The sequence below is a fragment of the Burkholderia sp. LFS061 genome, assembly GCF_047978125.1.
Lineage (GTDB): Bacteria > Pseudomonadota > Gammaproteobacteria > Burkholderiales > Burkholderiaceae > Burkholderia > Burkholderia pyrrocinia_C.
The window spans coordinates 1-42,908 of the sequence record NZ_JBFPFS010000051.1 but is presented as its reverse complement, the minus strand read 5'-3'; the positions used below and the strand labels follow the sequence as shown (position 1 = coordinate 42,908).

At 66.6% G+C, this 42,908-nt stretch carries 23 protein-coding genes and 1 pseudogene; 15 read left to right on the top strand and 9 right to left on the bottom strand.

Annotation, left to right across the window (positions count from 1 at the left end; genetic code table 11):
• Together ACNQQL_RS30790 and ACNQQL_RS30785 are read left to right on the top strand one after the other, a co-directional pair.
• A pseudogene (locus ACNQQL_RS30790) lies at positions 1 to 169 on the top strand (IS256 family transposase); the annotation flags it as partial.
• Between the two features lie 105 nt (positions 170 to 274).
• Entirely contained in the window at positions 275 to 418 is a 144-nt protein-coding gene (locus ACNQQL_RS30785) for a hypothetical protein (RefSeq protein WP_347067957.1), read from the top strand.
• A gap of 59 nt (positions 419 to 477) precedes the next feature.
• On the opposite strand, the gene ACNQQL_RS30780 is transcribed toward ACNQQL_RS30785, so the two are convergent.
• Together ACNQQL_RS30780 and ACNQQL_RS30775 are read right to left on the bottom strand one after the other, a co-directional pair.
• Positions 478 to 906, bottom strand: coding sequence for a hypothetical protein (locus tag ACNQQL_RS30780; RefSeq protein WP_347067955.1), 429 nt, complete (start codon positions 904 to 906; stop codon positions 478 to 480).
• Positions 896 to 15,169, bottom strand: coding sequence for a LysM peptidoglycan-binding domain-containing protein (locus ACNQQL_RS30775; protein WP_347067953.1), 14,274 nt, complete (start codon positions 15,167 to 15,169; stop codon positions 896 to 898). The genes ACNQQL_RS30780 and ACNQQL_RS30775 overlap by 11 nt, the downstream gene beginning before the upstream one ends.
• A gap of 293 nt (positions 15,170 to 15,462) precedes the next feature.
• On the opposite strand from ACNQQL_RS30775, the gene ACNQQL_RS30770 reads away from it, so the two are divergent.
• Together ACNQQL_RS30770 and ACNQQL_RS30765 are read left to right on the top strand one after the other, a co-directional pair.
• Positions 15,463 to 16,773 (top strand): tetratricopeptide repeat protein, encoded by a 1,311-nt coding sequence (locus ACNQQL_RS30770; protein WP_347067951.1) that lies wholly within the window; start codon positions 15,463 to 15,465, stop codon positions 16,771 to 16,773.
• A gap of 206 nt (positions 16,774 to 16,979) precedes the next feature.
• Positions 16,980 to 18,632: an ABC-F family ATP-binding cassette domain-containing protein gene (locus tag ACNQQL_RS30765; protein WP_347067949.1), complete on the top strand. Its 1,653-nt coding sequence runs from the start codon at positions 16,980 to 16,982 to the stop codon at positions 18,630 to 18,632.
• A gap of 12 nt (positions 18,633 to 18,644) precedes the next feature.
• Here the strand turns inward: ACNQQL_RS30765 and ACNQQL_RS30760 are convergent, their stop codons facing one another.
• From ACNQQL_RS30760 to ACNQQL_RS30750, 3 genes are all read right to left on the bottom strand, one after another.
• Positions 18,645 to 18,890, bottom strand: a complete 246-nt coding sequence (locus ACNQQL_RS30760) for a DUF6429 family protein (RefSeq protein WP_347067947.1) — start codon at positions 18,888 to 18,890, stop codon at positions 18,645 to 18,647.
• Between the two features lie 32 nt (positions 18,891 to 18,922).
• Positions 18,923 to 20,728 (bottom strand): SWIM zinc finger family protein, encoded by a 1,806-nt coding sequence (locus tag ACNQQL_RS30755; protein WP_416392786.1) that lies wholly within the window; start codon positions 20,726 to 20,728, stop codon positions 18,923 to 18,925.
• 63 nt (positions 20,729 to 20,791) lie between these two features.
• Entirely contained in the window at positions 20,792 to 21,868 is a 1,077-nt protein-coding gene (locus ACNQQL_RS30750; RefSeq protein ID WP_347067945.1) for an MBL fold metallo-hydrolase, read from the bottom strand.
• 303 nt (positions 21,869 to 22,171) lie between these two features.
• Between ACNQQL_RS30750 and aceK the strand changes: the two genes are divergently transcribed.
• From aceK to bioB, 9 genes are all read left to right on the top strand, one after another.
• Positions 22,172 to 23,989 carry a bifunctional isocitrate dehydrogenase kinase/phosphatase gene (gene aceK / locus ACNQQL_RS30745; protein WP_347067943.1) on the top strand — a complete coding sequence of 606 codons (1,818 nt, stop codon included), beginning with the start codon at positions 22,172 to 22,174 and terminating at the stop codon, positions 23,987 to 23,989.
• Between the two features lie 56 nt (positions 23,990 to 24,045).
• Complete coding sequence (gene can / locus ACNQQL_RS30740) at positions 24,046 to 24,813, top strand: carbonate dehydratase (protein ID WP_034179177.1); 768 nt, start codon at positions 24,046 to 24,048, stop codon at positions 24,811 to 24,813.
• A 90-nt stretch (positions 24,814 to 24,903) separates the two neighbouring features.
• On the top strand, positions 24,904 to 25,581 hold the full coding sequence (locus tag ACNQQL_RS30735) for an SDR family oxidoreductase (protein WP_072437405.1): 678 nt from the start codon (positions 24,904 to 24,906) through the stop codon (positions 25,579 to 25,581).
• Positions 25,582 to 25,620: 39 nt separating this feature from the next.
• Positions 25,621 to 26,058 carry a YchJ family protein gene (locus tag ACNQQL_RS30730; protein WP_347067940.1) on the top strand — a complete coding sequence of 146 codons (438 nt, stop codon included), beginning with the start codon at positions 25,621 to 25,623 and terminating at the stop codon, positions 26,056 to 26,058.
• Between the two features lie 107 nt (positions 26,059 to 26,165).
• Positions 26,166 to 27,440: a dienelactone hydrolase family protein gene (locus ACNQQL_RS30725; RefSeq protein ID WP_347067938.1), complete on the top strand. Its 1,275-nt coding sequence runs from the start codon at positions 26,166 to 26,168 to the stop codon at positions 27,438 to 27,440.
• 490 nt (positions 27,441 to 27,930) lie between these two features.
• The gene (gene bioA, locus ACNQQL_RS30720; protein WP_347067936.1) at positions 27,931 to 29,274 is read left to right on the top strand and encodes an adenosylmethionine--8-amino-7-oxononanoate transaminase; all 1,344 of its coding nucleotides are present in this window, start codon (positions 27,931 to 27,933) and stop codon (positions 29,272 to 29,274) included.
• On the top strand, positions 29,274 to 30,464 hold the full coding sequence (bioF, locus tag ACNQQL_RS30715) for an 8-amino-7-oxononanoate synthase (RefSeq protein WP_347067934.1): 1,191 nt from the start codon (positions 29,274 to 29,276) through the stop codon (positions 30,462 to 30,464). Before bioA ends, bioF begins: the two co-directional genes overlap by 1 nt.
• Positions 30,461 to 31,180: a dethiobiotin synthase gene (gene bioD, locus ACNQQL_RS30710; RefSeq protein WP_347067932.1), complete on the top strand. Its 720-nt coding sequence runs from the start codon at positions 30,461 to 30,463 to the stop codon at positions 31,178 to 31,180. Before bioF ends, bioD begins: the two co-directional genes overlap by 4 nt.
• 41 nt (positions 31,181 to 31,221) lie before the next feature.
• Positions 31,222 to 32,241: a biotin synthase BioB gene (bioB, locus tag ACNQQL_RS30705; RefSeq protein ID WP_347067930.1), complete on the top strand. Its 1,020-nt coding sequence runs from the start codon at positions 31,222 to 31,224 to the stop codon at positions 32,239 to 32,241.
• A 140-nt stretch (positions 32,242 to 32,381) separates the two neighbouring features.
• Here the strand turns inward: bioB and ACNQQL_RS30700 are convergent, their stop codons facing one another.
• The 3 genes from ACNQQL_RS30700 to ACNQQL_RS30690 all read right to left on the bottom strand — a co-directional run bounded on the left by ACNQQL_RS30700 (position 32,382) and on the right by ACNQQL_RS30690 (position 34,676).
• Positions 32,382 to 33,107, bottom strand: coding sequence for a copper homeostasis protein CutC (locus tag ACNQQL_RS30700; RefSeq protein ID WP_347067928.1), 726 nt, complete (start codon positions 33,105 to 33,107; stop codon positions 32,382 to 32,384).
• Positions 33,108 to 33,190: 83 nt separating this feature from the next.
• A complete protein-coding gene (locus ACNQQL_RS30695) occupies positions 33,191 to 33,349 on the bottom strand; it encodes a hypothetical protein (RefSeq protein ID WP_347067926.1) in 159 nt (52 codons plus the stop codon).
• A gap of 40 nt (positions 33,350 to 33,389) precedes the next feature.
• The gene (locus ACNQQL_RS30690; RefSeq protein WP_072437423.1) at positions 33,390 to 34,676 is read right to left on the bottom strand and encodes an EAL domain-containing protein; all 1,287 of its coding nucleotides are present in this window, start codon (positions 34,674 to 34,676) and stop codon (positions 33,390 to 33,392) included.
• A 296-nt stretch (positions 34,677 to 34,972) separates the two neighbouring features.
• Here ACNQQL_RS30690 and ACNQQL_RS30685 point away from each other — a divergent pair, with 296 nt between their 5' ends.
• Both ACNQQL_RS30685 and ACNQQL_RS30680 read left to right on the top strand, forming a co-directional pair.
• Positions 34,973 to 36,640, top strand: a complete 1,668-nt coding sequence (locus tag ACNQQL_RS30685; RefSeq protein ID WP_347067924.1) for a Na+/H+ antiporter — start codon at positions 34,973 to 34,975, stop codon at positions 36,638 to 36,640.
• A gap of 191 nt (positions 36,641 to 36,831) precedes the next feature.
• Entirely contained in the window at positions 36,832 to 38,526 is a 1,695-nt protein-coding gene (locus ACNQQL_RS30680; RefSeq protein WP_347067922.1) for a glycoside hydrolase family 1 protein, read from the top strand.
• A gap of 138 nt (positions 38,527 to 38,664) precedes the next feature.
• Here the strand turns inward: ACNQQL_RS30680 and ACNQQL_RS30675 are convergent, their stop codons facing one another.
• Entirely contained in the window at positions 38,665 to 42,237 is a 3,573-nt protein-coding gene (locus ACNQQL_RS30675; RefSeq protein ID WP_347067920.1) for an indolepyruvate ferredoxin oxidoreductase family protein, read from the bottom strand.
• Between the last annotated feature and the right edge of the window lie 671 nt (positions 42,238 to 42,908).

Below are 42,908 nucleotides of genomic sequence, written 5' to 3'. Positions count from 1 at the left end.
CATCAAGACGCGCGGCCACTTCCCGAATGACGAGGCGGCGATCAAGCTGCTCTGGCTGGCGCTGCGCAATGTGCTGGCCAAGACCGTGCGGTCCGCCTTCGACTGGAAATCAGCGATGAACCAGTTTGCTATCCTGTTCGGAGACCGATTTATGCAGGCGCGCGGATAACGTGCTGTTCAACCGCCTCGCCCACAAAAATGCGGACAGGTTCTTCATAACCTTCGAGTCGGACAAATCCACGTTTCCCCTGCTGGGTCTCATTTGAAGTTTGCAATGCCGAGGCATGATCCGCCGCGACATTGCGCCCTGATTCTGGAATTCCGCCAACCTGACTGGCTGCGCCTCGCGATCGGCGGAATCCGCGTCATGCACTTCGACGACGATGAGCGCCGGCGCGTCGCCAAACAGCTCTTCTGACGCATCAAACGCACAAACAACGACGCCCGCTTAAGCGGGCGTTTGTGCTACGAACTCGTCTAATGTTTCGCCGTTGGAAGACCGTCAAACTGACCGCTGAAGTCCACGAACGGCTGTTCGTTGATCGAAGAAATGTACGTCAATGGGAACAGTGATTCGAATGTCTGGCCAGACTCACTCGACTGCACCTGGAGGAACGCATTCAGTTGCTTAGCCGAGAGATCAGGTAGATTCATGTTGACATGAAATACACGGTCTCCGCCAAACAAACCGAAGGAGAAGACCCGCTCAATACCCACAACATAGCCAGCGAACAATCGGCCGTCTGGCGTTCTGAAGTTCGCACGAATAGACAACGCTCGCTCCGATTCAGGAAGTTGGTCAGCGCTCGTTACCGGATGATAGAGATCATCTTCATCGTCGTAACGCCAAATCGGCCAAGCCGCGAAGTCTTGCGGAGCAAGAACCTCTTTTGCATCAGTACCCAAGCTGAACCCCCTTAATCAATCCCGAATCCCTAAGCAGCAGTTGAGCCGGTGTTCGCGCAGAACTCGGAGCAATAACGATATTCTTCCCGACTCCTCCAATCGGATCAAATCGATCGAAGAAACGTGCAGCCACGGCCGGGTTATCTAAAGTCACAATCTGGATCGGAACGCCCCTCACCCCTGCTAAGTTGAACGCAACAAGACGACGATTGTCGATTGAGAATGGAAGGCCCTCGTGCATCACAACCTGAAGCGGATTGCCGACTTGGTCTGCGGTAACCTTACCGGACCGAAGGTCTGAAACTAGGCTGTCAATAGTACCGCCCTTCGAGAAGAATGGACTGGCGTCCGACTGCGTAAACCGAATCTTCGCCGGATCTGCACGATAGAAACCGGGAGTAACATCGCCAGATGACAGATCAACCAAGCCAGCTCTGCCTGTCCCGGATGACCCTGTTTCTACGACATTCAGCTGCATGCCGCTACGCGTCATGTAGCGGCTCATCGCGCGGTTAATCGTCGGCCCGAAGGTCTCAACTGCCGCAGGCGCGGCCAAGCCGATCCCTCTCAGCGCTGCTCCGGCCATCGGTGCCGCTCCGGCCGCCATGCCCAACTCAGTCAGTGCGGCTCCACCGTAGCTACCATCCGACACCTGCTGCGCAAAGGCACTGCGCCAACCGCCCGTCGCCCCGCTCGCTGCGGAGTACACGTCTCGATATTGATTGCCAAGTTCGATCAGCGGATCGGCGATGAACTCGCCCACCGCCCGTACGCCCGCTCCAATCTTTTCCGACAACGGAGCAGGCGTCTCGAACAGGTTGCGCGTCTCACCCGCAAGTCCACGCCAGAAGCCACCGTCAGTTTGCGCGAGCCTGATGCCAGCACCCGTTTCGCTCATCGCCGACCGAAACGCCGCATCGTTCAGATTCAACCGGGTATCGTCCGACCAAGCCGCAAACGCACCGTCGTAACCCGTTCCGTACAGTGCGCCGAGACCGCTTGTCGAACCCGATGCCGTCACATTTATTGCATCAAGTGGCAGTGCACCGGGCCCAGCAAACTGAGCCCCTGTATACGGATTCGGCGTATTGCTGTACGCCTCAATTGCACCGGTCAGCGCACCCAGGAATCGAGCGTCATCGGGGTGCATCGGCGTCGCGTTGCTTTTTCCAACCGATGCACCTTGGATCTGGTCCACCACCATATTGCCAATAGTAGACGCGATCGCATCCATCGTGATCGCCCCAACATTTTGCCCCAAGCTTCCACCACGCACCACCGTACTCGCCGCCCCGGCCGCCATCCCGGTGCCCACTCCACGCACCGCCATGTTGAACTTGTCCGCCCGCAGCGCCGACGGCGCCATCCCTTCCCACGTATCTCCGTATTGCAGTTGACCAATCGCCTGATTCGCCGCGTACCCCACTCCCGACGCAATCGCGCTCGCCGCCACGCCCTTCCAGTCGAAACGATCCTGCAACCCGGTCGCCAGACCAATGCCCTGCGTCGCCACCGAGCGCGCGGCACCCTGTGCTGCGGCCGTGCCGAACGACCCGGCCGGCATCGCGCTCGTCACCCCTCCGGCAATCGCCCCACCCATCGCCCCCAGCGCCACGCCCTTCCAGTCCAACCCCTGCTGGGCCCCACCCGCGATCATCACGCCCTGGCTCGCCATCGAACCCGCCGTACCTGCCACCGCCCCCGCGCCGACCGCCGCAGCCGTCGACGCAGCACCCCCGGTCAATCCCGCCGAGCCCGCCAGCGAAGCCATATATGGCGATGTCGTTCCATACGTCACCACCGATACGACCACCGCCACCACGATCGCGATCACCGGCAGGAACCCGCCGCATCCACCTCCCCGACTCGGCGGCGGCGGCGGGTCCGGCAGCGTCGGCTGCGTATCCCCGATCGCCTGGCCCGGGTCGTACGGCTTGAACGTGCTCGCCGTGTTGTGCACGTTCGTCACCTTGTTCGGCACCGTCAGCGCCTGCCCTGCCTTCAGCTCGTCCGTGCTCTTCAACCCGTTCGCGTCCGCCAGCACGTACCACAGCGTCTCGCCCCCCCACAGCGCCGACGCGATCGACTTCAGCGTCTCCCCTTCGCGCACCGTCCACGTCCCGGGGCTCGCCCCCGGATACGTTCCGTCGATGCGCATGTAGTTCTCGTCGAAGTCCGCCACGCTCACCGGCGTCGTCACCCGGTACTGGCTCTCCTTGCCCTTGCCCAGCTTCCCCGCCAGTTCCTGCACGTAGTCGACCTTCTCGACTCCGTCATTGCCGACGTTCCCCACCCGGTGGCCATTCAGGTAGTAGTAGTTGTGCTTGCGGTCCCCTTGCGCACCCGTGATCGCCCCGTGCGGGGCAATCGACACCCCCACCAGTTCGTCACGCCGCTGCACCTGCCCGCGCAGATCCGTCCAGTAGCTGAACGCGCGCGCCTTGCCCCGTTGGCCGCCCCCGTCGTCGTACACCGACTTCAGGTTCCCGTTCACGTCGTAGTTGTAGTAGCTCGATGCCGGCTTCCACCCCGGCGCATTCGGGTTCGAGCCTTGCGACACCGCCGTCTTCTGCTTCGCCCCGTCCCACCACTCGTAGCTGTACGCCGTCGTCACGGTCGTGCCGTCGCCCTTGTCCGGACGCCGCTCCGTGCGCTCCAGCGTGCCGTCCGACATCCGCATATAGCGTGTCGTCGCCCCTTCCAGCACGTCCCGTTCGCTCGTCTGCAGCCCGTCCGCGTCATACTGCCGCGTGACCTGCTCCGTCCGCTTCGAGCGGTCCGCCGTGTATGCCGTGTAGCCCGTCACCCGGCCCAGCAGGTCGTTCTCCCGCTCGCGCACCACCACACCGTTGACCGACTGGTTCGTCAGGTACCCGTTCGCGTCGTACTCGTAGCGCTCAGTTCGGCCATCCGACGCGTACACCGCCAGCACACGCTCGCCCGCCGCGTTGTAGCCAAGTTGCACGCCGTCCCCGCCCTTCGCGCCCGCGACGATCCGACCGTCCGACAGCACGCCCATCGTCACCGTGAAGCGGTTCAATGCGTCGTATTCGTACCAGTAGTCCTGTGTCTTCTTGTGGTAGCCGACGAGGTCCGTGTAATCCGCCGTCATCCGCCGGCGGTTGCCCACCGCGTCGTATTCGTAGCGCACCTGGTACGCGTTGTCCCGAATCGCCGTGACTCGGTTCGCCGCGTCGTATTCGACGTACGATTGCGCAAACACGTACGCGCCGGAGATCGAGCGGAAGAATTCCGCCGTCCGGTTGCCGTCGCCGTCGTATTCGTACAGCGACTCGGTCTGCGTGCCCCGGTCACGGATCGCTCGCACCAGTCCGTGCGAGTAATACTCGTAGCTCACGTCCTGCCCGCTCGTGCCACGTTGGCGCGTCAGCAGCCCCGCCAGGTTGTACGTGTAGTCGAATACCCGTCCGCCGAGATCCGTGTGCTTCATCAGCCGACCGAACAGATCCGTCTCGTCGATCATCGTCCGGCCGTTCGCGTCGGTCGTCGTCTTCATCCAGCCGCCGCTCGTGCCGCCGCCCGCCGTGCCGATCGCCGACGCCCAGCGATAGTCGTACTGCATCGATCGGCCTGCAGCGCTTACCGTCCGGATGACCCTGCCTTCAGTGTCATAGTAGGTTCGCTCACGCCCGCTCAGTGCATCGATGTGCGCGATCCGATTGCCGGCTGCATCGTATTCGTAGCGATCGACACTGCGCCGCCCCGCGTTCGCACCGTTCGCCAGTACCGGGCGATCGATCCGGATCAGACGATCGCCCGCATCGTAGGTGAAATCTGTGCGGCGGTTCAGCTCGTCGTACTGGACGCGCAGGTTGCCCTGCGCGTCGTACGCAAAGCGCTTGTCGTGGCCAAGCACATCCCACGACCGCGCGACCGCCGGCTGCGCCAATCCGTAATTCCATTGGTGCGTCGACAGATTGCCGTTCGCGTCCTTGATGCCGACGAGGTTGCCTGTCAGGTCATAATGGAACCGCGTTTCCGGCGCGACGCGGACCTTCGAGCCGTCCGCAAGCGTGACACCGATCTCCGGTTCACGCTTCAGCGTCAGCCGACCCATCGTGTTGTAGGACGAATAGGTCCAGTTGCCGCGCCCGTCGCGCTCCGCCGACACGTCGCGGAACGCGTTGTGCGACTGCATCCGGTCGATCGTCATGTCCTTCGCGGTTTCGTCGATCACGCCGACGATATCGACGTTGGTAATCGGGTTGTTGCGCGTACCGGTCAAAAAGTAGCTCTGTCGCTCGGTCAGAACATCACCGCTGGCGTCCTTCGCCAGGTAGCGATACTCGAATTCCGTACGCGTAGGCAGTGCCGACGCATCGAACAAGAAGCGCCCCCGTGAATCGCGCGTGATCGTCAATTCAGTAAACGGACGATCGTATGCTTGGTCCTTCTCCGTGGATTGACGGTAGTACAGCGTAATCGTGTTGGCGTTTGTCAATGGTTTGCCGTCCGTACCGACCGGCGTGAACTCGAAAATGGTCGGGCGCGCGCTGCCCGTCAACGTGACCTGTGAATTGCCCAACGTTCCAACGGTGATGTCGCCGGCCCCCATCGCCAGTGGCACGCCAGCCGCATCGTAGGCGGTGTATTTGATCGCGTAACCGTACGACTGGCCCGGCTGCGGCATCAAGCCGCCCTCCAGAACGTCCCAAGTGAACTCTCCGTTGCCCAATCGGGTGACGTGCGAATAGTGCGTCGCACCGTCCTGCACCCATGACACCACGATGTAGTCGGTGTCGGCAGGCTGCGCATGGAACACTACCGTCGATTTCAGATCGGCGGCGTAGTTAGTGGAGAGCGACGGTGAGCCGTTACCGCCCTGCAAACCTATCGAACACAGCACTGCATCGAGTTTCTGGCCTGCTGCGTTGTACAGATCGAATACCACATCCCAGTTTCCTGGTGCGTATCTCGACAGATCGATCGCGAATGCGCCGGTAGCCAGATCGCGCAAGATCGTCCGCTCCTCGTTCCACGTCACGGCATCTTGCGGGCGCACTTTCACGACGACATGATCGGCCAGATGCAGCGCGGAATCGCGCGCCGAATACAGACTTAGGGTATGTGGCGAAGTCCAGATATAGCTTCCTGACGCATCCGCCAGGAAGCCCGCTCGGCTGCTTTCTCGATCGCCAGGGATCGGCATAGAAGCAACCGTGGAATTTCCGCCACGAGCGATGTGTGCGCTAAAACCGTCACGGCGCAGCAGCGTGTTTGGCTCACGTCCGTCGCTGCCGTCCGACACAGCCATAAAGATCATCTCGTAGTCGCCATCGGGCAAACCGCCGACGTCGATCGTATACGACCCGGGTTCGCTGTTGGAATCCTTGCCCAACATCCGAAACGCGTCGCTCGCCCCTGCAGGGCGGTAGTACAGCATGGCTCGGGCACCCAGCGGCAGACTGTGATTGGCCAGCGTCAACCGGTTAGATACCGATTGCAGTTCCAGCGAAGAGTCGAGAGCATCCTGTTTAGCCAATTTGGTATGGACGTTGCCATTGACAGTCCACGCCTCGAATAAAACTGCGCTCTTCTCCACTGTCCCGATCAGGCGACGCTCGGCAGCACCGCTTTGCGGCTTGACGTAGATCTCGATCGAGTAATCGAATTGCAATGGCTTCGCTGCAAAGTCACCGCTCGCGTTGGCGACCGCAGGGTAACTCTTGATCGGAATAGAGATACTGCCGGATTGGTTGACTTCCGTGTAAATCGTTTGAGTCTTCTGGACGTTATAAGGAAGGTGCTCCGTTCCCCATGTGTGGTGCGTTCCTAACTGCTCGCCTTGTCCGTGATAGCTCGCAACTATCTCGTATTGATACGCGCCGTACACCCCCTTCAGATCCGGAAGATCGATGTTGAGGCTATGTATCTGGACATAGACCGACGCGGTATCCCAAGTCACGCCGGCCTTGACCGTTGCACTGCCGGACGTAGTCAAGCTCAATTCGGCCGGTTCTGTATAGACTGGGCCAGGCACGGGCCGATTCTGCTTCTCGATCCATCCCCCAAGACTCAACTGCGTATTCGCAAACACCCCCCCATCGATCGGAATATCCACCGGACTGAAACTCACCCTTGGCGCCCCGCCCGACGTCTTCGGCTGCCGCACCTGGATCACCTGATTGCGCGCGTCATACCGCGTATATGTCTGCATCATGTCCGCGCGCTTGAGCAACCCGACGAGATCGTCGCCGGTCTCGATCGCATGGCGGCGCAAATCGGTCTCCATCGATTCGACCTTCAGGGTCGCGTTGCCGTTACGGTCGTGCAGGAACAGCCGCGACACGCCGTCGCCGAAGTTCGTGCGCACGACCCATCCGGCATTGTTGTAGTCCGCGTACTCCTGCCACTCGCCTTTCGGCCCGCCGCCGCCCGTGCGGCGCCCGACGACTTCGCCGAACGCGTTGTAGCACTGTTCCCTCAGCACGCCGCTCGCCAACACGGTGCCACCGCCCGGATCGCGCGAACGCGTGATTCGTGATATCTCGCGATGCGCGGCGTCGTAGCCGATTGCAGTCTCATCCAGTTGCTTTCGCCCGTCCGCATCCGCACGTAGAAAGCTGACCAGCACCGTATTGCCGGCCGCGTCGTAGCCGAATTGCGTTACTACCCCGAGTGCGTTGGTCTTCGACGCAAGCCGCCCGCCTGCGCCGTACGCGTAGGTCGTCACCTGATCCGCGTCGCCGTGCTTCGTCTCCTTGACGACCTGGTTCAGACCGTCGTATTCGAACGAAATGCGGGAACGCACCTGACGGTTCAGATGATCGACGAACTGCGGCAGCAGCTGACCGGTCTGCCGGCCCAGCGCGTCGTAGGTGAAATCGAACTGGCTCCCGTTCGCGTCAGTCTTGCGCAGCAGGTGCCCTTCGGCGTCGTAGACGTAGCGCGTCGTCGCATCGGCATTCCGTTCCTCGAGCCGCCCGTTCGCGTCGACGGTCGCATGCTGAACACCCTGCCGCGTTTCGCTGACAAGCCGTCCGTTGCCGTCCCACACGTAGTGCGTGATCCGGTCGTCGGCGCTCGTCGGCCAATTCGCCGCAAGCGTGTCGGCCAGCGCCGGATTTGGCGCGATCGGATCGGGATAGCGCGCGGCAAAGCGAGTTTCCGTCAGCACGCGCCCCTCTGCGTCGCGCTCCCAGCGAGTCCCGTAGCCGGCGCCGTCGACCTCGAGCATCTTGTTGCCCATGCGGTCATAGAAGCTGAGCGTACGGTTGCCGGCCGGATCGGTCTGCTCGATCAGCCGGCCAGCACCGTCATGGCGATACCGCGTAACGAGCTCGCTGCCCGTCGTGATGAAGTATTCGCCACGCTGCGTTTCGCCCGCCGACGGATCGAAATACCCGGTGGCCACGTTGAGCACGCGCGATTCGATCAATCGGTTGTTCTCGTCGTAGCGGTAACGGGTCTCGCGAACGCGGTCCGCATGGATCGGGGCGGGCGGCTTGGCGCCGGCCGTCGGCACGACCGCATCGGCAAATACGCGCGACACGATCCGGTTGCCCGCCGCGTCATAGGTCCATTGCGTCAGCGTGCCTGTCGCGCTCACTTCGGCGGTCTGGCGATTCGCGGCATCGTAATACCAGGTGATCGTGTTGCCGTTCGCGTCGGTTTGCCGGATCAGGTTGCCGCGCGCATCGTATGCGCGGGTTTCGACCGGCTCGATCGTGCGCGTGTCGCCCAACGCCCCGCGCGCGGCCACCGCATCCCCAGTCTGGCGGATCAGACGGCCGAGTGCGTCGTATTCGAAACGCATGGTGCGCTGCTCGGGCAATTCCGCTGCCTCGATAGTCACTGTGCGGCGGCCGCCTGCATCGTACAGATGGAAATTCTGCACGATGCGGCCGTTCGACGTGACCGGCAACGTCTCAGAGATCAGCAGGCCGCGGTTGTCATAACCGTACTGGAACACCGCGCCGACCTTGTTCTGATAGACGATGCGCTCGCCAAACCCGTTGTACCCGAAAACCTCGACCCCGCCTTCGGCGTCGGTCGCTTTCACCAGCCTGTCGAGCTTGTCGTATTCGAGGTGCGTCACGGCCTCGGGCCGGCCTTGTAGCCGGGACAGCGCCGCCGACGCATCGCCGCTCTCCGCAATCGCCGTCCAGTCGAGCGCGCCTTTCGCAAAACGCGCCACGCGAACCGGCTGCCCTGACGCGCTGTATTCGGTCTGAATGACCGCCCCGTCCGGATTCACCTGCGCGACGACGCGTCCACGCCCGTCGTAGAACAGCTTCGCGGCCACGCCTTTCGTCACGCGCTCGACCGCATCGCCAAATGCGTCGTACGTGGTTCGGTCCGCATGACCGAGCGGATCGGTTTCCTCCGTCAATCTGCCGGCTGCGTCGTAGCGGTAACGGGTCGCATACCGGCCGGCCAGTTCCTCTCGCTGCGCGGCCGTCAGTGCGGCGGCCGTCAGCGCGCGACCCTGCGCATCGACGTAGCCGAGCGCCTTGCGCTGCGCCAGCGCCCAGTCGCTGTCGGTTTCCGCCAGCTCGACGCCGCGCGGATCGACGCGTACGGTCAGATTGCCGAGCGCGTCATACCGATAGTCGACGGCCCCGGCGGCCGACGTGCCGGATGCCCGGACTTCCCGGATCATGCGCCCTGCCGCATCGAAGGTCGTATGCGTCGACGTCTGCCGATCGGTGCCGTTTGCACGAATCGTTTCCACGGCGCGGCCCAGTGCATCCAGTACGTAATGTGTCGCGACGCCTGCCGCGTCGATCACGTCGGTCACCCGCCCGGCCCCGTCGTAGCGATACTCCGTGACTGCCGTCGCGGCAACCGCAGGCTTCGCGGGCAACAGCCTCTCGATCACGCCGACCGGCATGCCGCGCTTCCGATCGACTACCTCGCCGTCGCGAATCGTTCTCCGCAGCAGCGCGCCGTCGTATTCGTGGCGCGTCCGGTAACCTTCCGCGTCGATGCTCTCCGTCACCCGGACGGCGTTATCGTAACGCCAGTTCGTCGTGCGCGTGCTCACGCCCCCCAACTCGGCTTGCGCCCAGTCGAGCATGTTCTTTTCGCTTGGTTCGGTAAAGCCGGCCATCACTATCCAGCCGCTACGCCAGAAACTAATGCGCTCGACCAGATTGCCGTTGGCGTCGAAACGATTCTGCGTGACGTAACCCAGCGGATCGATGACGAAGACGGCCCGGTTGGCCGCGTCGTAGACGGTGCGCGTCACACGACTCGTGTCACGGGCACGGTCGAAGCCGAGACGACGCAACTGAGCGGTGATCGATGCTTCAGTCAGCGGCTGTGTTGCGTCGAGGACCCTGCCGTGCTGCGCGGTGAACACAGCGTTGCCGTTCTCGTCGTAGCGGAATTCGGTCAACGCGCCGAGTGCGTCGAGCGTGTAACGCACCCGCCCGTTGACGTCGTAGACGTGACGAACTGTCCGGTCGCGCCCAGGCGACGCCGCGACGCGCGCCTCCAGGTCGGCGGGCGACAGCGTACCGCCCACGGCATCGAGCAAGCCGGCGTTCGGAATCCCATACGCGGTGCGCGCGACCACGCGCCCTTCCGCGTCGAGGCGGCTCAGCACGATCGCCCCCGTCGGGCCGACCTCGCAGATCCGTCGGTTTTCCGCGTCGTAACCGTAGCGCGTCACGCCGCCCGCAGCATCGACCACCCGCCTCACGTTGCCGTTACCGTCGTAGTCATAGCAAGTCGAGAGCGCGAGGCCGTCCGGATCGACGACCGTGCGGACGAGGCGGCTCGCTGCGTCGTACTCGTGGCGCGTCGTGCGCGCACCCTGCGTGCCCGCGCCGTCCGTCGTCGTCAATACCTTGCCGGCCCCGTCGTATTCGAACGTGGTGCGCAGGTTGAGCCGCCCGTCGCCGGCATCCGTCACGACGGCGACCTTGCGGCCGTTCAGATCGTATTCGGTTACGACGACCGTTCCCGACGGTTCCGTGGTTCGAACCAATTGCCCCTTGGCGTCGTATTCGTAGCGCGTCGTCAGGTTCAGCCCGCCCGGATCGAGCGTGCGCATCAACACGCGCCCGGCGGCATCGTATGCGTAGGCAATACGCACGCCGCGGCCGTCCACGGTCTCGATCAACTGACCGGCACGATCGTGGCGCTGCCGGGTGACGCCCGTCGGCGTCGTCGTGTCGATCAGGCGACCGTCCGCGTCGTATGCATAGCGCGTCGTCTGCCCCCGCCCGTCGGTCAGCGCGATGGTCTGGCCGAATTCGTCATAGGTCGTCGTGGTCTCGATGCCGTCGGGCATCGAAACCGTCAGTTGGCGCTTTTCCGGCACATAGGCGTAGCGCGTCGTCGCGCCGGTACGGTCGGTATGCGTCAGCACGTTGCCGAACGCATCATAAGTCATCCGGCTCTGCCGACCGAGGCCATCGGTCAGGATGACCGTATTGCCGTTGCGGTCATACTCACGGCGCCGCACGATGCCGTTTGCGTCGGTCGATTCGATCTCGCGGCCGAACGCGTCGTAGACCGCGCGCGCGACGAGATTCAGACCGCCCGGATCGACAGTCGTCCGTACCGCGCGACCGAGCCGGTCATAGTCGGTCGTGCGGGTCGAGCGCACGCCGGAGGACAGGTCCTGGCACGTGGCGATCTCGTTCCCGAAGACGTCGTACGTTCGCCACGTGGCGAACGCCTGCGCGTCGACGCTTCGCACGACGCGGCCTGCCCGGTCGTAGCCGAACGTCGCTCGCGACACCCGCTCGTCGCTGAGCGCCGCGACCGCCCGTCGCACGGCGTCGGTCATGACGCCACCGGACAGCTCACCGATCGCGTCGCGTCCCATGCGCTTCGCATAGGCAAGGGTCTGCGTCAGATTGCCGAGCGCATCGTAGCGCTGCTCGGCAACCTCGCCGAGCGCATTGACCCGATGCGTGACGCGTCCGGCCGCATCGTAGTAGTAGGTCGTGCGACTACCGTTCGCATCCGTCGACGATGTTTGCCGCCCCACCGCATCGTGCGTGTAGTGCTCGCCCCAATTTCGCCAGACCGCGTCGACCTGCGCGGCAGTCGGCTTGCCGCCGAGCGCGGCCAGCGCCTCGCTGCCTTCTCCCGACAGCCGCGCGATCAGCCGGCCCTGAACGTCGTATCGGTAGCGCAACGTGCGGCCGCCGGTCGTTTCGCTCGTCAGGCGTCCTTCGCTGTCGTACGTATAGCGAGTCGCGGATTCGCCGCGCATCGCACTCGTCGTCCGTTCGAGCAGACGCCCCATCGCATCGTACCGGTACGTGGTCCGCTCCTGTTTCGTCGACGCGGCGAGCCAGGCTTTCTCCGTCCCGGCACCGTCAAGCACGTAGTTGTGGCTCTTCTCGAGCATGCCCGACGGCCGACCGTTCGGCCGCGATCCGGGCTGCGCGAACTGTCGCTCGCCGAACATCGCGTTCTGAACCGTCGCCTCATCCATGAACGAACCGAAAATAAACTCGACGCTATGATCGCTCGCAGGTACGAGATTCGCGATATCGATCGCGTAGCGCCGAGCGGTCGTCGACGTCACTTCCACCTTGCCAACTTCCCTGCCGTCGACCCGAACCGTGAGCACCGCGCCGGTCAGCTTCGGCCTGTCCAGCTTTGCCTCGAACGTAAGACGCATGGTCTGCTGCGCACGAGCGGCGTTCGGGTCCGCCCGCTCGGTACGAACGCGCTGCGCGACGTTGCCGAACTCGTCGTACTCGTAGACGGTCGCGTGCCCCTCGCCGTCGATTTCCGTGCGCAGCAGACCACGCGCGTCGTAGCTCGCCTGCTCGCGGATGTCGTTACCGTTCTCCGCGGGACGGAAATCGACGACCGATGTCGCCGCGCGGCTGACATCGGTCACCGCAGTCGCATAGCGAATCGTCGTGACGCGCCGGCCCGCCATGTCGTACCGGTATTCGGTCAGATGGCCTTCCGCGTCGAGTTGCCCACGCAACAGGCCGGTGCTGTCGTAGAAATAGCGCGTGCAGCGGTCGGCCACCGAAGCGGACGGCAGTGGTTCCGTCAACGGGTCGTTGCCGCTCACGCCGATGCGCTTCGCATACTGGACGGTCTGCAGCAGCCGACCAGCATCGTCGTACCGGTACACGGTCAGCGCCCCGTCTCCGGTCACGCTGCGTGCAAGCCGGCCCACGCCGTCGTAGATGCGCCATTCACTCTGGTCGGCCGCCTGGGCGGCCGGGCGCACGCGCTCGAGTGCGGCCGTGCCGTCGAGTCCACCGATATCCGAAAGGCTCGCCAGTTGCCCGGCCGCAAGCGGCGTCGCATGCCGAATCGTGCGCGCAACCTGTCCCGCGGGGGTGTATACGTATTCGGTCAGCCCGCCCGCGGCGTCGACCTGCGCGATCTTGCGGCCGGCCGGATCGTACAGATAATGCGTGCGGTGTCCGACGGCATCGGTTTCCGCGCGCAGCCGGCCGGCGGCGTCGTAGGTATAACCGACCTGCGACAGCAGCACGTCCGCTGCCGACTCGGCGATCGCCACCAATTCTCCGGCGCCGTTGAAGGTCGACGTACGAGTGAGCCCGTTACCGAACGTGACGATGGTCTGATGGTTAGCGTCGTCGTAGCGATAGAACGTCGTCGTCCCGTCGAAGCGGCGCGCCGACAGCATCCGTCCCAGCCCGTCGTACGCAAACTGCTCGACCTGCTGCTTGCCCGGCGCGCCGACGAAGCGCTGCAGCAGGCGGCCGGACGGATCGTAGACGTAGCGCGTCTGCGTCACCTCTCCCGCCCCCGCGCGAGCATCGCCCGTGCCGTCCTTCAGCAACCGGCCGTAACGCGTGACGCTCGCGACGTTGCCGCGAAAGTCGTATGCGGTGTCGGTGCGGGTGCCGTTGCTCTTGTCGGCCAGGCCCGCGACCCAGCGAGCCAGGTCGGCTTCGCCCAAGCCCGCCCCAACGTAGCCGGCATCGGCATACGTCAGCACCGAAACCTGCTGACCGAACCCGTTGTACCGGTATTCGGTCACCCGCCGCTCCGCATCGACAACGAAACGGAGATGGCGTCGCGCATCGTAAACATAAGTCGTAGTAGCCGCTTCGCCGCCGAGGCGGTTGACCTGCTCGAGCAGTTCGTCGTTTTCGCCGTAGCGCCACTCGACCACGCCCCCGGCAGCGTCACGCTGCCAGATCCGGTTGCCGCGCACGTCGTAGCGATATTCGACGCCGCCGCCCGCCTCCTCCACTTTCACGACGTTGCCGGCCGCATCGTAATGAAACCGCTGCGTGCCGCCCGCGGGCGGCACGATCTCGACGAGTCGGCCTGCGTCGTCGTACGCGAGCACGGTGGCTGCGCCGAGCGGATCGGTGATCGTCGTCCGGCGCGCGTCGAGATCGTAGGCAAGGCGCGTGACGCGCGCGACACCGCCGTCGGCTCGCTGTGCGATGCTCGTCACGCGGTATTCGCTCCCCAGCATTGCATAGGTGAATCCGACCTCGGCACCGTCCGATTGCATGATCGACGCCACCCGCTCGCTATCGCCGTCGTAACGATAGGTGGTCGTGAACACCTTGCCGTCCGCGATGCTGTTGTCGTCCGGCGTCAGATCGACCGTCACCGTGCTGAGGCGGCCGGCTGCATCGTAGCCGTAGCGCACCGCAGTCGACGTGCGCTGCGCGCCGTTCGCGTCGATCCAGACCGTGCGCAATCGCGCAAGCCGCCCGGCCGTGTAGTCGAGATACGTCGATTCGCCGCTGGCCGTCGTCACGCGACTCAGCAGGCCCGCGCCGTCGTATGCATAGTCGACCTTGTTGCCGTCGCGGTCCGTCGCCGAGACCAGGCGACCGCCACGCGTCGCGTCATAAATTTCGGACAGTTGCCTACCGCCGTCCCACCAGGCCCATTGCCGCGTTCCTGCATCGTAGGCGAGCGTCGCCCGCGCACCGGCGCCGCTCGTCGCGACATAGAGCCGCCGCTGAGCGTCATAACCGTAGACGACCGTCGAGCCGTCCCAGTCGGTGCGCGTGACCGTGCTGCCCGCCTCGTTCGGCTTGCCGGACAGCGCGCCAACCGTGCGCGCGCCGCCCGGGCGCCAGCCGTCGGCCGCGAACTTTCCCTGGCTGTTGTAGGCACGATGGATCGCGCTGCCGGCACCGCGCCCGATCAGCATCAGGTCGCGATCCTGGACGATCAGGTTGCCGTTCGCCGCATTGACGTAGATCCGCTCGCCCGCCTGACCAGCCGACGCTTCGCCGAGCTGGCCGCGCGCGCCGAGACCCAACGCAGACGACGACTGCAAACCCAACCCGTTACCCGTGACGATCGCTACCATGTGCCCCTCGATTCCGTTCGTGATTTGAATGTCGCGCTGCCGGAAAACAGGCGCGCCGTGAACAGGTTGTCCGGGCAATTCGATAGTTGTTTAATGATTTTCGCGTCCGCGTGATTCCATCGGCGGCTTTATCGACTTCGCTTTCTTTATCACAAAAATAGGATGTTTAACTAAATTTGATTCTGCATTCAACGTCGTCTTTTTTCTTTCCGTGCAATGACGAGCGGCCCGCCTCAGAGGCACGATTCGTCACCCGTTCGTATGAATCCGAACCGATCTGAAAAGTACGATTCATGGATTATTCGCTTGATTTCGAGACAGGAACGGCGCGTCTACGCGACTTGGTCAATTCGTCGGCGCGCTGTTATGCTGAAGACGTCATCCGCTGCGCGTGCCGATCGCCATACCCAGCGGCCGCCCTCATTCAATACACCGTTCGATCAGGAATCTTGACGATGCCGACCCGACCGCCGACCTCGGCCGTTCCTCCCGCACCGGACGCACGCCGCGTCGAACGCTTGCTTTCGTTCCTCGAAACGGACCCTGACAATCTCAACCTGCTCGCCGATGCGGCCACAGCTGCATTCGACGCGCACCGCTTCACACTGTGCGACGAACTGCTCGATCGACATGCCGCCCGTGCGCCGCTGCCCGCTGCGCTTGCGAACCTGCGAGGCCTTGTGGCGCTGTCGCAGCATCGGTTCGACGCCGCTCTGCACGCACTCGAACCGCTCCTCGCGACACACGACGATGCGTCTATCCGTTACAACGCGGCCTACGCGAATGCGATGCTCGGCCGCTTCGGCAAGGCTGTCGAACTGCTCGACGACGCGACGCTAAGCGGCGAGTCTCGCGCCATTCCGCTGAAGCTGCGCGTGCTGCATCATCTCGGGCAACTTGACGACGCAATTGCGCTCGGTCGGCGTCATGCCGACAGTCACACCGCGAGCCCGGAACTGTACGGCGCACTCGCCACCGCGCTCTTCGACACGGCGGATCTCGACGGCGCGCGTCGCTACGCCGAACAGTCGATCGATACGGTCGACGGCCTGACCGTTCGCGGTTTGCTCGCGCTCGATGCCGGCTCGATCGACAATGCGCGCACCCTGTTCCGGCGTGCGCGCGCCATCAATCCGGATGGCGCACGCGCCACGCTCGGCATCGGCCTCGTCGATCTCGCGGAGCAACGCTTCACGGACGCCACCGGTACACTCGACCGTGCGGCGAATCTACTGAAAATCCATGCCGGCGCATGGGCCGCCGCCGCGTGGGCTTATCTGTTCGATGGTAATCCGGACGCCGCGCGCATCCGCTTCGAACGTGCGGCGGAACTGGATCGCGGCTTCGCCGACGCGCATGGCGGCCTGGCGGTGCTTTGCGTACACGAGGGCCGCTTCGACGAAGCGCGGCGAAAAATGGCCATTGCGCGACGGCTCGACGCTTCCTGTCTGTCTGCCGCGCTAACGGAGAGCCTGCTCGCGACACATGCCGGCGACACGCGGACGGCCGACGAGATCCGGTGCGCAGCGCTCGACCGGCCGCTCGGCCCGGATGGACGAACACTCGCCCAGGCGCTGGCAAGGTACAGCGTGCGCGACAAGTGACGTGCGCTAACGATCCATCGCGCGTGGCGCGCAAGCGACGGCGTTCGCGCCGCTCGCTTGCGGCCCGCGCACCCCGCTTGCTACACTCCGCTCCTATTCCTCATACCGGACGCCAGCCAAAGTGAACAACTAAGCCTTCCCAAAATGTTTTCGCCGCCGTGCCCCGCACGCCGCGCGAAGGTCTTCACGCATTTTCGGAGGTGCTTATGGCTGCAGCCACGCCCACCGGCGCGCTCGTCGCGCTTCATCACGTTTCCTTCCGCTTCGACGACGGCTTCACGCTGTTCGATTCGCTCGACCTTTCCATCGATCGCACGCCGACGGGCATCGTCGGCCGCAACGGCATCGGCAAGAGTCAACTCGCGCAGCTGATCGCGGGCCGCTGTGCGCCGAGTTCGGGGACGATCGACCGGCATGCGCCGGTTGTCTACGTCGCGCAACGGCACGACGACGACGCAGCGGCCGGCCCGCGGACCGTCGCGCAGATCGCCGCGCTCGATGCGCCGCTCGGCGCGCTTGCGCGTCTCGCGAACGGCCGCGCGGAGCCGCACGACTTCGACCTGATCGGCGATCGCTGGGATCTCGCCGAGCGGCTGCGTACGGCACTCGACACGGCCGGCCTGCACGACGTGCGACCCGACACGCCCGCGCACGCGCTGAGCGGCGGCCAGCTCGCGCGCGTCGCGCTGATCGGCGCATTGCTGTCCGGCGCCGGCCTGCTGGTGCTCGACGAACCGACCAATCATCTCGACGCGCCGGGCCGTGCGTGGCTGCGCGCGGCGCTCGACGGCTGGCGCGGCGGGCTCGTGATCGTGAGCCACGACCGTGCGCTGCTCGCCGGCGTGCAGCGCATCGTCGAGCTGACACCGCAACGCGTGCGCTCGTACGGCGGCAACTACGCGCTCTACCGCGCGCAACGCGACGCGGAACAGGATGCCGCGCAAGCAGCACTCGACCATGCGCGCACCGAACGCGGACGCGTCAGGCGCAGGCTCGAACAGGAACACGACACGATCCAGCGTCACGCGGCGGGCTCGCTGCGCGATGCGAAGACGGCCAATCTGTCGTCGATGGCAAAACAGAGTCGCAAGGGTGCGGCGCGCAACATCATGGGACAGGTCCGGCGCCAACAGGACGATTTCAAGGCAACGCTCGACGAACGCGTGCAGCAGGCGGCCGCGCGCGTCGAAGCCGATGCGCCCGTGCTCGTGTCGCTACCGGGCACCGAGGTCAGCGCACGCCGTCAGCTGTTCACGCTCGAACGCGCGCGACTGCCGTGGCGCGCGGCCGGCGATGCGGATTCGGATTCGATCACGTGGTCGGCGAGCGGCGCCGTGCGCATCGCGCTGACGGGCCCGAACGGCTGCGGCAAATCGACGTTGCTGCGGATGCTCGCGGGCGAGCTCGCGCCGCGTTCAGGCACATGCACGACGCACGTGAGCGCCGCGTATCTCGACCAGCGGCTCGCGCTGCTCGATCCCGGGCGCTCGATCGTCGAGCAGTTGGGGCTGCTCGATACGCCGCTCGCCGAAGGCGACCTGCGCAGCCGCCTCGCGTTGTTGCAGCTCGACGCGACACGCGCGACGCAGCCTGCACGACAGCTGAGCGGCGGCGAACGGCTGAAGGCCGCGCTCGCGTGCGCGTTGTGGCGTGGCTCACCCGCGCAACTGTTGCTGCTCGACGAGCCGACCAATCACCTCGATCTCGAATCGGTGCGCGCGATCGAAACCGCGCTGGCCGGCTTCCCGGGCGCGATCGTGGTCGCATCGCACGACGCCGCGTTTCTCGCGGCGCTCGAACCGACGCACACGATGCGATGGCATCGCGACGGGTGGCGCTACGAACCCGTCGCGTGGTGAAGCGCAGGGGCGTCACGGTTCGCCGCGACTGCCCGGGTCGACGAAAAGCCGTTCGAACAAGCGTCTGGATTCGCGCAAACCCTCGTCGGTCAGGACCACGGATTTCGCGTTGTTCACGGGGTTGCCGATCAAACCGCGCGCGTGCAGGCGATTCATCACGTCCCAATCGAGCCCCTTCCATGCGCGATTGTGGTCGTGCAGAGTCAACTGGAGCAGCGCAAGGACTGCGTCATCGATTGCTGCCGTATCGATTTCCATACAATTTCCATCCCGATACCCGATCGAGCCGGTCACGCGCGCTGCACGTCGAGCGTCGCGAGCAACTTGATGAAGTTGCGCTTCGCGCGATACGTCTTCCGGACCGCATCGAGTTCCATGTCGAATTCCGCGTTCTGTCGCTGCGCCGCCCGCAGCGCACCGATCGCCTGCACGACGCGAAACGCCTCGTCATAACGCGCACCACCGGCCCCGCGTTCGACGGCGATCGGCAACAACCGGTGATACAGCGCGATCGCATCGGCAGGATGCGTCTTCGCGCGTGCGGCCGCCATCGCCGGCCATATGCCGGTCTCGACCGGCCCGCCGCGAAACGCGTCCCACGCCGCTGCGTCGTCCTTTTCCGCAAGCAGCAGCTTGACGAGTTCGGTGCGCGCCGAAGGCTGCCAGCCCCGGCGCGCGCGGCCGGCCCGGGTCGGCGCTTCCTGGCTCCGCGCGAGAGACAGCAGATGCGAAACCGCGCGCTCCCGCACGGCATCGCGTCGCTTCGTCACTTTTGCGACCTTCATCAACGCCGAGAATGCTTCCGCCGTTGGATGATCGTCGAAACGCTGCCAGGCAAGTTCATCGGCCCGATCGAATTCGCGGCGACGCAAGTATTCGTCGATACAGAAGCCCAGAAGACGCAAATCGCGACGATCGCCCGCTTCGCGCAACCCGCGCTCGGCCCATGCCAGCCCTTCGTCGAAGCGGCCATGCTCCGCGCACCATTCCGCGATCTGCGCGAATCGGTACGACGCCGACAGATCCTTCGACCAGATGCGAATCAGCGCGTCGACGTCGCCGTCGTGCCTCGCCAGCGATTCCATCGCATGCTCGAGATTCAAGCGTACCGAATCGTACGAACGCCGATCGTCCCGCCCCGCCGGCAGCGGGGGCAGCGCGGCCCATTGATGCTCGACCAGTTCCCGATAGCGGCTCAATCCCGCGTCGCCCAGCGGTTCCGCATAGGCCGGCAGCACGCCGCGGAACGTATCCCACTGCCCGTCGACTTGCAGCCGAAACAGGCGTTCGGCCAGTTTCACCGGCTCCGGCCGCGTCCGGATGCACGCATCGAGATGCACACCGGCCAGTTCGCCGATGCCGGGCGCCACACTGCCGTCCGAGTCGTCGATCTGTTCGAGGCTCGCTTCAGCGTCCGCAATCGCCAGTTCCGCCAGCTCGACCACCTGCGCGGCATGGGGGCCCGCCAACTGCCGTCGCAGCATGTCGGCCACTTCGAAGAGGGCTTCTCCGTACGTGTGCGCTTCATCCCAGCCGAGCGGCCGCGACACACGCGTCAATTGCCGGACGGCGGCGCGCAGGCTTGCCACGTCGCCGGCATTCGCGGCACGTGCGTCGAACAGCAGCCTGTCGCGCAATGACCGATCGCGCACGGCCGCGTCGAACAGACAGCTCCGCAACGCATCCTCGTCGAGCGTCTCCAGATAGTCGCGAATCAGTTCCGCATGGGTCTTGCGTTTGCGTCGCGGACGCGCCGGCTCGGGCGCATCGTCGCGAAAGACCTCCTCGCCGCTGTTTTCGAGCCACGACAATGCGACAGCCACCGCATGCTTGCAGAACGCACCTTCGTCGCCTACCGGGCAATTGCATTCGTAGTCCAGCGTGCCGTCGGCGCCCACCGCGAATTCGACACGATAACGATACGTGCCGCGCACGGTCGCCGACAGTTCGCCGTTGCTTTCGGTCAGCCGCGAAACCGCGCCGTCGTGGAAATAGGCCTTGCCGCGTGCGAAGGATTGCGGATCGGCCAGCGTGCGGATTTCCGCGAGCGTGATGACATCGGAGAGGGAAATATTGCCTGCCATGGGTCGCGACATCAATTCGGTTCGATGCCGGAAATTATACAAATGCGCGTGGCGAACCGAGGCAGGCGTGCCCGCTCAATGCCGCGCGAAACGGATCACGCCATCCGCGTCTTCGCTACGCTTCAATTCGCCCGCTAGCCACAGCAGGTTCAAATGCGCGAGTGCCTCGCCGAGCGCGAACGTCATCTGGTGAATGTCGAGCTCGCGGCGGCGGAACATGATCGGCACGATGTCGGCCGCACTCATCGGCTGCTCCGCGCACGCGACGCGCACTTCGTCGAGCCGCGCGTCGTGGTGTTCGCGCAGTTGTGCGATACGCGTGCGCACGCCGCGGAACGGCTTGCCGTGCGACGGCAGCACGAGCGTGTCGGGCGCCATCGTCTCGTAGCGGCCGAGCGACTGCAGGTACAGCGCGAGCGGGTTCGCTTCCGGCTCGAGGTCGAACACGGACACGTTCGTCGAGATGCGCGGCAGCACCATGTCGCCGGAGATCAGCACGCCGTCCGCTTCGCTGTGCAGCGCGCAATGTTCAGGCGAATGGCCGTAGCCGGTGACGACGCGCCACGTGCGCGCGCCGATCGTCACCGCATCGCCTTCGCGCAGGCGCCGGTAGCGCGGCGGCACGGCCGGCACGAGATCCGAGTAGTAGCTGCGGCGGTTGCGCAGCTTGTCGAGCGCGGCCGGATCGGTCAGCCCGTGGCGCGCGAAATGATCGGCGGCGGCCGCGCCGCCCGCGTTCGAGCCGTTGCCCGCCGCCATCAGGCAGCCGAACATGTATTCGCCGAGCGTCATCCACAGCCGCACGTTCCAGCGGCCCTTGTCGCCGCCGTCGCACAGCCAGTTCGCGAGGCCGAAGTGATCGGGGTGGCAGTGCGTGACGAGCACGCGCAGCACGGGCAGTCCGTCGAGATGCGCGTCGAAGATCTGCTCCCAGTGCGTGCGGATCGCGTCCGACGAGATCCCGCAATCGACGATCGTCCAGCCGGCCTGCCCGTCGATCTCGTCGCGCAGCAGCCACAGGTTGATGTGGTCGAGCGAGAACGGCAGCGGCATGCGCAGCCAGCGCACGCCGGGCGCGACCTCGAACGTGTCGCCCGCGGCGGGCAGCGTGTCGGCGAAGGGATAGTCGAGTTGGTGTTCCAGTGCGTTCATCGGTGGGGCGTCTCGTCGTTATCGGTGCAAATGCGCGCCGGCGGCAGGCCGCGGCGGGCGGTGCGTCGATTCTATCGCCGTCCCGCGAAACGCGTGCCCGGCGGCCGCCGGCCCGTCAAAAAAGTTCGTGCCAGAATCGGTTCCGTACCCGTATCTTTACGCGAAGATGCACCGAACGGCACCCAACGACGGATAACCCGCAGCTTGCCGACCGGCCACGCGTCGCCGCAAAGTCTTTGATCCGCCCGCTTGGGCGCTAAAATGGCGAGTGCTTACAGCCCCTCCTGAACGAGCCTGCACGCAATGAATCACTTCCCCAAACTGCTGTCGTCGCAGATCGGTTTCGACGTCGCGCAGACGATGCTCGAAAACTTCGACCGCCACTACCGGATCTTCCGCGAAGCGGCCGTCGACGCGAAGACGCTGTACGAGCGCGCCGACTGGCACGGGCTGCAGCGGCTCGCGCGCGAACGGATCACGTCGTACGACGATCGCGTGCAGGAGTGCGTCGAGGTGCTGGAAGACGAATACGACGCGGAGAACATCGACGACGAAGTCTGGCAGCAGATCAAGCTGCACTATATCGGCCTGCTCACGTCGCACCGTCAGCCCGAGTGCGCGGAGACGTTCTTCAATTCGGTGTGCTGCAAGATCCTGCACCGCTCGTATTTCAACAACGATTTCATCTTCGTGCGCCCGGCGATCTCGACCGAGTATCTCGAGAACGACGAACCGGCCGCGAAACCGACCTACCGCGCGTACTACCCGGGCACCGACGGGCTCGCGGTCACGCTCGAGCGCATCGTCACGAATTTTCAGCTGGAGCCGCCGTTCGAGGATCTCGAGCGCGACACCGCGTGCGTGATGCAGGCGATCCACGACGAATTCGGCCACTTCGACGCCGCGCCGAATTTCCAGATCCATGTGCTGTCGTCGCTGTTCTTCCGCAACAAGAGCGCATACATCGTCGGCCGCATCATCAATGCCGATCGCGTGCTGCCGTTCGCGGTGCCGATCCGCCATGTGCGCCCGGGCCTGCTCGCGCTCGACACCGTGCTGCTGCGCCGCGACCTGCTGCAGATCATCTTCAGCTTCTCGCACTCGTATTTCCTCGTCGACATGGGCGTGCCCTCCGCGTATGTCGACTTCCTGTGCACGATCATGCCCGGCAAGCCGAAGGCGGAAATCTACACGTCGGTCGGCCTGCAGAAGCAGGGCAAGAACCTGTTCTACCGCGACCTGCTGCACCACCTGTCGCACTCGAGCGACCGCTTCATCGTCGCGCCCGGGATCAAGGGCCTCGTGATGCTCGTGTTCACGCTGCCGTCGTTCCCGTACGTGTTCAAGATCATCAAGGATCACTTCCCGCCGCCGAAGGAAACGACGCGCGCGCAGATCATGGAGAAGTACCAGCTCGTGAAGCGCCACGACCGCCTCGGACGGATGGCCGACACGCTCGAGTATTCGAGCGTCGCGCTGCCGCTCGCGCGGCTCGACCATGCGCTCGTGCGCGAGCTCGAGAAGGAAGTGCCGTCGCTGCTCGAATACGAGGACGACAACCTCGTGATCAAGCACCTGTACATCGAGCGCCGGATGACGCCGCTGAATCTGTACCTGCAGAACGGCACCGACGCGGACATCGAGCACGGCGTGAAGGAGTACGGCAACGCGGTGAAGGAGCTGATGAAGGCGAACATCTTCCCCGGCGACATGCTGTACAAGAACTTCGGTGTCACGCGCCACGGCCGCGTCGTGTTCTACGACTACGACGAGATCGAGTACCTGACCGACTGCAACGTGCGCCGCGTGCCGGCGCCGCGCAACGAGGAAGACGAGATGTCCGGCGAACCGTGGTATACCGTCGGCCCGCACGACATCTTTCCGGAGACCTACGGGCCGTTCCTGCTCGGCGACCCGCGCGTGCGGGACGTATTCATGAAGCATCACGCGGACTTTTTCGATCCCGTGCTGTGGCAGACGAGCAAGGACAAGCTGCTGCAGGGCGAATTGCCCGATTTTCATCCGTACGACGTCGCGCTGCGCTTTTGCGTGCGCTACCCGGAGCGCTTCGGCGCGACGGACCAGAACGACGGCGAAGGCGACGCGCAGCGCGCTGCCTGACGCCGGTTACACCGAACCCGATATCGACCCGATTTCCGAAAACGGATTCCACACCGATGAACACCCCAGTCAACCCGCTCTCGCACCTGTTCGACAACAACGACGCCTGGGTCAGGCGCAAGCTCGCCGACGATCCCGAGTTCTTCACGCGCCTCGCCGACCAGCAGGCGCCGGAATATCTGTGGATCGGCTGCTCCGATTCGCGCGTGCCCGCGAACCAGATCATCGGCCTGCCGCCGGGCGAAGTGTTCGTCCACCGCAACATCGCGAACGTCGTCGTGCACAGCGACCTGAACTGCCTGTCGGTGATCCAGTTCGCGGTCGACATCCTGCGCGTGAAGCACATCATGGTCGTCGGCCACTACGGCTGCTCGGGCGTGAACGCGGCGCTGCACAACCGCCGCGTCGGCCTCGCGGACAACTGGCTGCATCACGTGCAGGACGTGCGCGAGCGCCATGCGGCGCTGCTCGACGAGTGGCCGGTGGGCGAGGCGCGCTATCGCCGCCTGATCGAGCTGAACGCGATCGAGCAGGTCGTCAACGTGTGCCGCACGACGATCGTCAACGACGCATGGGCACGCGGCCAGTCGCTCACCGTGCACGGGCTCGTGTACGGCGTGCACGACGGCCGGATGCGCAACCTCGGGATGGCCGTGTCGAACTTCGAAGCGCTCGACGAAACCTACAAGCGCTGCGTCGCCGCGCTGACCGCTGGCGGCCAGCATGCGCCCGACAACGACATGGTCGCCGCCGATGCCGCGCAAATGAACGAAGTCGCGCAGGCGGTGGTCGATACCCTGAAGCCTTGCACGGACGCGGAGTAAGCACGCGTTCCGCGTCGGCGGCGACACAATGGCAACCTGGATCGAACTGACCTGACGCCGTCACCACGGCACTGCAACGGAGCGGCGAACATGAAAACCGTACTGATCGTCGGCGCATCGCGCGGCCTCGGCCGCGAATTCGTCCGGCAATACCGGCGCGACGGCTGGAACGTGATCGCCACCGCGCGCGACGAAGCGTCGCTCGCCGCGCTGCGCGCGCTCGGCGCGCAAGCGCATGCGCTCGACATCGCGCAGCCCGAGCAGATCGCGGCGCTCGGCTGGAAGCTCGACGGCGAACGGCTCGATGCGGCCGTGCTCGTGTCGGGCGTCTACGGGCCGCGCACCGAAGGCGTCGAGACGATCGCCGCCGAGGATTTCGACGCGGTGATGCATACGAACGTGCGCGGGCCGATGCAGTTGCTGCCGATCCTGCTGCCGCTCGTCGAGGATGCGCGCGGCGTGCTGGCCGTCGTGTCGAGCCGGATGGGCAGCATCGCCGAGGCGACCGGCACGACCGGCTGGCTGTACCGCGCGAGCAAGGCGGCGCTGAACGACGTGCTGCGCATCGCGTCGCTGCAGACGCGCCACGCCGCGTGCATCTCGCTGCATCCCGGCTGGGTGCGCACCGACATGGGCGGCGCGCAGGCCGCGATCGATCCGGAAACCAGCGTGACCGGCATGCGCCGCGTGATCGCCGAAGCCGGCGCCGACGTGTCGCAGGCAAACGGCCGTTTCTTCCAGTACGACGGCATCGAGCTGAACTGGTAAGCCGCGGTCACAACCGAGCGTCGTTAATTCCCGTTTCGCATGATTTTGAACCGACCTGACACGTGCCCGTGCGGCGGCGCGTCCCCTGCTCCCGCCGGCAAAGCGCCGGCCCCGCGCTACGCGGCCTGCTGCGGCCGCTTCATCGACGGCGGCGAAGCCGCGCCGACCGCGCTCGAGTTGATGCGTTCGCGGTACAGCGCGTACGTGCTCGGCGCGACCGGCTACCTGCGCGCGACATGGGCCGCGCGCACCTGCCCGCCCGATCTCGACACCGACCCCGAGGCGCCCGACGCGCCGCGCTGGCTCGGCCTCGCGGTAAAACGCCATGTGCCGCTCGACGAACGGCACGCTGAGGTCGAATTCGTGGCCCGCTACAAGGTTGGCGGACGCGCGTACCGGCTTCACGAGACGAGCCGTTTCGAACGCGACGAGCACGGTTTCTGGCGCTATGTCGACGGCGAAGTAAGCGACCGCTGACAAATAGTTGCTGTGTCAGACGCCGGGTAATTCCCGCATTGCACAACCTGATTTTGTCAGGCTAGGATGGCCGTCAGATTGGTCATGTTGCATGGCAGGGCTTACGAATGGCGTTCAGCAAGGTATTGGTGGGATGGATGGCGGCCGGTGCGCTGTCGGCCGCTCAGGCCGGTACGCTGCCGAACGCAAATACGGGTGCCGGCACCGCAAGCGGGTCGCTCGCCCACGCCGAACGCTTCGATTACGGCGGCTCGAACCTGCCGCAGGTCGCGGCCGGCCTCAACGAACAGATCCTCCGCATTCCGGCCGATGCTTCGGGCTCCGTCACGCTCGAGGCGACGCTCTTCAAGCCGGACGGCCCCGGCCCGTTCCCGCTCGTCGTCTTCAACCACGGCAAGAACACCGGCGATCTCCATCTACAGCCGCGCAGCCGGCCGCTCGCGTTCGCACGCGAATTCGTGCGCCGCGGCTATGCGGTGATCGCGCCGAACCGCCAGGGCTTCGCCGGCTCGGGCGGCACCTACCAGCAGGAAGGCTGCAACGTCGGCAAGAATGGCCTCGCGCAGGCCGCCGACGTCGACGCGACGGTGCGCTATATGTCGCGCCAGTCGTATGTCGATGCGTCGCGCATCGTCGTCGCCGGCACGTCGCACGGCGGCCTCGTATCGGTTGCGTACGGCACCGAAGCCGCACCGGGCGTGCGCGGCATCATCAACTTCTCCGGCGGGCTGCGCCAGGACCTCTGCGACGGCTGGCAGCGCAACCTGGTCGATGCATTCGACCAGTACGGCGCACGCACGGCCGTGCGGTCGCTGTGGCTGTACGGCGACAACGATTCGGTGTGGACGCCCGGGCTCGTCGCGCAAATGCACGACGCGTACGTGTCGCACGGCACGCAGGCCCAGTTCATCGATTTCGGCCGCTACAAGGACGACGCGCACCGGCTGATCGTCGATCGCGACGGCGTGCCGGTCTGGTGGCCGGCCGTCAACGCGTTCCTCGAGAAGCTGAACCTGCCGACCTCGGTGCGCTACGCGGTCGCGAACCCACACGAACCGAAGGCCACCGGCTATGCGGCCATCGACGCGGTCAACGCGGTGCCGTATGTCGACGAAGCCGGCCGCGAAGGCTATCGCCGCTTCCTGAACCAGCATCCCAGCCGGGCGTTCGCGGTGTCGTCGGAAGGCGCGTGGTCGTGGGCCGAAGGCGGCGACGACCCGATGGCGCTCGCGCTCGACAACTGCGCGAAACAGGGCGCGGGCGCGTGCCGGCTGTATGCGGTCAACGACCGCGTCGTGTGGAACGCAAACACGACGCAGACGGCCGACAACGGCGACAGCAGCACGCACGACACCGATACGCACGCGCTGGCTTCGCGCTGACGCGCGGCGGGCCGTACGCCGCGCCTTTTTCGCCTCCCTTCCACTTACCGCCTCATTCTTCCGTGCGCGATCGCATCGCGCGCCGCCGTATTCGCGCGTTCGCGCCATCACGCCACCGCCTGCCGTTCCGGCAGCCTGATCCCCCGGATTCAGCAGACCATTCCGCCGCCGCGGTTCGCGCGTGGCATCGCCCCGTTTTGCCGGCCCCCTTCGATCCCCGATTTTTCGCGACCGCACCGCGCCCCGTCCCGCGATTTTCTCTGTCGGGGGGTGTCACTCGAACGTCGCTATCTGCGCTCATTTCAGGGCATCTGAACCGTACCGTTCCGAGTAGCCCCGATCTGCGCCGAACTCCCGCCCGGCAAGGCTTTGCGACGTTTGTAACCGCTAGTGCAACGTGTCGCGGAACACGCTAATCTCAGCGCGTTTTCGAATCTGCCGCGCGGCATCCCGTCGATGCCGCGCGGCCGTTTTACCCTTCGGAGTTGCCTTGAGTACGCCAGCCACCGACGACTGGGTCGCGCGCAGCCTGCGCGCGGTCTGGCATCCCTGCACCCAGATGAAGCACCACGAACGCCTGCCGCTGATCCCGGTCGCGCGCGGCGCGGGCGTGTGGCTGTACGACCGCGAAGGCCGTCGCTACTTCGACGCAATCAGCTCGTGGTGGGTCAACCTGTTCGGCCATGCGAACCCGGACATCAACGCAGCGCTGAAGGACCAGCTCGACACGCTCGAGCACGCGATGCTCGCCGGCTGCACGCACGAGCCCGCGATCGAGCTCGCCGAGCGGCTGCACGCGCTCACCGCGCGCACGCTCGGCCATGCGTTCTTCGCGTCGGACGGCGCGTCGGCGGTCGAGATCGCGCTGAAGATGAGCTTCCACGCGTGGCGCAACCGCGGCCGCGCGAACAAGCAGGAATTCGTCTGCGTCGCGAACAGCTATCACGGCGAGACGATCGGCGCGCTCGGCGTGACCGACGTCGCGCTGTTCAAGGACGCGTACGACCCGCTGATCCGCCATGCGCACGTCGTCGCGTCGCCCGATGCGCGCGGCGCGCTGCCGGGCGAGACGGCCGCCGACATCGCGGGCCGCGCGCTCGCGGACGTGCGGCGCCTGTTCGTCGAACGCGGCGACCGGATCGCCGCGCTGATCGTCGAGCCGCTCGTGCAGTGCGCGGCCGGCATGGCGATGCACGATCCGTCGTACGTGCGCGGGCTGCGCGCGCTGTGCGACGAATTCGGCGTGCACCTGATCGCCGACGAGATCGCGGTCGGCTGCGGCCGCACGGGTACTTTCTTCGCATGCGAGCAGGCCGGCGTGTGGCCCGATTTCATGTGCCTGTCGAAAGGCATCAGCGGCGGCTACCTGCCGCTGTCGCTCGTGCTCACGCGCGACGACGTGTTCGCGGCGTTCTACGACGACGACACGACGCGCGGCTTCCTGCACTCGCATTCGTACACGGGCAACCCGCTTGCGTGCCGCGCGGCGGTCGCAACGCTCGACCTGTTCGCGCGCGACGACGTGCTCGCGCAAAACGCGCGCAAGTCGGCCGCGATGCGCGCCGCGCTCGCACCGCTCGATGCGCACCCGCAGGTGCGCCACCTGCGCGAACGCGGCACGCTGTTCGCATTCGACGTCGCGCTCGACGGCGACGCGGCGCGCGGTTTCTCGCGGCGCTTCTTCGAACGCGCGCTCGAACGCGAACTGCTGCTGCGCCCGATCGGCACGACCGTGTACCTGATGCCGCCGTACGTGATGAGCGACGACGACATCGCGTGGCTCGCGCAGCGCACGCGCGACACGCTCGACGCAACGCTCGCGGAGATCTCGTGATGACGACATCCCTGCTCGACACGCTGCAGCGCGGCCTCGCCGATCTCGACGCGCAAGGGCTGCGCCGCGTGCGCCGCATCGCCGACACCGCGTGCGACGCGCGCATGACCGTCGACGGCCGCGAGATCGTCGGCTTCGCGAGCAACGACTACCTCGGCCTCGCCGCGCACCCGGTGCTCGTCGCCGCGTTCGCCGAAGGCGCGCAGCGCTACGGTTCCGGCAGCGGCGGCTCGCACCTGCTCGGCGGCCATTCGCGCGCGCACGCAAAGCTCGAGGACGAACTCGCGGGCTTCGCGGGCGGCTTCTCCGACGCACCGCGCGCGCTGTACTTCAGTACCGGCTACATGGCGAACCTCGCCGCGATGACCGCGCTCACCGGCAAAGGCGCGACGATCTTCTCCGACGCGCTGAACCACGCATCGCTGATCGACGGCATGCGGCTGTCGCGCGCGAACGTGCAGGTCTACCCGCACGCGGACACGGCCGCGCTCGCCGCGCTGCTCGAAGCATCGGATGCCGAAACGAAACTGATCGTCAGCGACACCGTGTTCAGCATGGACGGCGACATTGCGCCGCTCGCCGAACTCGTCGCGCTGGCCGAACGCCACCGCGCATGGCTCGTCGTCGACGACGCGCACGGCTTCGGCGTGCTCGGCCCGCAGGGCCGCGGCGCGCTTGCGGCCGCCGCGCTGCGTTCGCCGAATCTCGTCTACGTCGGCACGCTCGGCAAGGCGGCCGGCGTCGCGGGCGCGTTCGTCATCGCGCACGAGACCGTAATCGAATGGCTGATCCAGCGCGCGCGCAGCTACATCTTCACGACGGCCGCGCCGCCGGCCGTCGCGCATGCGGTCTCGGCCAGCCTGAAGCTGATCGCGGGCGACGAAGGCGACGCGCGCCGCGCGCATCTCGCCGCGCTGATCGAGCGCGCGCGCGCGCTGCTGCGCAACACGCGCTGGCAGCCGGTCGATTCGCACACGGCCGTGCAGCCGCTCGTGATCGGCAGCAACGACGCGACGCTCGCCGCGATGCGCGCGCTCGACGCGCACGGCCTGTGGGTACCCGCGATCCGGCCTCCTACGGTGCCCGTCGGCACGTCGCGGCTGCGCGTGTCGCTGTCGGCCGCGCATTCGTTCGACGATCTCGCGCGGCTTGAAACCGCGTTGATCGAAGCCAGCGAGGCAGCAGCATGACGGCGCCGCTCTCGCTGTTCGTCACCGGCACCGACACTGAAATCGGCAAGACCTTCGTATCGGCCGCGATGCTGCACGGCTTCGCGCGGCACGGCCTGCGTACGGCTGCACTGAAGCCGGTCGCGGCCGGCGCGTACGAACGGGACGGCGTCTGGCACAACGAGGATGCCGACCAGCTCGACGCGGCCGCGAACGTCGTGCTGCCGCCCGAACTGCGCACGCCGTTCCTGCTGAAAGCACCGGCCGCGCCGCATATCGTCGCCGCGCAGGAAGGCGTGACGCTCGACCTCGACACGATCGTCGCGTGCCACCGCGAAGCGCTGACGCGTGCGGACATCGTCGTCGTCGAAGGCGTCGGCGGCTTTCGCGTGCCGCTGAACGACACGCAGGACACGGCCGATCTCGCGGTCGCGCTCGGCCTGCCGGTCGTGCTGGTGGTCGGCGTGCGGCTCGGCTGCATCAGCCACGCGCTGCTGACGGCCGACGCGATTCGCCAACGCGGCCTTACGCTCGCGGGCTGGGTCGCGAACCATGTCGACCCGGCGATGTCGTTCGCCGACGAGAACGTCGCAACGATCCGCGACTGGCTCGTGCGCGAGCATCGCGCGCCGCTGCTCGGCCGCATCGCGCACCTGAGCCCGGCCGCTCCCGAATCCGCCGCGGCGATGCTCGACATCGCCGCGCTCGTCGAGTCGCTGCGCGCCGCGCAGCATTGACCCAACCGATCCCTCAATCCCGCCCAGGACAGGAAAACGAAATGACCCAAGCCCAGACCGCCGCCGTGCAACCCGACGCGATTCCCGTGGCCGCACCGGCCCCGCAGCGCTGGCGCGTCGCCGACGTCGTCGCGCTGTTCGCACTGCCGTTCAACGACCTGATCTTCCGCGCGCAGCAGGTGCATCGCGAGCACTTCGACGCGAACGCGGTGCAGTTGTCGACGCTGCTGTCGATCAAGACGGGCGGCTGCGAGGAAGATTGCGGCTACTGCTCGCAGTCGTCGCATCACGACACGGGCCTGAAGGCCGAGAAGCTGATGGACGTCGACACGGTGCTCGACGCCGCGCGCGCGGCGAAGGCGAACGGCGCGAGCCGCTTCTGCATGGGCGCCGCGTGGCGCAACCCGAAAGAGCGCCACATGCCGGCGCTGACCGAGATGGTGCGCGGCGTGAAGGAGCTCGGCCTCGAAACCTGCATGACGCTCGGCATGCTCGAGGACGAACAGGCGCAGCAGCTCGCCGACGCGGGCCTCGACTACTACAACCACAACCTCGACACGTCGCCGGAGTTCTACGGCCAGGTGATCTCGACGCGCACGTACCAGGACCGCCTCGACACGCTCGACCGCGTGCGCGACGTGGGCATCAACGTGTGCTGCGGCGGCATCATCGGGATGGGCGAATCGCGCCGCGAGCGCGCGGGCCTGATCTCGCAGCTCGCGAACCTGAACCCGTATCCGGAATCGGTGCCGATCAACAACCTCGTCGCGATCGAAGGCACGCCGCTCGAAGGCACCGCGCCGCTCGACCCGTTCGAATTCGTGCGCACGATCGCGGTCGCGCGCATCACGATGCCGAAGGCCGTCGTGCGCCTGTCGGCCGGCCGCGAGCAGCTCGACGACGCGATGCAGGCGATGTGCTTCCTCGCCGGCGCGAACTCGATGTTCTACGGCGACCAGTTGCTGACGACGAGCAACCCGCAGACGCAGCGCGACCGCGCGCTGTTCGAGCGCCTCGGCATCCGCGCGAGCCAGGCCGACGCGCTGTCGGACAACGCGTAAGCGAAACGGCCGTCGGGCCGAGCCTGCGAACGAAAAAGCCGGGGCATGCCCCGGCTTTTTTCACCCGATCGTCTGCACCGCGTTGCTTTTCGCGGCTCGGATCACGGTCTTCTCGACGCGCCTGCGCACGCCGTCGAGCGTCACACGTGTGCCGCCGCGCCGTCGAGCGCCGCGCGCACCCGCTCGACGAGCTGTGCGTCGACGGGTGCCAGCACCTCGCCGCGCGGCCGCACGCCCGAGCCGAAATGCACCGCGCGCACGCCGGTGGCCCGGACGAAATCGCCGACCGCATCGACGGTGAGCCCCGAACCGGCCAGCACCGTGCACGTCGCCCCTTCCGCGTGCCGCACCATCCGCGTGATCGTCGCGGCCGCGTCGAGCACCGACGGATGGCCGCCCGACGTCAGCACCGACGTGACGGCCGGCACGCGCAGCAGCGCGTCGAACGCGGCGTTGAGGTCGCGCGACACGTCGAACGCGCGGTGGAACGTCAGCGCGCGGCCATCCGCGGCGGCGGCGATGCGGGCCAGTGCGCCGAGATCGACGTCGCCGCGCGCGTCGAGCGCGCCGAACACGACACCGTTCGCGCCGGCCGCAACGGCCGCGCGCACGTCGCGTTCGATCACGCGCAGGTCGTCGGCGTCGTAGACGAACGACCGGCTGTGCGGGCGCACGATCACGTTGACGGGAATCGGCACGGCGGCCACGACGGCCTCGATCAGGCCGACGCTCGGCGTCAGCCCGCCTTCGGTGATCGCGGTCACGAGTTCGAGGCGGTCGGCGCCCGCGCGGGCGGCGGCCTTCGCATCGCCGACGGTCGTGGCGATCACTTCGAGGAGGACGGAGGAAGCGGCGTTTCGGTTCATCGGCGGCTCGCGATTCGTCAGGACAATTCGCGCATCCTAGCCGAGCGGCGCGACGGGCGCCAGCGTGCCGGCCGCCGCGCGTATCAGCCGCGCCGCACGAGCCAGACACCGGCCAGCGCGGACAACGCCATCGCCACGGCACCGGGCGCGAACCGGAACATCCGCGCGTTCACGTCCACGCCCTGCTGCTGCATCACGTCGACGATCCCTGGCGACAGCAGCAGCGACGCCCAGCCCATCATCCCGAACGCGGTGGCCGCGGTCGCGACGAGCAGCGCGATGCTAGCCGGCGTCCGCCTCGTCGTCGCCCCAGTCGATATCGCCGCACAGCACGCGCTGCGCATCGCCGACGCGCACGGCGACCGACAGCGTCACGCACGGCTGCGCCTCGTTGATCGACAGGTACGGCCGCGTGACCTGCACGCGCCCCGGCTCGGCGATCGCCGAGCGGAAATACGGCCGGCGCAGCCAGTTCGCGCCCTGCGCGTCCGCCAGCGGCGAGAAGCGCGCCTCGCTCAGCGCGCGATCGGCGCGCAGCACGACGTTGCGGCCCGACTGCCGGCCGTGCGCGTCGAGCAGGAAGCAGCGCGCGGCCGCGTCGAGCGCGAGGAAGTTCCAGCACACCTCGTCGAGCGGTTCGCCGGCCGCGAGGCGCTCGGCCGCACGCTCGAACGCGCGCAGGTACGGCGCGATTCGCTGCGCGTCGCGCCGCTCGCGCGCTTCGGTTTGCTGACGAAAGCGCTCGGTCAGCTCGCCGATGCAGGCCGTCGCGGCCGCGCTGTCGGGCAACCCCGGCGCCGGGCGGCCGAAGTAGTAGCCTTGCACGAAATCGGCCTCGCACGACAGCGCGATCTGCGCCTCGTGCTCGGTCTCGATCCCTTCGACGAGCACGAGCTTGCCGGCCTCGTGCAGCAGCGTCACCAGCCCGTGCAGGATCGCGGTGAGCCCCGTGCGGTGCGCCGCGTGCGACAGCATGATGCGGTCGAGCTTCACGATGTCCGGGTTCAGTTGCCAGATCCGCTCGAGATTCGAGTGGCCGGCGCCGAAATCGTCGAGCGCGATCAGGAAGCCATGCGTGCGGAATTCGCGCACGGCCTCGGCCAGCCGCTCGACGTCGTCCGCGCGCTGTTCGAGCACTTCGAGCACGACGCGGCGCGGCGGCATGCCGAGCCGCTTCAGGTTCGCCAGCAGCGCGGCCGCCTGGAACGGGTCGGTGAGCACGCCCGGATGGACGTTGAGAAACAGCCACTCGCGCTCGGCGCCGAACAGCGCGAAGTTTTCGAGATGCAGCGCCTGCGCGAGCCGGTCGAGCTGCAGCAGTTCGCCCTGGCGCGCGGCTTCGCCGAATACGTCGAGCGGCGACACGGGGCGGTCGAGCGCATCGTGCGCGCGCAACAGCGCCTCGTAGCCGATCGCACGCTGGTGCGACAGGCTGAATATCGGCTGGAACACGGTCGTGAGCGTCAGGTCGCGATGCTGCGTCGCCAGACGTTCGAGGCCGGAGCTCATCTCCCGCTCGAACCGGTACGGCGACGCGGCGGCCGGACGCTCCTGTTGCACGATCGTCATACCTTCCTCCTGGTGAAGCACTCGAACGCGCCGACCGACGAAACGGACGGCGCGCGCAATGTCTTGGTTGGACCCTCGGTTGTCCGGTCGGTGCCGGACGGCTGCCCAGCATCAAGCAAGCTCCGTGCAAGGAGCAAACAACCCATGCGCCGCGCGGGTGAGCGGGGCTGCCGCACCAGCGTGGCGCGCATCCGACGCACCATTTTCGTGCGCACGCACCGGCCGCTTGAGCGCAGCCGTCACTGCGGCACGCTACACTCCGTACGATCGTTTCATTCGCCGCATTCGCCGTATCGATGGAAATCGTCTTCACAGTCCTGATCCTGCTGCTGACCGTCGCACTGTCCGGCGCCGTCACGCGCAACCTGCCATTGCAACTGCCGCTGCCGCTGATGCAGATCGCATTCGGCGCGATCCTCGCGTGGCCGAAGTTCAACCTGCACGTCACGTTCGATCCCGAAATCTTCATGCTGCTGTTCATTCCGCCGCTGCTGTTCGCGGACGGCTGGCGAATTCCGAAACGCGAGCTGTACCTGCAGCGCCGCGCGATCCTGATGCTCGCATTCGGGCTCGTGTTCATGACGGTACTCGCAGTGGGCTACTTCGCGCATTGGCTGATTCCCGAGTTGCCGCTGCCGATCGCGTTCGCGCTCGCGGCCGTGCTGTCGCCGACCGACGCGGTCGCGCTGTCGGGCATCGCCGGCCGTGGCAGGATCCCGCCGCAACTGATGCACATCCTCGAAGGCGAGGCGCTGATGAACGACGCGTCGGGCCTCGTCGCGCTGAAGTTCGCGATCGCGGCCGCGCTGACCGGCGTGTTCTCGCTGCGCGCCGCGTCGGTCACGTTCGTGATCGTCGCCGCCGGCGGGCTCGCGACGGGCGCGATCGTGTCGTGGGGGTTCAGCGCGCTGTCGACGCGCTTCCTGAACGCCGAGCAGGAAGGCGACCCGGCCCCCGGCATCGTGATGACGCTGCTCGTGCCGTTCGCGGCCTACCTGTTCGCCGAGCATCTCGACCTGTCGGGCGTGCTCGCGGCCGTGTCGGCCGGGATGATGATGAATTACACGAGCTTCTCGCGCAAAAGCACCGTCGCGTCGCGCGTGCGCGCCGAAAGCACGTGGGCGATGATCGAGTTCGTGTTCAACGGCATGGTGTTCATCATGCTCGGGCTGCAGTTGCCGCACATCATCGGCCGCGCGCTCGTCGACGCGCACCATACGAGCGACGCGCTCGTCGGCCGGATGATCTTCAACGTGTGCGCGATGATGATCGCGCTGTATGCGATCCGCTTCCTGTGGGTCTGGCTGCTGCGCTGGATTGCGAGCCGCCGCGCGGCGCGCCAGGGCCTCGCGGGCACGATGGCCGGCGTGCGCACGATCGCGGTGATGACGGTCGGCGGCGTACGCGGCGCGGTCACGCTCGCCGGCGTGCTGTCGATCCCGGTCGCGCTCGCCGACGGCGCGCCGCTCCCCGGGCGCGACACAGCGATCTTCGTCGCGTCGGCCGTGATCCTCGGCTCGCTCGTCGTCGCGGTGATCGGCCTGCCGCTGCTGCTGCGCGGCGTGCGCTCGTCGCGCAACCCGCTCGCCGACGAGGAACGCACCGCACGCGCGGCCGCCGCGCAGGCCGCGATCCGCGCGATCGACTCGTCGCACGACGCGATCTCGGCCGATCTCGACGAATCGGGCGCCGCGCGCTGCGCGGACATCTCCGCGCGCGTGATGGACCAGTACCGCCGCCGGCTCGCCGCGCTCGCCGAGGACGGCCCCACGCCGCGCGCGGAAGCGAAGCAGAGCGAAACGATGGAGCTGCAGATGCGGATCGCGGCCGTGCGCGCGGAACGCTCGGTGCTGTACCGGATGCGCAGCGAGAGCAAGATTTCCGACGAGACGCTGACGAAGCTGATCCGCGAGATCGACCTGTCGGAAACCGCGCTGTCGACGCGCAAGAAAGGCATTCTCTGACGGTGGAGCAGCGCAGCGGCCTGTTGCGACGCCCGTCACGTGCAACGCGGGGCTGGCCCCCCTCTCCCGAAGCCGGAATTCGACCGGCGGCAACCCAGGGCTGAGCCCCGTGTCACACGGGGCTCAGCCTTTTTGTTTTGGCCCGATGCGTTCGCAGCCGGTCGGCGGCGGCATCGTGCCGCAAAGGCCGTTTGTTTCGCATTTCCGGCAGCGGTGTCAGCCGGCTAGCACTTCGCCCTCCGGTCGGCGGCCCGTTTAAAAAAACGTACACAATATATCCCTATTATTTGTTGCGGGCCGAGCCGGACGATTCCATCCAACTCGATCGTCAGATACATCTTCAGCGAATGTCGAGGACCGGACTCATTGATCCGGCGCATGCGCATTTCGCCACGCCCCGCTCCTCATCCATCGCAATCCTAATCAAAAATGCGGATGCCGTTCGCCGCAAAATGGGCAAACCCATGATCAAACCCATATCGCGTCAAAGCCGCCGACGATTTCTTGCGCAAGGCACCGCCATGCTCGGCAGTGGCATGCTGTCCGCATGCGGCGGCGATTCGATCGACTCCATCGACGCCTCCGCCCGCTTCGCCGACGACTTCGTGTGGGGCGTCGCCACCGCGGCGCCGCAAATCGAAAGCCGCGACGGCCGCGGGCGCAGCAACTGGGACGTGTTCGCCGACCAGCCCGGCACGATCGCCGACGGCTCGACGAATGCGCGCTGCATCGAATTCGAGAAGCGCTACCCGGGCGACCTCTCGCTGCTCGCGAACGCGGGCGTCCAGGCCTTCCGCTTCTCGACCGCGTGGCCGCGCGTGCAGCCGGACGCCGCCGGCGCGACGAGCGAAGCGGGCCTCGCCACCTACGATCGCATGGTCGACGCGATGCTGGAGCAGCACCTCACGCCATACCTGACGCTGTTTCACTGGGACATCCCGGTGTGGGCCGGCGATTTTCGCGACCGCGACATCGCGTACCGGCTGGCCGACTACGCGCAGATCGTGTCGCGCCGACTCGGCGACCGGGTCAAGCACTGGATGATGCTGAACGAGCCCAACGGCGTCGCGCTTTCCGGCTACGCGTACGGCGCGTCGCCGCCGCGCGCGCAGTCCATGGGCGCGATGTTCGCCGCGATCCACCATCAGAACCTCGCGCAGGGGCTGATGTTCCAGGCCGTGCGCTCGAACGTGCAGGGCGCGGCGCAGATCGGCACTACGATCAGCGGGCGTCCGGTGCATGCGGCAACGAGTGCGGCCGCCGATCAGGCCGCCGCCACGCAGTTCGACGCGATCTGGCATCGCGCGTTTCTCGACCCGCTGTACGGCAAGGGCTATCCGGCCGAACTGCAGGCGGCGCTGGCGCCGCTTGTCCAGCCGGGCGACATGACGACGATCGCGGCAAACCCGGATTTTCTCGGCGTGCAGTATTACAACTGCTTCTACGTGAAGGCCGGCGCCAACGGCGCGGGCTTCGCGCTGGCTGCCAGCCCCGCGAACGAAATACAGACGATGGGATACCCGGTCGAGCCGTACGGGATGTCCGAGATGCTGCTGCGCGTCCACCACGACTACGGCGCGCCGCGCATCCTCGTCACCGAGACCGGATTCGCGATCGCCGAGCCGGCGCCGAGCGGCGGCATCGTCGACGACGGCTCGCGTATCGACTACCTCGCGAGCTACCTGAATGCCGCGCACGATGCGTATCGGCAGGGCGTTCGCCTCGGCGGGCTGTTCTGCTGGGCAGGAATGGACAGTTGGGAGTGGGGTAGCGGCTTCGCAAAGAAATTCGGGCTGATCCACGTCGACCCGACAACACAGGAACGCCTGCCGAAACGCAGCCTCGCGTACTACTCGCGCTGCATCGCCGGCAATCGCGTCGCGTAGGCGGCGCAGGCGCGCAGGCAGGCAAGCAGGCGGCCCGCGAACCAACGCGCCCGCCTGCTCGCAGCGCCCCGCCAGCCGTCGCGCGGGCGCGTCGTCCCCCGGTCCCCCCTGAGCGAATCGCCACGCCGCGCGCTCGCGTTACTTCGCGACGACGACCGGAATCCCCTTCAGCATGCCCGCGCCCTTCATCTCGTCGAGTGCATGCTGCACGGCCGCGCTCGTCGCCGCGTCGATGCCGAGCTGCAGCGCGAGCTCGCGCTCCGCGCGCTTCACGCCGGCCAGGTTGCGCACCTTCACGTGACCGAAGCCGCGCACGCGGGCGTGCAGGTCGGCCAGCTGCGCGACCTGCGCCGCATTGCCGGCCGTCGTCGCGGCGAGCGCACGGGCGAGCGTCGTCTCGTAGTCGTCGGCGAGCGCGCGTTCCATCCTGCGCTCGACGGTGCGGCCGAACGGATCGAGCCACGTGCCGCGCAGGCTGCGCACGCGCGCCAGCATGCCGAACACCGGCCACATCCACTGGCCGAACACGCGCTTCTTCGGCACGCCGCCGTCGCGGCCGGCCTTCGAGACCGTCGGCGGCGCAAGGTTGAACTTCACGCGATAGGCCTGACCCGGCACGCCTTCGAACTGCGCTTCGAGCGCGGTGCGGAATGCCTCGTCCGCGTAGAGCCGCGCGACCTCGTATTCGTCCTTTACCGCGAGCAGCCGGTAGAACGTCGTTGCGACCGCGCGCGTCAACGCGTCGTCGCCCTTCGCGGCCGCCGCGTTCACGAGCGCCCGGTAGCGCTCGACGTAGCGCGCGCCGCCGTACGCATCGAGACGCGCTTCGCGATCGGCGATCAGTTCGGCAAGCGTTTCCGGCGCGGCGTGCGCGGCCACCGCATGACGCGCGTTCCACAACGCATCGAGGCCCGCCGCATCGCCGGCCGCCATCCGGCCGATCGAAAACGCGAGCTTGTTCATCGGCACCGCGACGTTGTTCAGCTCGATCGCGCGCATCATCGCGGCGAGCGACACCGGCACGAGGCCGAGCTGCCACGCGTAGCCGAGCATCAGGATGTTCGCGCCGATCGAGTCGCCGAGGAATTTCGCGGCGAGCGCCTGCGCGTCGCAGCTCGACAGGTAGCCGTCGCCGGCCGCGTGACGCATCTTCTCGAGCAGCGCGTCCGCATGCAGGTTCGCGTCGGGGTTCTGCACGAACGACGCGTTCGGGATCCGGTGCGTGTTGACGACGATCCGCGAACGCTCGTGACGCACCGTCTGCAGCGCTTCGGCACTCGCGCCGACGACCATGTCGCACGCGAGCAGCACGTCGGCCTGCTGCGTGTCGATGCGCACCTGGTTCAGCCATCGGTCGCTCGCGGCGATCCGCACGAACGACAGCACCGAGCCGCCCTTCTGCGCGAAGCCCATGAAGTCGAGCACCGATGCGCTCTTGCCTTCGAGGTGGGCGGCCATGCTGATCAGCGCGCCGACCGTCACGACGCCCGTGCCGCCGACGCCCGTCACGAGCATGTCGAACGGCGCCGCGTCGAGATGCGTCGCCGGCACCGGCAGCGCGTCGACACGCACGGCGAGCGCCGCTTCGTCGAACGCGGCACCCGCGGCCTTCTTCAGCGCCGCGCCTTCGACCGTCACGAAGCTCGGGCAGAAACCGTTCACGCACGAATAGTCCTTGTTGCACGACGACTGGTCGATGCGGCGCTTGCGGCCGAGCGGCGTCTCGAGCGGCTCGACCGACAGGCAGTTCGACTGCACGCCGCAGTCGCCGCAGCCTTCGCACACCGCTTCGTTGATGAACAGGCGCTTGTCCGGGTCGGGGAATTCTCCCTTCTTGCGGCGGCGGCGCTTCTCGGCCGCGCAGGTCTGGTCGTAGATCAGCACGGTGACGCCCGGCGTCTCGCGCAACTCGCGCTGCACCGTGTCGAGTTCGCTGCGGTGGTGGAACGTCGTACCCTTCGGGAACAACCCGTGATGGCCGTCGTACTTCTCCGGTTCGTCGGACACGACGACGAAGCGCGACACGCCTTCCGCCTCGACCTGCCGCGCGATCTGCGGCACCGAGATGCTGCCGTCGACCGGCTGGCCGCCCGTCATCGCTACCGCGTCGTTGTAGAGGATCTTGTACGTGATGTTCGCTTTCGCGGCGACCGCCTGGCGGATCGCGAGGATGCCCGAGTGGAAGTAGGTGCCGTCGCCGAGGTTCTGGAACACGTGCTTCGTGTTGGTGAACATCGCGTGCGCGGCCCAGTCGACGCCCTCGCCGCCCATCTGGATCAGCCCCGTCGTGTCGCGCTCCATCCACGACGCCATGAAGTGGCAGCCGATGCCGGCCTGCGCGATCGAGCCTTCCGGCACCTTCGTCGACGTGTTGTGCGGGCAGCCCGAGCAGAAGTACGGCGTGCGCTTCACCGCGTCGGCCTCGTTCGACAGGATCTGCGGCGCGACGAGATCGACCACGCGTTCGCGGCGGTCGAGCGCCGGCTTGTGCCGCGCGAGCCATTCGGCGAACACCGGCAGGATGCGCGACGGGCGCAGCTCGCCGAGTTCGGACAGCAGGCAGGCGCCAGCAGCGTCGTGCTTGCCGAGCACGCGCGGACGCGCGCCTTCCGTGCGGTTGTACAGGTAATCCTTGATCTGCTGCTCGATGACGGGGCCTTTCTCCTCGATCACGAGCACTTCGGCGAGCCCGTCGACGAAGGTCTCGATACGCGTCATCTCGAGCGGATACGACAGGCCGACCTTGTAGATCCGCACGCCGGCCGCGTCGAGGTCGGCCACCGTCAGGTCGAGACGGCGCAGCGCTTCCATCAGGTCGAGGTGCGCCTTGCCGCAGGTGACGATGCCGACGTTCGCCTGCGCGCTCGGCGCGATCCACTTGTCGATGCTGTTGGTGCGCGCGAAATGGCGCACCGCGTCGAGCTTCGCGGCGAGACGCGCCTCGATCGTGAGGCTCGGCAGGTCGGGCCAGCGGTTGTGCAGGCCGCCCGGCGGCGGCGTGAAGCCCGCCGGCGCCGGCCACTGCGTCTGCAGCCCGTCGAGGTCGACGGTCGAGCCCGACTCGACCGTTTCCGAAATCGCCTTGAAGCCGACCCAGGCGCCCGAATAGCGCGACAGTGCCCAGCCGTACAGGCCGAATTCGAGCATGTCGGCGATGTTCGCCGGGTTCACGACCGGCATGTGCCACGCGATCATCGCGAAGTCGCTCTGGTGCGGCATCGACGACGATACGCAGCCGTGGTCGTCGCCCGCGACGACGAGCACGCCGCCGTGCGGCGACGAACCGTACGCATTGCCGTGCTTCAGCGCGTCGCCGGCACGATCGACGCCCGGGCCCTTGCCGTACCACATCGCATACACGCCCTCGACCGTGCGCTCGGGATCGGCCTCGACACGCTGCGTGCCGAGCACGGCCGTGCCGCCGAGTTCCTCGTTGATCGCGGGCAGGAAGCGCACGCCGCTGCCGTCGAGCAGTTTCTGCGCTTTCCACAACTGCTGATCGACCATGCCGAGCGGCGAGCCGCGATAGCCGCTGACGAAGCCGGCCGTGTTGAGCCCCTGTTCTGTGTCGACCGTGCGCTGCATCAGCAGCAGGCGGACCAGCGCCTGCGTGCCGGTCAGGAAGATCCGGCCGCGCGTCGCGGTCAGGTTGTCGGTCAGGCGGTAGTCGGACAGGGCGGGCGGGCCGTCGACGGGCAAGCGGGCGGTCATGGGGGAAGTCTCCTGATTGTGCTGTTCTGGGCTGCGCGGCGGGGCGTCGGACGACGCGTGACCGGCGGCAGCGAATGGCTCTATTTTTTCGCGCGCAGACGAGAATGTTTTTTCTCTTCTTGCTCGGGCGGGCCCGCAGCGAGAAAAACTGCGCAGCTTTTTATCGGGATTTGAGAGAGTTTTCGCGCGCGGCGGCGGAGCGGGATGGGCGGGGTGTCGGGACGGCCGGGTGGTTTGCGGGAACAACCGGTGCGGGCCCGAAGACAGCCGGCCGGCGCGGCGGCGGGCGCTCGCGCCTCGTGCGACAAGGGTTTCAGCGGTCGGTGGCGGTCACCCTCACCATTGAAATGCACAGCATTCCGATTGGCCGGGGGCGCGGGATGTCCACAATGCTGCGCCCTTCAGCCGATCGGGCTCGCGCGCTCACCGTTCGAACGCACAGCGTTTCGAGTGGCGTTGGGGGAGGGATGTCCACATCCGAAATCGGTATCCGGTTCGCTCGGGCGCCGATGCTCACCGTTGAAATTCACAGCGCGGCGAGTGGATTTCGGCGGTGGATATGGACCTATCCGTGATTTCGTGGGCGAGGCATATCATGAGGTGTAAAGGCCATGGATATGCCGATGAAAAAGAAAAGACAAACTTTAGCGCGTCAGGCAGCGGCCCGAGGG

Excerpts from the sequence above, each read along its gene's own strand:
- ACNQQL_RS30785 (WP_347067957.1), top strand. The coding sequence starts at position 275 with ATGCCGAGGCATGATCCGCCGCGACATTGCGCCCTGATTCTGGAATTC.
- ACNQQL_RS30775 (WP_347067953.1), bottom strand. The coding sequence starts at position 15,169 with ATGGTAGCGATCGTCACGGGTAACGGGTTGGGTTTGCAGTCGTCGTCT.
- ACNQQL_RS30770 (WP_347067951.1), top strand. The coding sequence starts at position 15,463 with ATGGATTATTCGCTTGATTTCGAGACAGGAACGGCGCGTCTACGCGAC.
- ACNQQL_RS30765 (WP_347067949.1), top strand. The coding sequence starts at position 16,980 with ATGGCTGCAGCCACGCCCACCGGCGCGCTCGTCGCGCTTCATCACGTT.
- ACNQQL_RS30760 (WP_347067947.1), bottom strand. The coding sequence starts at position 18,890 with ATGGAAATCGATACGGCAGCAATCGATGACGCAGTCCTTGCGCTGCTC.
- ACNQQL_RS30755 (WP_416392786.1), bottom strand. The coding sequence starts at position 20,728 with ATGTCGCGACCCATGGCAGGCAATATTTCCCTCTCCGATGTCATCACG.
- ACNQQL_RS30750 (WP_347067945.1), bottom strand. The coding sequence starts at position 21,868 with ATGAACGCACTGGAACACCAACTCGACTATCCCTTCGCCGACACGCTG.
- aceK (WP_347067943.1), top strand. The coding sequence starts at position 22,172 with ATGAATCACTTCCCCAAACTGCTGTCGTCGCAGATCGGTTTCGACGTC.
- can (WP_034179177.1), top strand. The coding sequence starts at position 24,046 with ATGAACACCCCAGTCAACCCGCTCTCGCACCTGTTCGACAACAACGAC.
- ACNQQL_RS30735 (WP_072437405.1), top strand. The coding sequence starts at position 24,904 with ATGAAAACCGTACTGATCGTCGGCGCATCGCGCGGCCTCGGCCGCGAA.
- ACNQQL_RS30730 (WP_347067940.1), top strand. The coding sequence starts at position 25,621 with ATGATTTTGAACCGACCTGACACGTGCCCGTGCGGCGGCGCGTCCCCT.
- ACNQQL_RS30725 (WP_347067938.1), top strand. The coding sequence starts at position 26,166 with ATGGCGTTCAGCAAGGTATTGGTGGGATGGATGGCGGCCGGTGCGCTG.
- bioF (WP_347067934.1), top strand. The coding sequence starts at position 29,274 with ATGACGACATCCCTGCTCGACACGCTGCAGCGCGGCCTCGCCGATCTC.
- bioD (WP_347067932.1), top strand. The coding sequence starts at position 30,461 with ATGACGGCGCCGCTCTCGCTGTTCGTCACCGGCACCGACACTGAAATC.
- bioB (WP_347067930.1), top strand. The coding sequence starts at position 31,222 with ATGACCCAAGCCCAGACCGCCGCCGTGCAACCCGACGCGATTCCCGTG.
- ACNQQL_RS30700 (WP_347067928.1), bottom strand. The coding sequence starts at position 33,107 with ATGAACCGAAACGCCGCTTCCTCCGTCCTCCTCGAAGTGATCGCCACG.
- ACNQQL_RS30695 (WP_347067926.1), bottom strand. The coding sequence starts at position 33,349 with ATGATGGGCTGGGCGTCGCTGCTGCTGTCGCCAGGGATCGTCGACGTG.
- ACNQQL_RS30690 (WP_072437423.1), bottom strand. The coding sequence starts at position 34,676 with ATGACGATCGTGCAACAGGAGCGTCCGGCCGCCGCGTCGCCGTACCGG.
- ACNQQL_RS30685 (WP_347067924.1), top strand. The coding sequence starts at position 34,973 with ATGGAAATCGTCTTCACAGTCCTGATCCTGCTGCTGACCGTCGCACTG.
- ACNQQL_RS30675 (WP_347067920.1), bottom strand. The coding sequence starts at position 42,237 with ATGACCGCCCGCTTGCCCGTCGACGGCCCGCCCGCCCTGTCCGACTAC.